This window comes from Bradyrhizobium algeriense (genome assembly GCF_003062295.1).
Taxonomy (GTDB): domain Bacteria; phylum Pseudomonadota; class Alphaproteobacteria; order Rhizobiales; family Xanthobacteraceae; genus Bradyrhizobium; species Bradyrhizobium algeriense.
In genome coordinates this window covers 343,062-399,050 of the sequence record NZ_PYCN01000003.1, presented here as the reverse complement: position 1 = coordinate 399,050, position 55,989 = coordinate 343,062, and the positions used below count along the sequence as shown (strand labels likewise).

Sequence of the window (55,989 nt, the reverse complement as noted above, 5' to 3'; positions counted from 1 at the left end):
CCAAAAAATGCTGTCGTGGCAGCAAGAACGCATCATTCTCAGCCACGGGCGCTGGTTCGATTCGAACGCCGGTGAGACTCTGCAACGCACGTTCGGATGGGCGCTCTAGCCCGCTGAGGGTCCACTCATCTAAACGTGATCGAGTTCTTTTTAATAACAGGTTCCATCGAAACGATTTCCTCTTTTATCTCAATGGGAAGCCGCAATGCGAGGCAACGTGCATAGTTCACCAGCGCCCATGTTTCCTTGAACCTTGCATCAAGCTGTCGAACGAAACTTCGTGGAAGGGACCGGAGGGTTTCCCATGAAGCATCTGATCAAATCTGCAATCGCGGCCATTGCCCTTCTCACTACTGCAACCACAATGCTGTGGTCGTACTCACCTTCGACCGAGCGTCATGCCGCCGGTACTGTCATAGGTCATTGCAAGAACTTCCACAGCCTGGCCGGGACAAAAGCTTCCGAGCTTTTGCCTTACTAAGCGCTAGCAGCCGCTAAAAAGGGGCTGCCACTTTCTATAGAATCGGGTTTCCTTAGTTGCCCGAGAGTTCGTGTGGTTCGCGGATGCTAAAATTAATGACAGTCCACAATGGAGGCTGCCATGAAAGCGTTCGATCGCGTACTAACGATGTTCGGTATTCTTCTTCTGATGTCTCGTGCTGACGCTCACGATCCCTCAATGGCGCACCACGAATGGTTCAACAGACAGGAAATGAACCCCGCCGCTCAACACCGGCTCGGTGTTCCGTGGAAATCGTGTTGCAATAACGGCGATGTATTCAAAACACGCTTCCGCGTCGCAGACGACCATTCGGACCAGTGGCAATACCTCAAAGACGGCCAATGGAAAGTCATCCCACCCGACATCATCAAGGCTGAAGACACCCCAGATCGTTTGCCCGTGCTGTTCATAAACAAGAGCACGGGGGACGAGCTCTGCTTCTTCGTGCCGCGTGGTGGACTATGAGCTAAGGCACTTCAGAAATGGGTGCGGGACTGTCGCGTTCAAAATCTGTTCGTCATCGCTCGCACTTCAAGGTTTACCTAAAAAGGCAAGGCTGTCGACGTCAAATGGGTTGGCCCGCGAGCTTGACGTTCGCTCGTGCTGGAGGGTAGCAAGGCAGGCAACCGCGTTCGCATTACCGGGCAGTTGATCAACACACAACTTCCGGGAACGGCCGCTAGTGGCGCAAAGCGGCCGTTCATACGCAGGATCTCGTGGTCGACAACGAATGACTAGAAAACTATCCAGTTTTCCAACCGCCAAGGAGATCGTAAAAGCTTGTCAGCCTGCTCAGGCGCGGGCAGGGCACTCGTCATGTTGGATCTGGAATGAAAACACTTCCTTCCGCCTGAACTCAGCCTAGCCAAACGGTCGCCGAGGATGTCTGTTTGTCGCTCATTGGCCGACTCGAGCGCGCCGCACTGCAGCATTTCGCTCCCGCAAACCGACCGTCCCATCGCGCCTTTTGATGATCAGGGCTATTCTTTCTCTCCGATCATGGTTTCGGCGAAGCGCGTGAATGGCAAGAAATGAGCCGCACAGCTTTCGTTGGTGATCAAATGGCGCACAGCGGCCAATAGGGCTTCGGCATGACCAAGCACGGCCGATCAGGGCATGCGACCCGATCGCCGCGTTTCCGCTTCCTGCAGAAGCTCGAAGCACAAAAGAACGATCGCAGGGACCGCTCTCGGATCAAGGAGCCGAAGCAGTCCGTCGGAGAGCTATTCCATCCCCGGAAGCCAACATGAATCTGACGAACTAGCTAAGCCCGGGTCTACGTCGGTTGCTGGAGGAAAAACGGACTACGTTTGCGCTGTTAGAGACTTCCGAGTCTGGCGCATTTGAGACATGCCCGCCCGCACTGAAAGTGTCTTCTTTCAGGGGTAGACTGGAAGTGACTGGCGTATGGTCGGAATGACGAGGTTGACCGCAACGACATCCGGCGGAACCCAACCCACGCAGCTCTCACCCTTTACGCCTGGAGGAACCCGCGCAGCAGCAGGGTTTTTAAATGTGCTACCTCCGCGCGCTTGATAATCTCCCGCTCCAAGCAGGGTAATACGGGAGCCGAGCGGGCAACATCAGGCCCCACGGCTATTCTGGGGCACTTGGCCGAAGGTGACGCCTTTCCAATCGGTCGAGGCGCGTCGCCCGGGTTGGCAAAGACGCATGTGGCATATCCGACATCGATGCCAATCGTGATCTCCTCTGGAGTGATCGGCCGATCGATTGCAGCAGCGCATACAAGAAAGCCGTTCGAGCTCTTGATGACCGGTCCCGTGTCGGAGCGAGAGTGAGGGAACCACGTCCGGAGGCGTCGACGACGAGATCCGCGGCCCTCGCATGGCCTGATTTCGGAGGCAACCATGCCCAAGGCGAAACTCCATGCATTAACAATCCTTGGCGCGCTCGACGAGGCCCGGTCTGAGCTTGTCGGCAACGCCGTAGTTCTCACTGATGGAAAGGCCGGGACAGTAGAGAACGTTTGGCTTGACGAGTTGCACGGCCTACGAATTTCGATCAGGGGCCACGATGGAAAGTGGCCCGTCTCAACGATCAAATTCGCGCAGACCGGCTGAAACGGCTAAGGCCGAAAGACTGTCTCGAACAGGCATCGCATCGGACCGATGGTTCCGTCATCAGCGATCCCGCGCGCGAGAGATGGCCGAGCTGTATCCCTCCATCAGCAAGCACTCGACACCAGTAGCTCAGGGAAGCGAAATACCTTAGCGAGCGCGTGCATCCGCACGCGAGTTTTAAAATGGGTTTTTCGGTATACCCGGAAGATGAGGCATGCGGGCGTTTATTGAGACCAACAGAACGACGGCAGTCGGCGGCGCTGGCCGGTGGTCACGAGAAATCCTGCCTCAAAGTGGCGGCGATCTGTTCCAGCGCCCAGTCGACCTGATCGCTGGAGATAACTAGCGGCGGGGCGATGCGAATCGTGTGCCCATGTGTGTCCTTGGCGAGGATGCCTCGGGCCTGCAGGGCCTGACAGTAGCGACGTGCACCGCCTGCTTCCGGGTGAAGCTCGACGGCCAGCATCAGCCCGCGTCCGCGCACTTCCCGGATCGTGTTGCTGCGGATGCTCCTCAGGCCATCAAGAAAGCGTGTACCCTGGGCGGCTGCGTTCTCGATCATCCCTTCCTCAACCAGCACACGCAGCGCGGCCCGAGCCACCGCACAGGCCAGCGGATTGCCGCCGAAGGTCGAACCGTGCTGGCCAGGTTTCAGGGTGCCGAGCACCGCGTTGTTCGAAAGCACGGCCGACACTGGGTAGAAGCCGCCGGACAACGCCTTGCCGAGCAGAGTGACGTCTGCCTCGATGCCCTCGTGCTGTTCCGCGAGCAGCTTGCCGGTGCGGCCGAGCCCGGTCTGGATCTCGTCCAGAACCAGCATCACGTCGTGCGCAGTGCAGAGTTCGCGCACTGCTGTAAAGTAACCTGACGGCGGGATGACGACGCCCGCCTCTCCCTGGATCGGTTCGACCAAAAAGGCGACCGTGTTGGGCGTGATTGCCTTTTTCAGCGCCGTGGCATCGCCGAAGGCGATGATCTTGAAGCCCGCTGCGAACGGTCCGAAATGGTCACGTGCCGCCGGGTCAGTGCTGAAGCCGATGATGCCAAGGGTGCGGCCGTGAAAATTATCGGCGCAGACAATGATTTCGGCCTGCCCGTCCGGAACCCCCTTCACCTCATAGCCCCATTTGCGCACCGACTTGATCGCACTCTCCACCGCTTCGGCGCCGCTGTTCATCGGCAGCACCTTGTGGGAGCCGGTCAGCGCCGCGATCTCTTCGTAGAAGAGGGCCAGCTGGTCGTTGTGAAAGGCGCGCGACGTCAGCGTCAGCCGGCCCGCCTGCTCCACCATCGCGGCCAAGATCTTCGGATGGCAGTGGCCCTGATTCACCGCGGAATAGGCGGAGAGGCAATCGAGGTAGCGATGGCCCTGCGTATCCCAAACAAAGACACCCTTGCCGCGCGACAGAACGACGCCGAGCGGCTCGTAGTTCCGGGCGCCAAAGCGCGCTTCCCTCGCAATAAAATCAGTGACCGATGGATCCATGTTTCGTCACTCCAGTTGGAGCGAACTGGCAGGCATGGGCTATCGCCATTTTCCAGCCTGCGAATGCCCGATGATCAAGTTACCACAGGCATTTTGCTTGCGGACGCATTGGGTGACGGCCGTTTGGGGCCTGCCCAAGGGCGATCGGCGCCCCCAGTTCTCCTCGCGCTGCATGATCCCTCCGGTGAGGCAGCCTGTCTAGGTGTATACCGACGACTTCCGCTCAACCACAGAAGCGGAAGTGAGGCGAATGGTTCGGCATGGGCTCCACACGTTCGACACACTCCGCGGTCCCCTACCTTTTGGGCAAACGCATACGATCTTCGAGCGACACCGATACACTGCTCAGCTTCTTGATGAGAGCGATTAGGTTGCCGACGCCGGCGGCCGAATGGAAGGCACCGCCGCCTACACGCCCGGTGGTCCTAGCCCGACCGACCCCAACCATCTGGGCGACGGCGCGGAAGACCTGATAGTAGCGCACGGCCCGATCATCGAGCGGCCGGAGCGCCCGGTACGTGCGCTCGTAGCGTCGTAGAGCCGCGCCGATAATCGCGTGTGCCGTAACACGCAGTGCCCATGGTAGAGGAAGCGGAACGGCGGACATGTTGGAGATCGCTGAACCCACATCCATGGCGGGCTCTGCAATGACTGCGTTCGCCCAGTCGATGACACCGGTGGGCTGGTTCTTGTCGGCAAGGATGTTGAGCGGGTGGAAATCGCCATGGCAGATCGCCGCCTCTCGCGCCGGCGGAGGTCGATGATCGTCCAGCCAGGTAAGGCCGGGTTTCAGTCCGATGAGATTGCTCCGCTCGACAATCGTGCTGAGCCGTGCCAACTGGCCCTCGAAGGTGATGGCTCCCGCGTCGATGCCCGCCGCCGTTACGGCCCGCAGCAGGGTTTCGGCCGGCAATTGATGCAGGCGGATCTGCATGTCTACCCATTGGTCGATTATCCGGGCGAGAACGGCCGGAAGGTTGAACAGCAACTGCAGCTGCCGGACAAGGGAGGTGCCGGCGCCCAAACCCTCGATACCATGGGCCAGGGTTTGTCCCGACAATCGGGTCATGACCATGAAGGGTCCGCCGAGGATGCCCGGATCGCTTTCCGTCACCATCACGCGGGGTGCGGGAAAGCCCATTTCGGCGAGAGTATTCTGGACGACGGTTTCCAGCTTCACCCGCCCTGGATCGGCATCGGCGTGACTTAGGCGCAGGATCAACGGCCCTACCAAAGGAGGCGGAACACGATCGAGCGTGAAGCCAAAGATCGCGGCGTCAAAGCCGCCCTGAATGCGCATTGGCCCGGCTAGATACACCGCGTCCGGGCATCCGAAGGCGCGCGCCAGATGATACAGCAGCCGTTGGGCCACTTCTGCGTCATGGAGCTGATGCATCGCGATGAACTTCCGCTACCTCAACGCCGAGCACGGTTATCACTCCCAAACGCCGCTGTCCTGTCACGAACCTGTAGACAATAGGTTTTGTATGGGAGCGTGGAGAGCCGCTCCGGGGGTCATTTCCAGACCTCGACGAGCACGAATGCGAGTTCTGCTTTGCCTCGATGAGCTGACACGGTCAGCTCAAACCGTCACTTCCGAAAAGTGCCAAAGGCGGAAGTCGGTCGGCCCTATTCGATCATCTCGTCGATCTGCGCAAGCGGAGATGCCGGCACAGTGAGACTGAGCGCTTTGGCAGCTTTGAGATTGAGGACCAACGTGACTTCGCAGGCTGCTGGACCGGACAGTCATCCGGCCGTCCCCCTTGCTTTCACTGCATGAAGCCTTCGGCGCGGACCTTCCCGGTCGCCAGGCTCGCGGTCCCGACACCCCAGATCTGTCGCTCATTGACCCAGGCATAGTCCTTGGACGCGGTGGAGAGGCGGACGTTTGCGAAGATGTCGAGCACCGGCTCGCCGGGTCGCGGCACCGCCTGGCCGTCGCCAGACAACGCGATCCGGTGGCCGTCCTCGGTCTCGATGATCAGGTGTAGGTCAAGGTCGATGCGACCATCGGCGCGCACCCGCAGATAGTCGACACCGTGTGCGCGTCCCGCGAGCCGGCCCCTGTACGGCCCATCGACCGCAAGGTCAAATCGGGCTCCGTGTAGTGGAATCGCTTCCTGGCCGGCAAGGATGGCGTCCATGCTTACGCCGTAGTCGGTGACTCCAGTGATATCGAGTTCCATGTCGTAAATCTTCTCGCCCCTCATTGTAGTATTTTGGGTCATTGCATTTCTCCTGGTAACTCCTGTTGTTTGGCCGGATCGCCGACACCCAGTCGAACGGGTGACCACCAAGACGACATGTTCGGGATAAATTATTTTCGCTGGATATGCGGGGCGATAGGGGGGACGGTCTAGCGCTGAGCGACCCGAGCGCGGAGAAAATGTCTCATGTGGGTCAAAAGCCGACTTAGCCTGAGCGTCCGCTACTGGCGGATATTGTTGCAAAAGTCTTTTTGGGGTCGCGAACGAAAATTCTGAGAGCGGCTGATACGCCTTGCGCGCGGCGACGTGAGGGACCATATCGATTCATCTAAAATCGATCACGGGCATTGCTAGTGGCGCTGAAAAGCGACGCAACGGCAGAGAAGGCTAAAAATCAACTTTGGCGAGATTTTCCGCGTCGCTCGATTTTCGACTTTTGCAACAATATCGGCGCAAAGCGGACACTGACACTGGTTCACCACGGCCGTTTCCTTGCGATCTGCACAAGGATTGAGATATTCGAGTATTGTCCTTCAAATGACCCGTCGTTGGTTGATTCTCGCGGACGATCTCACGGGAGCTGCAGACTGCGCCATCGCTCTCGGCCGGCGCGGGCTGGCGGCAGTCGTGATTTGGGGCGACATAGGAAATGCCCGGAGTCGTCAGGAGCCCATCCTAGCCTACGACACCGCAAGTCGGGGTCTTTCGGCCGATGCCGCCGCTGCCCGTCATAGAGATGTGCTGGCGAGCCAGCCTGGGTCAGGGCGCCTTTTCTTCAAGAAGATTGACTCTACCTTGCGGGGACAGCCTGCAGCGGAGATCGCGGCGACACTTGAGTGCCTGGGATCACGATCGGATCCGGCATTTGGAGTGCTGGCAGCCGCCTTTCCGGCGACCGGTCGCACGACCAGAGGCGGTCGCATCCTGGTCAATGGTCGTCCGCTCGAGGAAACAGACCTCTGGCGACGCGACCATACTTATCCTAATGCAGATCTTGTTGATGTCCTCGCGACGGCGGGCGTTCGCAGCGAGAAGGTCACACTTTCCGCCGTCCACAATGGCGAACTGAAAACCATTCTGGCTAGGTTAGCCAATGTAGGCGATGTTGTCGCTATCTGCGACGCGGAGACCGAGCACGACCTGCACCTGATCGCAGAGGCCGGCCTGTATGCGTCGCCAGCGAGCGTCTTCATCGGCAGCGCAGGTCTGGCGCATGCGCTCGCTCGCCTCGACGTCGCCGAGAGCATCGAGCCGTTGCGCATTCCGACCAGCAGATTCGGGACATTGACCGTCGTCGGCTCGCTCGCCGCCGCTTCGAGATCTGCCGCGCTTCGTTTGAACGCAAACGGGACTGTGGCTTACTTCCCGATCGATCCGGGAACATTGCGTGATAATAATGCCGACCGCGCCAAAATCGCTACAAACGTCGAGGAGCGTCTCGCCGAAGGCGGCGATGTCCTCGTCGAGATCATGATGAATGGGTTTCCCGACATGTCGCTTGGCCCCGAGCTCGTTACGAGCCTGGCCGAGACTCTTGAAATTGCGGTACCCGTCATCGGTGCTTTTGCCGCGACAGGTGGCGAAACCGCGGCAGCACTCCTGTCGAGGTTCGGTGTCAACGGTATCCGTCTCGCTGAAGAGATCGAGCCTGGCGTGGCGCTCGGGCTGACGATTGGCTCATTGTCGGTCCCGGTCTGCACCAAAGCGGGTGCATTCGGAGACGAATACAGCCTCATCCGCATTAATGAGCGCCTTCGCGCCGTTCGAACCAGAGGAAGCTTTATATGACCCGTCCGACGATTGCGATCAGCATGGGAGATCCTGCCGGTATCGGGCCCGAAGTGATTATGAAGGCGTTGGCAAAGCCAGAAACACGCGCAATCTGCAATGCGCTGGTGATCGGTGACGCCAACCGCTTGCGTAAGGCTGGTAAAATTGTCGGCGGACGGCTTGAAATCGCCGCGTTGCGTGAAGCCGACGATGCAGATTTTGATTCAGGCAGCGTGCAATGCGTAGATTTGAACCTCGTGCCGGACGACTTGCCGTTTGGCAAGATGTCTGCAACTGCGGGAGAGGCAGCTTATCGCTTTATCGAAAAAGCCGTTCAGGTCGTGCAGGCAGGATCCGCACAGGCCATCTGTACCGCGCCGCTTTCCAAGGAGGCGTTGCATGCGGCTGGGCATAAATATCCGGGCCACACTGAACTGCTGGCGCATCTCACGGGCACGCCGGAGGTCTCAATGATGCTCGTGTCGAACAGGCTTCGTGTCATTCATGTCACCACCCATATCGGTCTGCTGGATGCAATCGAGAAGATCGAGCCCGGCCTCGTCGAAAGGGTCATCGTCCGTGGGCATGAGGTGTTGGTTCGCGCCGGCCTCACCAATCCAAAGATCGGCGTTTGCGCCATCAACCCGCATGCCGGTGAAAACGGGCTATTCGGCCGAGGCGAGGAGGCAACGAAAATCACGCCCGCCATCGAGGCCTGTCAACGCCGAGGTTGGGATGTGCAAGGCCCTTTGCCTGCCGACACGCTCTTTTTCCTGGCTGGCCGCGGCGATTACGACATGGTCGTTGCGATGTACCATGATCAGGGCCATGGCCCGATCAAGGTACTGGGACTGGAGGCCGGCGTTAACATCACGGTCGGCTTGCCGGTGATCCGTACTTCGGTCGATCATGGTACAGCCTTCGATATCGCGGGCAAGGGCCTTGCTGACGAGCGCAGTCTGATTGAGGCGTTGCGGCAGGCAGCCGAGCTTGCGCCGAAACGCGCTCTTGGCGGCTAATAAGGTTTGAAGCATTCACCTGTGCGAGCTTTGTATCGAATCCGCTCCCAAGTTATTACGGGTACGATGGCGACTGGCACTATTTCGGCCGGCCTGGCTTTTACGGCGGTCGCTACAATGGCGGCAGCTTCGGCGCTTGCTGGACGCGGACGCCGATTGGGCCAATCTGGAATTGCGGCTGATTAAGCTATCGCTTAGGGACACGCGCGCGTGTGCATCCGTTTGTCGCAACGGAGGCTCATGGCGCAAAGCGGACCTTTCTCGTGGATACCATTCCGCGCTGATCGCGCGAAATATCCCCGCCTACTGTCCGTCCACGGAGAAGGCGAGCAGCACATTGCCGGGTGCGGTGCCGTAATTTGTGTAGCCGGAGTTGACGTAGAGCATGCCGCCGGCGATCACCGGCCCCGGCCCGTCGAGCGCGCCACCATGCGCCGACACACCGTTTACGGTTGCGTAGTCCTGCATGGTGTCGACGTCCCAGACGATCTCGCCGCTCTTGGCGGCATAGGCCCGCAGGTGGCCGTCCAGTCCGCCGGAGAACACCACGCCAGGGATCGCGGTCACCGCAGCCGACTGCGCAGGGCTGCATCCCGGCCGATCGCCGCAGCCCGGATGTGCCGTGTGCCAGACGATTTCGCCAGTCGTCTGGTTCATCGCATACAGCCCGCCGCCCTGGCTCGGATCGAGCTTCATGGTAACCCCAAAGACAGATTTCTGCGCGCCGGCGGTGGCCTGCGGCACGGCCTTCATCCCGACATCCGACACCGCGACATAGACGTTCGCATCGTCCGCAGCGGAGCCCCATTGCACGCCGCCGAGCGTGCCCACCCGGCGCTGCCAGAGGATGGCGCCATCGCGATCCGGATCGAGCGCGTGCACCATGCCTGATTTCTGGCCGGCAATGAGCGCACGCCGTCCGTCAGGTAAATCGACCAGTATCGGAGAGGAGCCGAAATCGAAATCGGGACCCTTGGTGCCGGGGCAGTTAGAGCGATACTGGCCGCTGCACGCCATATTGTATGCATCACCCTCGGTCATCTGCTGCGACCATGCGAGCCGTCCGGTGGCAAGATCAAAGGCCACAAAGGCGTCGGAGGTCGTGGAGGCCGGGTCCAGATAGCTGTCGCCCGTCGTCGCGTAAATCCGGTTTGATCTGGGGTCGATGGTCGGCGACGACCAGATGGCGCCGCCAGAGGGCGCGAAGAGCTGCACGCCGATCTCATTCACGCGGACGGGCTGCGCCGGCGGGCTGACATAGCCGCGCCACAGCACTTCGCCGGTCCGAGCATCGAGCGCGGCAATCAGACCGCGGAAAGTGCAGCAAGAGTAGCGTGGATCGATCGCCAATACCTCTTCGAACGAGGAGACTGGCACGTAAAGCACGTTATTGGCCAATGTCGGCGCGCCGGTGATCACGGCTCCCGCATGCGCATCGACTCGTTTCTTCCACAACAGCTTCCCGCTCTCGGCATCGAGCGCATAGGCTTCACCGCGTTGATCGCCGAAATAAGCGGTCGTGCCGCGCTCATCCTCGCCGATGGTGATCGCGGTGCGTACGCCGAAGCCGGCGTCGAACACCCAGCGCTGGCAGCCAAGTCTGGCATCCAGCGCATAGACCTTGCCCCCCGCACTGCCCACGAAGACTCGGCCGCCCCAAACTGTCGGCTGCGCATAGGCCTTGGTATCGCCAGGAAAGCCGAACGCCCATTTCAGCTTCAGGCGCGGAACATTGTCTGGCGAAAGCTGGGCCATGGCAGCGGGTTGAAACCGGCGTTGAGCGATGTCGACGCCCCAACCGTTCCAGCGTGGCAACGAAGCGTCCGCAAGCACAGGGCCCCGCTCACGGCACTTGGAATCCGGCAGCGGCTGCTGCTGCTGCGGCGGCGGTGCCCCGACGAGATAACGAACGATGTCCTGAATTTCGCCTTGGCTCAGGTCGCGTCCCTGCTGGCTCATCATTCCGAACATCAGGGCAAAGCTCATCCGCTCAGGCCTGAACTGCCGCAGCGCGTTGGTGTCAGGCGCGCGTGCCACGCCGCCCTCGTGGCACGATGTGCAGCGCGTGCGGTAGAGCGCTTCGCCTCCCGAGTTCAGCGCCTCTTCCGCCCGATCCGGGAGGACGCCAGCGAGCAATATGCCCACTCCAAGCAGGAGGCGTGCGGAGAGAGTGCGTCCAGCGCGGACCCTGGGCGTACTCGTCATTCTCGCCTCCCTCGCATAGCTGGCGCGTGCTTCGGCAACAGTAGATCAGCCCGCGCGGCAGTCCACGCCTAGCACGAATAAACAACCAACGCGAACCTCAGGGACCTAGGACTACCGATGCCATACGGTCCTGTCACGGCCGCCCGCGCCGCGGCCTATCCACTTTCCGCGGCGCCTGCCTTGTGTACGCTTCGGGAGAACGGTTTGGGCGCGAAGGACATTTGCCAGAATGCGCAGGCCGGCGCATGCGGTGATGCCGCCGCGATATTTCCAGGTGCGCCATCCGATCAGCCCAGCGGGCAGGCTGCCTGTCCGTGCATCATCATGAGTTGCAATGGCTCCATCGTCAGTTGGGGTCAGAAGCGCCGTTTCGACTGTCTGAAAATCGCTTCCGATCTCCTCCGATCACCGGACGATTTCACGGTCCGTCGGCATGTCTCAAACGCGCCAAAGCGCAGACGGGAGGGACTGGACGGAGCAAATCACGTTGATCCGGTTTAACAAATTACGCAATGCGCGCAGTGCGATTAGTTCACGGCTCCTAAGACCACCTGAGCTCATCGCTCCACGGCTGCCGGCATTCCGGCGGGGTTTGCCATGAATCAAGCGGCGGTGGGTCAACGTCGTAGGAACAGGCCGAGCCCGTTGCCGTCGAGATATTCGATCTTCAGCTCCTTGCCGGCTTGTCGGAATGTGACCGACGACAAAGAACCATCGGTTTGGTTCTCGCTGGAAGGGCTAACCGAAAATACGTCGCCATCCCAGTGTGTCAGCGTGTATGGCGTGTTCGACAGGCCGAGCTTGAGCTCCAGATGGCCGCTCACGTCGGCGATCTCGGCACTGCCAAAATAGGGGTTGGCATAGACACCGACGTAGGACGAAAGCTTTGCCGCCGGCGCCAGATTGGCGGGTGGTGACTTGCCGACGAGATCGCCCGTCGGCGCCATGAGTCCAGCCATGATGGGAGCGTAGGCGGCAAACCAGTCCCGCGTGACCATGCCGAACTGGACAAGATCCGTAAAATACGCACCGAGCGCCTCCGCCGCGCCGCTTGGTGCCGCGTTGGTCAGCACAATGATCCCCACGCCTGTGGACGGGATCATCGCGTAGTGGGTCCCGGCACCCAATGCGAAAGCGCCGGAATGACTGATCATCGTTCGGCCAGCCGGTGTGATTCCGACGCCGAATCCATATCCGTAAAAGCCTGGCCTTGCGTCGACCGCGGAGGAGCGGGTCGAAATGATTTCGGCCGTCACGGCCGGAAGCAGTGCATCGACTGGAATGATCTGCCGACCTTCGAATTTACCGTTCTGCAGCACCAACGCCAGCCATCGGGCGAGATCGTTCGCCGACGAACTGACGCCGCCCGCCGGCGACTCCGGGTCGGGCAAACGTTGGTATTTCGGCCGGAAGCCGTCGCCGACCTTCACATGTCCCAAGGCGCGGTTCGGCCGCTTTTCGAAGTCGGCGAAGCGAGAGCTGGTCGCCGTCATGCCGAGCGGCTTGTAAAGGACATCTTCGGAAAGGCTTTCCCAGTCCTTGCCCGATGCGGCAGCGACCGACTCCGCCGCCGCCGTCAGGCCGAAATTTGTATAGGCGTAAATGTCCCGGAAGCCGTGAAGCGGCAACAGGCGCAGCCGCTCCAGCACGGTTCGTCGATCATAGCCGAGATCTTCCAGATCATCCCCGGCGTGAGCCGGCAGGCCCGAGCGGTGGCTGAACATGTCGGCAACGGTGACATGCTGCGTGACCCACGGATCAACAAGCTTGAACCAGGACAAGTGCGCGACGAGGGGCATGTCCCACTTGACGATGCCAGCGCCGACCTGATGGGCGACGACGCTGGCCGCGAGCGATTTCGAAAGCGACGCGATCTGAAACACGGTGTTTGCGTCGACGGAATGGCTCTCCCCGATTTTCCGGACGCCAAAACCCCTCGCGTAGACCGTCCTGCCATCCCGCACCACCGCGACCGACATGCCCGGGATGCCGCTTCTCTTCATGACATCGCTGGCGATCGCGTCGAGGCTGGCGATAGCCTTGTCGATCTGGCCGTCGGGGATCGGAACGCCGGCGGTCTGGGACGGTGATGTATCGGCACGGCTCGGCATCGGCGCGTTAGCCCAGAGAAGACAGAAAGTAACCAGGCCGGTGGTGATTACCTTCTTGGTCGGGCGAAGTGACGCAACCGATTCCAGCAAGGACATGATGCGGCACTCCGGCGTTCGCTGTTGTAATACGCGGTTGAAAGAACGGCAGTCGTCGCCGCTGCCGAATTTTTGCAAGGGTAATCTGTCTCTCTACCAAACCGTCCCATAACTGCTGATCGGGTTCAATGTCTCAAATGGATCCAACAAGCGACTCTGAGAGAACGTCCGGTTTTGGCGCGAAGCGGCCGTTCGCAGGAATGTCCGCTTGTGGGGGGTAAAGCCGACTTCCCGGTCGCACTCCCGGACTTCTGGGCTTGACCACCCTAAGCTGACATGACTGCGGCTAAAGCTCACTCGAAATGAACTGCTTGAATTCGGCGGTCTGCGGCCGGGCGAACAGTTCCGATGTCGGCCCGCTTTCCCAAATCTTTCCCCGGTGCATGAAAACGACCTGGTTCGCCACCTTGCGCGCGAAGCCCATCTCATGGGTGACGGTGATCATCGTCATGCCGCGTGTCGCGAGATCTTCCATGACGGCGAGCACTTCTGCGGTCAGCTCGGGATCAAGCGCCGAAGTCACCTCGTCGAAAAGCATGACTTGGGGGGACAAGGCGAGCGAACGCGCAATGGCGACCCGTTGCTGCTGTCCGCCGGACAACTGCTCGGGATAAGAATTGATCTTGTCGGTCAGCCCGACGAGGCGCAGCACCTCGGCAGCCTTCGTCTGCGCTTCGTCCCTTGGCTGCTTTTTCACCAAGGTCAGCGCCAACGTGATATTCCGCTCCACCGTGAGATGCGGGAACAGGTTGTAGCCCTGAAAAACCATGCCGACATCGTGGCGCAACTGCGCCCGTGCGGCCTTGCCGGGCCGGCCGACTTCGTGGCCGCAAACTTCGATCTTGCCGGCCTGGATCGTCTCGAGTCCTGCGATGCAACGCAGCAGCGTGCTCTTGCCGGATCCGCTCCGGCCAATGATGGCCACGGTCTGGCCACGCGCCACGTCGAGGCTCACGCCGTCCAGGACACGCAACGTCCCGAACTCTTTCACCACGCCCGTAACCTGCACGACGGTGGCGCTAGTGGCTGGCGCTGCCTGCATTGGCTCTCCTTTCGAGGAAACGGCTGACCAGCGACAGCGGGTAGCACATCGCAAAATAGATTGCGGCCACGATGCAGAAGATGATGAAGGGCTCGAAGGTCGAGTTGTTGACGATTTGGCCTGCGCGCGCGAGCTCGACAAAGCCGACCACCGAAGCCAGCGACGTATTCTTCACGATCTGGACCATGAAGCCCACGGTCGGCGGAATGGCCATTTTGAAGGCTTGCGGCAATATCACATAGGCATACTGCTGGAAGCGATCGAGACCGAGACAATCGGAAGCTTCCCACTGCGTACGCGGCACCGCCTCGATGCAGCCACGCCAGATCTCACCAAGAAAGGCGGCGGCATACAACGTCAGCGCCAAACCGGCCGCGACCAGCGGCGCCAGCTTGTAGCCGAGGATGCCGAGGCCGAAATAGGTCAGGAACAGCAGGATCAGAAGCGGCGTACCCTGGATGAGCTGGATGTACCCGCCTGCGACGATGCGCAGCGCGTGACTCGGCGACACCCGCATCAGCGCGATCGGCAGACCGACGAGGGCGCCACCCGCGAACGCAATCAGTGACAGCAGCACCGTCCATTGCGCTGCCATGATGAGATACCAGACGTGGTGGGCGCTAAGCTGGATCATAGCGCGGTGCCCAGCCGCCGGCGACGCTCGAAAATGATGAGGCCGATGGCCTTGAACGCCAGCCTGTAGAGAAGAGAAAGAGCGAGATAGATCGCCGCGACAATAATGTAGACCTCGAAGCTACGATACGTATCGGACTGCACGTTATTGGCGACGGCGGTCAGCTCCTCGGCCGAGATTTGCGACGTGATCGACGATGCCAGCATGAGAAGTACAAACTGGCTGGAGAGTGCGGGATAGACCCGCTCGATGGCCGGCAGGAGAACGACGTGCAGGATCGTCTGAAGGCGCGTTAGGCCCAGGCAATCTGCCGCCTCGAGTTGGGTGCGGTGGATGGACTGGATGCCCGCCCGCATGATCTCCGTCGTATAGGCGCCCATATTCACCACGAGCGCAATGACGGCAGATGTTTCGGCCGAGAGTTTGAGGCCCACGCTCGACAGGCCGAAATAGACGATGAAAATCTGCACGAGCAGGGGCGTGTTGCGGATCAGCTCGACATAGAAGCCGACCAACAGCCGCAACACGCGCCCGCCGTAAACCCTTGCGACCGCGCACAGCGTGCCAACAACGAAGCCGAGGGCGATCGACAGTACGGTGAGCTGAATCGTAAGCCAGGCACCGTTGAGGAAGGCCGGCCATTTCTCCAGCAGGAATGAGAAGTCGAACTTGTAGAGCATCGGCGCTTGGTCCTGCTGCTCAGTTCCCCGCCTTCAGTAACTGTTCCACCGGAATGTCGACGCCATGATATTTCTTGTAGATTGCGCCGAGCTGCCCGTTCTGAAGGTTGCTCTTCACCCAGCCGTTCACCCACTCCTTCAGCTTGGGCTCGTCCTTGCGCATGCCGATGGCGAGGTAGAACGTCTGCATTGTGATGCGCCACTCTGCCGTGCGTGTCGGGTTCTTCTTGCTGATTGCCGGCAGCAGCGAGCGCGCCGTCGCAAGAATGTCCACCTGGCCCGACGCGAATGCGAGCGCCATCGTGGCGTCGTCCTCGTAGCGCACCAGTTGGGCGCCTTTCGCCTGCTGGGTAAGATCAGTATCCTGCGTCGTGCCGCGCACGACGGCGACCTTCTTGCCGGCCAGGTCGGACATCTCCTTGAGCGGGACCGTGCTTAGCGACGCCACGACCGACGGGTGATCGGCATAGGGAATCGAGAAGTCGATTACCTTGGCACGGTCGGGCGTGATCGACAGCGTGGAGACGACGAGGTCCGCCTTGTCGGTCTGCAGCATCGGAATGCGCGTGGGGCCCGTGGTGGTCACGATCTCCAGGGTAACCCCGAGATCCTTGGCGAGAAGCTGGGCGGTATCGACGTCCGATCCAGTCGGCTGCAGCTTGTCATCTGTCATGCCGAACGGAGGGATGGCCGTGTCGATGGCGATCCGGACCTTGCCCGCCTTCTTGATGTTGTCGAGCGTATCGGCTTGTGCCGGCGCAAACGATAGCGACAGGGTTGCGAGCGCCAGACCTGCGATCAGGCGCCGAGAGATCATATTGGTCATGGCCGGTCCTATTGCTTCAGAATGAGTTCGGGCAGGTCGTCACCGAAGTACTTCTTGTTCAGCTCATTGAGCCGGCCGTTCTTGAGATTGGCGGTGATCCAGGCGTTGACCTCGTCCACGAGGCGCTTCTCGTCCTTCTTCACACCGACAGCGAGTTTGAAGTTGTCGAGCACGAATTTCAGCTCTACCTGCCGCGCCGGGTTCTTCTTGTCGATCTGCGGGACCATCATTTCCGCAGTCGAGAAGATGTCGACTTGTCCGCTGAGGAAGGCCTGCGTTTCGGTGGCGTCATCCTCGTAGCGGACCAGCTTCATCCCCTTCGGCCCCTCTCTTGTCAGCTGCGTGTCGTGCGTCGTGCCGCGCACCGTGCCAACCGTCTTCCCATCGAGATCAGCCAGCGACTTGAGGGCGACGGACTTCGGGGCAGCGATGACCGTTCGCAGCACGGCATAGCCTAACGAGAAATCGATGACCTTCGCGCGCTCGGCCGTGTAGGAGAGGCTCGAGATCACGAGGTCGGCCTTGCCGGTCTGAAGCGCAGGAATCCGGGAGGCGCCTGTGGTTGGCACGTGCTCGAACTCAAGTCCCCAATCCTTGGCGAGAAGCCGTGCCGCCTCGACGTCGAGGCCGGTCGGTTGCAGCTTGTCATCCGTCATGCCATAGGGCGGCACGCCAAGATCGATGGCGATGCGGATCTTGCCGGCTTTCTTGATGTCGTCCAGCGCGTCCGCATGTGCGATGGACATTACGGTTGCCAACGCGGTGATGGCAAGCGCCATCGAAGCTACAATCTTTTTCAACACTGCTTCCTCCCGTTTGTCTTGTTTCTTGGTGTTCGTTTGCTTCCTAACGTTCGTCATCCATGATCGCGAGCTTGGCCACCCGACGCCGGAATTCCTCGGCGGTGGAGAATGTCGCGCCCAAATAGGCCGCAATCAGATCCCTGGCGAGCCAGGGACCCACGATCTGCGCGCCGATGCACATGACGTTGACGTCGTCGTGCTCGACGCATTGGTGGGCAGAATGGACATCGTGGCACACGGCAGCCCGAATTCCCTTCATCTTGTTCGCGCCGATCGAGGCGCCGACGCCCGTGCCGCACACCATGAGGCCGCGCTCTGCCTCGCCCGTCGTGATGGCGGCGGCGACCTTGCGTGCGATATCCGGGAAGTCGACCGGAGCGGGATCGAAGCTGCCGACATCCAGCACCTCATGCCCGCTCTCCTTCAAGAAGGCCAGCACCTCCGCCTTCATGGGAAAGCCGGCGTGATCCGAACCTACGACAATCTTCATGTGGTCTTCCTGCTGTTGGCTCGTTTTCTGGTTTGGAGATTTGCCGCCGGCGACGCCGTGATGCTGTCGGTTTCGCCGACGATGGCGCGCCTTCGGTACTCGTCGCCGATTTGAAAATGCTTTCGCAGCGTTGCATCGGCGTGGTCCGGGTCGCGGGCGACGACTGCCTCGAAGATGCGCCGGTGATCGTCGATCAGATACGTCTTCATCGAAGGGAACGCCTGCACGAGCTCGCGGCGATTGCGATGCACATGAGTCAGCAGGCCCGCCATGGAATTATGCAGGACGGCCAGGGTTTGCGAATGTGACGCCAGCACCATCGTGCGATGGAATTCGAAGTCGGCCATACCGCCGGCGTCCGATTCGTTGATCGTTTCCGCGATCCTCGCCAGCGCTGCCTGCAGACGTTCGAAATCGGCGATGTCTGCGCGTTCGCAGGCGAGCCTGATTGCCTGACATTCGATCGCGACGCGGGCCTGCATCACGTCATCCGGCATGTCCGCCTGCTGGGCGAGCGCGAAGGTGAAGAAGTCATTCAGGACGGAGACGTCCGGTCGCGTCACGACAGTGCCGATGCGATCCCGGATCTCGACAATGCCTAGCATCGTCAGCGCCCGAAGCGCCTCGCGAACGAGCGGCCGACCTACGCCGAGCTGAATTGCGAGATCGCGCTCGGAGACCAGGCGATCGCCGGGTTTCAGCGAGCCGGCGAGCAGACGATCGCGCAAGAAGGCGAACACCTTCTCGAAGCCCTTCTCACCGTCGTCCACCCGTTTCAGCTCCACCCGTATTCCCTCGCTGACCTTACCTTGGTAAGACCAGTAAGCAGACCAGATGACCTCGTCAAGCTCTTGTGTGGGGAGAAGCCGCTGCCCCAGGTCGTCAGGGCCTGGTCGCGCCACGGTTCGCGAAAAGTTGCACGCGCGATCGTGGAGAAAGGGACATGCGAAGTCTCGTAGTGTCACCGGCGTGATCCATACGGCGGCCGAGTGTTCAGCTGGCTTGGGACGGCGTCCGCGCATTTTCGTTGGTGCGATAGACTTCGCGCGCTGTTTCGCAGAAGAGCCGCGCCTGTTCCGCCTTCGAATAGCGTGCGGCGATCCGCTTAAGGCCTGAAAAGATCGTGTCGAACGATCCGCATAAGCTATCGACTGGGAAATTACTGCCGAACATCGCGCGACTCGCGCCGAACATGGCGACAATCTGCTCGACGATCCAGCAGTTGTCGTCGACGCTCCAAGGACGGTTGCGCAAGCCGATGCCGGAAATCTTGACGCGGACGTTCGGCTCCTCGGCAAGGCGCGCCATCGCAGCGCGCCAGCCCGCGAGCCCTTCCGGACTGCGATCAGCCGGCAAGCCTGCGTGATTGAGGATGATCAACATACGCGGAAAGTCGCGCGCCAACGTGATCGCTTCGTCAAGATTCCACCACGGCGTCTGCAAGTCGAAATGCAAGCCGTGTCTTTCCAGGAGAGCGAATCCGCACCGCCATGTGTCATCGGACATCAGCGTCCGTGTACGACCGACCTCATTGGGCGACGCTGGTCCTCCCGGCTTGTGCCTGATGCTTCGTACTAGCGGAAATGCCGCCTGCTGGGCGATGATCGTGGCGGCGTCGTCGCGATTGAGCCATGCCTGTCCCACGATCGCATTTGGCAGGCGATAGCGGGCGCTTAGTCCGGATGCGTAGCGCGTCTCGTCGAGCGGCGTATTCGGATCCCATTCAGTCTCGACATAAACCGTCTCGCAGACGGCGTGACCGGCGGCGTCCTTGCGATAGTCGTCAGGCAGATAGCGTCGCTTGATTGCGGAATAGTCGCCGTAACGAAGCGGGATTATGACGTCCGGGCGCAGCCAGGGATGATCGTTGGCGATCGGATCCCAGAAGTGGGCATGGGCGTCCACGACTGGGCCTGTCCAGGTGTTCTCGTCGCTCATCAGCATGCCCCGCTTCTCGGAAAATGGAGGCGCTTCGGCGCGCATGACTTCCCGAATGAGCATTCCCACCCACCACTGTCGATCTTTTCGCGCCAATAGGTTGATCGAGCAAGGCCCTTGGGACGGTATTGGCACATTTCGGACATGCCGCGATTGCCGAGTTGAGTCCGGTTTCGGGGTAAACCGGAGTGCGCCGGGAGACCGGCAAGGAGTAGATGGTGCAAGTCCATCACGATGAAGGAGTAGCGAACCGCATCGACCCCGAGTCATGCGCAGATGCCCGTGAGGGTATTGGCGAAGCGTTGACAGGGGAGCGCATAGGCCAGCCATTGAGCCGCGAAAGTACCCTCATCCTGGGTGCCGACGTCGTTCCGGTGACGGAAGGCAACACGGATGGGCGCGCTAAAAAAGCAAGCGAAGAAGAAAAGCGGCGTGATAAAATTCAAGGGCGTGCGGGTCGAGAAGAAGGCCGGGAAAAAGAAGAAGGCGGGAGCCGGCGGCCGACGTTAAACCTGTCGAACCGAAACGGCCTCGGCGGGGGGACCGAGGCTGCTGTCACGGGAATGTGCCGGGGGTGAACCGGCACGGGATTGAATGCGCAAGTGCTAAGCTCGTTCCGCCTTCTTCCGACTCCAAATCAACTTTTAGAGTCGGATACCAAACGGAACGCTGGATCCGTTCGGCAATCTCGGCGTTCTCAGTTGAACAACGGTCTAGGACCCCTAATCGAAGGACCCCTAATCGAGAGAGGTAGTCATGCAGCGCCGCGTCCGCTCCAAAGCCTGAGCATGAAGCGCTTGCTACGACGGTCAGGCAATTAGACACAGCGAGCCGCATCAACGATTGGCTGCGGTCGCCTGGGCTGCAATCGCCGAGGTGAGAAAGGCGCACCCATGCACGCCTATCGAGCTTACATGATTGGCTGGAACGGCCATATCGTCCATCGCGTGGACATTGAATGCGACGATGACGAAGCAGCCAAAGAGCGCGCCAAATTGCTCGTGGACGGACACGACGTAGAGTTATGGGACGGCGCGCGGAAGATCGCGGAATTCAAGACGGCGCACTAAGGGTCAGGAAGGTCAGCAGCAGCCGCAAGCGGCGCGAGCGTCGGCTCGGCCGTTAGGAACGTGAACTGAGGGTGGTGCGTTGAAGCGAATGGCTGGTGGGTTGAAGCGATGTCGCACCATGTCCCCCAGGGTGCGATACCTCAACCCAAGAAGGGCCTCAGCGGTGCCGCTGAGGCCCTTCTCTTTGTAATCTCAAAGTATGTTTTTGTCATCTTTAAGTATCTTTGTAATCTCAAAGCATCTTTGTAATCTCAAATTAGATTTCGGGCGGCTCGGCTGCTCGATGGTGCCAGTGCGTTCTACTGGTGCTGGGATCACGGGGCTGATGCCGCAAATCTATTTGGGCGAGGACAACGCAAGTTCGGTTCGCCGCTGCAATCACTCGCGGCGGACAGGACAGGCTATCAGCATTTCCGGCTTGGACCTGAGCGGCGGCTTCGCGTCCTTCACAGGTATCGTGCAATCGGTCGAGATCACTCGGGACGTGGCCAAGGAGAAGCGCTTCCTGGTGACGATCAACGAGGTTGGCGCGACATGAGGGCTTGTACGTTGGGATGCCGATTTCCTTGATCGCTTGAGCAGAGATGTCGGCCGGCTCGCGGATGCCAGTCTGTGCGACTTCGATGATTTTCCTGGCGAGGAGTTCAGCCAGCGGATCGCCCCGGTCAACGATGCCGATGGCGTGCAATGCTTGCTCATAGGCGGTCGTCAAGCGACCGATCTCTTCCGGCCCCATCGGCAGGTTTGCAACAGGCTTCTATATCCATCGCGGTCCACTCGGCATCGTCGTAGATGTCCATCACAGGTCCTTCCGCAGGCCCCTGAAGAAGGGATGGCGCACCTTCCCCTCGGCGGATTTGGCGCGGTACTCGATCTCGGCTAGCAACTCAGGTTCGACCCAGATGCCCTTGTTCGCGATGCGCTTGGTGTAGGGCTGGGTCTTGCGGATCAGCGGCGTCAGTCGCTTGCGTAGTGCTGCCGCCGAGGTCTTGTCGAAGCCGTGGTCGACCTTGCCGGCGTAGATCAGATCCTCGCCCTTGCGCCGGCCGACGTAGATGCCGTCCCACTTGTTGCCGTCGAGTGCGAAACCAGTGACCTTCACCGCCTCGTTCACGAGGTGGATCTGCACCCGGTAACCATCGAACTTTATTTCGTGTAGCCAGCGTTCGCCGCTCGGTACCCTTTCAATGGGCGAGGCGAGCGCAGGCTCGATGAAGTCGGGGTAGGACGCCTTGACGCCGATCGTCGCCGCCTTCTTGCGCTGAAACGCCACGCCAGAAACTCCACTAAACAAAACAGATCGACTCAAATGGTTGGGTCATGTTCCCGGCTTGCTGGCCGCTCCAAGCGCCCGGGAACATTCGGAAGCGTCAAGGATTCTCCCGTCGTCGCCAGATGTAAAGCAACGGGAGGATGAGCATGACAGTCAATAAACCGGTAGGCGACAACGCCAGGAAAGGCGCGGTGAAGAAGCGGTCGCAGGTGAAGACCAAGTTGGACGGCGCGACGGCGTGGACTAAGCGCAGCAAGAAGTCAGGTGAGTTTAAGGCGGTTAAGAAGCTGGCAAATAACTGACTGGCGGCCCGCCGGTGCGCGGTGGCGGCGGCATGCCCCAGCGCATCAACGTCAATTCGCGTTCGGTGCCCGCATTGCGAACGACCGGCGCGGGATAGTCGGGAAAGACGCCCGGCATTGGCGGTAGGTTGCCGACGTAGCGGTTCATTACCCGGAAGAAGGCTGCCGCAAAGGATCATTCTTGCGCTAGTCTCTATTACTATGCAGGTCCCTTAGCTTGCGCATGTAGTAGCCCTGCCTCTGGAGCGCGGAGCTAATCTCGTCGCTGACTTTGATAACCCGCTTCTTGCTCTTGCGCCATTTTCCCTGCGCCGCAGCGGGCGGCATCGGATATCCCTTCTTCACAACGAGCAGATCACGTTTGGTGTTCAAATACACGTCCATATGCCTCTCTCCCAAAGCGATGAACTTATCGCTTGCGAGCAAAATAACGGGTTACCAAAGTGCAACACCGAGCCCCATTGTGCGCTCACGATTTACCACCCCGCACGTGCGCACGACAGAGGCGCGCGCATCAACGACTATTCTAATACCTCGCACTCGAACGCGACGCCTTCAGGATCGTTCTCGAACCACTTTTCTGCGGCATCCACATTTGCGAATACCTGGACATGGTCTTCTCCGATCTGCTTGCGCGTGTTGACGTAAATGAAAACGTCATTGGTCCCTCGTCAGCTTTGCTTCGGCTGCGCCAAAGCCGAAACTATCTGGTCAGGTGCGCCAACATGGCCTCACAGGCCGTCTCGGCTTCGGCAAACGTCTTGAAGGGTGATCCGCCCACCCTGATCGCAGGCTTGTTAATATGGATGGGACGCCAAGAAGCTACAAAGCCGGGCTTGCCGTGAAGTCCAGGCCCATCTCTACTCTCGTTACTGATTACGAACGAAAAGCCGCCTTCGCTCGCGCTCCATATCTCTAATTCCTCTGTTGCAGGACCAACGCGGCTGAAATACAGGGCCATTTCACCCTCGACGGTGGCGGTAAGTCTGACGTGACTTGACGCTTCTCCGCTTCCACGGTTCCAACCTTATCTAAGTGCCACGGGGCCGATGTCATTCTAGTGATCGTGGATTGCCAGTCGAGGCCGTAGCGCTGTAATCGTGGCCATGAGCACCAAAACGCGACGGGTCACCTGGGGCGGCAAGATCATGGGAGCCGAGATGCGCGCCAAATGCACCCGGGAGGCTGCCCGGAAGGCAATCCGGGACGCCAACCGCGCCGAGGCCGAGGCGTGGTCGCTCCGCTTGGAAGGCTACGGCGGGCCCGCCCAACCGTCCCCGACCATTGGCCAATGTCTGAATGGCGGTTTGGGTCGGCTGGAGGTCGAATGCAATCGCTGCAAGACGCGAGTCAGCCTGCCGCCGGACGCCATCCGCCGACCGCGCGAGACGCCGCTATGGAAGTTGGAGGCTTCGCTGAAATGCCGATCATGCCGAAAGGGCCGCCACGCGCCGCCGGTGCACATGATCAAGCTGACCGAGACGCGTGAGATCACGCCTTACAAGTGGGTGCACCCGGATGAGGATCGATAGCTCTCCGTTGCAAGGACGGTCGGACGCTGAATGTGGTACATCCGCAAATCCAGATTGCTAACTTAGCGACTTGACCTAAAGCCGGGGCTGAGTTTGTGTGCCGCGTGTCGCACTCTCGTCGCCGCCGCTCGATCCTAAGGTCGCTGATCTGGTCCCAGCCGATCCAGCGGTCACCACCTACGACGAGGAGCATATCGTCACGTACTTGCGTCTGCTCGATGCCGATGCGGAAGGTGCCGACTGGCGGGATGTCTCGCGGATACTCCTGCACATTGACCTGGATCGCGCCGCCGGCCGCGCGCGGCGAGCCTTCGAAAGCCACCTATCGCGCGCCAGATGGATGACGGAGCAAGGTTATCTTCATCTGCTGCGAGGCGGCGTCTGATCATCGCGACGCCTGCCTTTGCCTATAACTGTCGATCATCGCAGGCGTCACGTCACTAGGATAGCAAAGCGGCGCTGCGCCGCGCGGTCGAGAGTAGGCGCTGCGAGAGCGCACGCTCATCCGTTGCGCATGGGATCGTCAGGGCAGGCACAAGGCCGCCCTCCCGCATGGTACTGCGCGCGGCTCGCCTGAACGATGATCGCGGCGATCGCGGGCCGCAGTGAGCGCGCCTTCAACCTTGCGCTTGAACTCAGGCGGTGCAGGCTTCTCGCGGGCGTGGGCGGCCGCGGGCCTGGCCACGGGGGGCTGCGCGACCGAGGCGACTGGCGCGTTATTCACGGGACTGCTGTGGCGGCCTACAGTGTAAGCCCCTAGCGCCGTGACACTCAGCAGAATGAGTAGCGATTTTACCCGCATACTCGCACCGCTACCTTTAGCCGGTCTTTCGAGCATTCATGGCCCGTTCAACCCCGTCGGCTAGTTGATCCAGATGGCGCCCAAGCCGGTCGAACATCTCACGCTTCGCTTTGTCGGTAGCCAAGTCCCTGACCAGCGCGCCGGCCGCGTCTTTGCGCAGCTTCTCCAGATGGGTTTTATGATCTTTCATCGTCCCCTGCGTGTCTTAATTTTCCATGACCGTGGCACGGAGAACAGGGAGCTGAACCAACAAATGTTAAGTCGGGACGACACGTCTCTAACTACATCCGCAGGAGTATCGATCAGCGGCATCTGTGAGCCGGGCTAATACAGACAGTACCGATCACCCGAGACAGGGAAAGGCGCCAAATGAGGCGGTCTTAATGTCTCTGCTGGTGAACCTCGAACGTAAACTTCACTTGCATTACCGGCCCGGCGTCGTCTCTGACCTCGATTGACATCATGTGCCCCGCGCCGTCCGTGCGGCGGCCCCGGATCGCATCCCTTGCCATATCGGCGAGCGTGCGGGCTGCTTCCTCTTGGACGACCCCTATAGTGTGGAGTTCCATGCCCTCTTCGTCAGGGGCGATGGCGAAGGCAAAGTAGCAATCAAGTCGCGGGCGCAAGCAGGACCGAGCAGGGGGTCGCCGGCGGGCTCGGACGTAGCTTAGGAATGCGAACGAGGGTGGTGCGTTGAAGCCGTGTCGTACCTTCCCCCGGCGCGATACCTCAGCCCAGGAAGGGTCTCAGGCGCCGCCGCTTTGAGGCCCTTCTCGCGTTCAAGCGAATAGCTCCGGGCCGTCATAGTGGACTTCACGAAAAGCGGCCGGGTGCATTATCGCACTGACCATGGCCATGCGAATGGCGGTTGCGGTTTTTTGGCTTGCGGCCGCGCCGGGGTTGGCGCCGGCTTTTGAGTCTGGGCGACATTGGCCGACTGTCGCGGACGCGGCAGTGGTATTTCGTGCATTACCTTTGGCTCTTCGGGGCTCACCTTTGAATCTTCGGGGATCATCTCAGCCGGTTCGGAGACCGGGCTTGGCTCTGAAGCGTTGGCGATTACGCGGGCGAGTTGTTCCTGGCTTGCGTTGAGCCGTTCGTTGAGCGTCTGGCTTTCGCGCGCCATCTGGATCTGGGTCGCCTTGATCTGGTCGATGCTACTGTTGTAGCGTGCCATTTCTTCCCGGCTCGCCTTGAGTTGGCTCGCGAGATTTTCATTGTCGCGGACCAGCTGTTCTTGCCTCACCTTGAGCTGTTCGACCGTTTGCCTCGAGGCCGCGAGATCGCGCGCCATCGGTTGGAGCTGCTGCGCCAACTCGGTAGACAGGGTAACAGCAGTTGGCGCGACCTCTTTCGGCGGGGAGGCTTCCGGCGCGGCCTGTGTCAGAGGTCCCGAGTCTAAGGGGGCCACCCTCGCCATATCAACGGAGGATGACCACCACCAGGCAGCGACCCCAATGGATGCTGCAAATAGAGAACCGCCGAAAGCCACATGGCGCCAATCCGCCAATCGATGAATCGTCGCCAGCGAGGCGCGAGACGGCTTCATGCTGGTCAGCGGAGCCGAAGGACTGACTCCCGCTTCGCGCATCAAGTTCGAAAGCTGCTCTTCCGGACGATCGGGTTGCCAAGCCGGGACCTGCAATTGAGGCCGCGCGCCAAGCCCCGAAAGGTGAGCTCCGCATCTATCCAGGTGTCGATCATTTCGACATCTACGATGGGCCGTCCCACGAGGCAGTGGTCGCGGATGAGATTGAGTTTCTTCACCGGCACCTGCTGGGCCGTAGCCTTTGCGGAACAACTAAAGCAGCTTCAAAGTTGCCGCGGGTTCATCTACCCGCGTTGACCTCGGGTGAAAACCCAGTTGGTGAAGGCGTTGCGAAAGCACGAAAGTAGCATCTCGCAAATCAAGATAGCAAAGCCATAGTGACCAGATGGTTTTCTGAATACTGGCACAAAGGGAATGCACATCGTCCATGAGTTCGGCGCAGATGACCTCGCATTCTCGTTTGCATGGCGAGCTGCATGGCCGAGAACCAAACCTCATTTTCCGTGTCGTTTGAGATGGGTCAAAAACAGGCATCCCGGGAACGACCGCTTCTGGCGGATTGTGTTGAAAAAGTCCTTTTTCGCTGATGACTGAAAATTCTCAGGACCGCTGGTGCGTCTCTTTCGCAGCGAAGTGAGGGACCACATCAATTACCGCAAAAACGATCGCTGGCGCTCGTATCGATTCTACAAAGCCTTGCAGCGTCTGAAATCGCCAATGCGCTACATTTGCGAGATTTTCGGAGCCCTGCGATTTTCGAGTTTTTCAACACAATCGGCGCAATGCGGACACTGGCAACTGTCGCTAATTCGCCGAATGAGCGCCCGATCGGCATGTGCGTAGCTGCGAGCGTGTTTCACGCGTCATGGCATCGCCGCGCTGAGCGGCCAGGTTGATCGCGCCCAAATGAAACCGCACAGAAACGGCGGAAATGAATGACGGGCTCCCAGTCGAGGTTATTCGACGTCGGTGCCCGCGTGTACAGGCGTCACGACAAGAATGACCTGGGCACCGTGACAGAAAAGGACTCGGCCGGAGCCACCGTCAAACGGGACAACCGGACCCAGCGCTACAACGCGGTCCTTATACAGATGTTGGACAAATAGAACACTTGCGCGAACGGTTGCGGCGGCTCGCCGCGCTTGCATAGTTTTTCTGCAGCAAGTCATGAATTGATGCAATCGCAGCCACAACATCATGCTTGACAGCATGGTCGTTCTAAGGGAGCCTAACGTACAAGCGTTGGGCAAAGCTGCCCTTTAACGCGATAAGTTCAAACCATTTCCAACACCGCGCTTCAGGTTCGAGCGTGTCCAGTTGGTGGCGAGGGCGCCCTCGGCTTCACAGCCGGCGGGCGCTTTTTGTTTTTTGATCGGGTGATTGGTGCGGAAGCAGTATCGTATCGGCGTGATGTTTTCGACGACGGGGCCTTACAGCGTCGTCGCGCGCTCGATGCTGAACGGCGCGATGCTGGCGTTCCGTGAAAATGCCGAGGCGGCCGGCCCGGTGGTTCTGGAGCCGATCGTGGTCAACCCGTCGGGCGATCTCGCGCGTTACCGTGCGCTCAGCCTCGAACTGCTCGGCGCAGGCATCCGGCAGGTGGTCGGCTGCTATACCTCCTCGAGCCGCAAGGAGGTCATTCCGTGCTTCGAGAAGTTCGATGGGCTATTGTGGTATCCGTCGCATTACGAGGGCTTCGAAAGCTCCGACAATGTGATCTATACCGGCGCGTCGCCCAATCAGCATGTTCTGCCACTGGTCGACTACCTCGCATCGAGGGTCGGCGACCGGGCCTTTTGCGTCGGCTCCAACTACATCTGGGCCTGGGAGAACAACCGCATCTTCCGCGAGGCACTGACCGCGCGCGGCGGCAGCGTGATCGCGGAGCGGTATCTGTCGGTGGGCGACACCGAGTTCGACCAGGTGATATCGGCGATCCTCGACCAGCGTCCCGATTTCGTCTTCAACAATCTGATCGGTACCAGCGCATACGCGTTCTTCCGTGCGTTCCGCGCTGCCTGCAAAGTGCGCGGCATCGATCAGGCTAATGACATTCCGGTGGCGAGCTGCACGCTGTCGGAACCGGAACTGGCCGAAATCGGCGGCGGGGCCATCGATGGGCATCTCAGTTCCAGCGTCTATTTCTCTTCCCTGAATTCGCCGCCGAATGCGGCCTTTATCGAAACATATGCCAAGGCGTTTCCTGACGGGCCGGTATCGTCCGCCGATGCAGAAGCTTCCTACATCGCGGTCAAGCTGCTGGCCGCGTCGCTGGAACAGGCCGGCACCGACGACGCCCGCCCCGTGCGCGCTGCGGTCGCGAACCAGCGGCTACTGGCGCCGCAGGGTGAGGTGCGCATTGATCCACAGACCTATCACGCTTGGCTGACGCCGCGCATCGGCCGCTCGGCCGCCAACGGGCAATTCGAAGTGCTGCTGGAAGCGCGCAGCCCCGTCGCTCCCGATCCCTATCTCGTCCAGTCGTCACCGCGTTTCGCGGTCACAATGCGCTCCCCCGTGCTCAGAGTGGTGCAATCATGACATCCCGACTGCTGCAGAATTTCAAAGATGGCCGCGCTTTGGTGATTACGGCGCGCGGCGGAAGGGAGACCACGCTCGAAACGACGCTCGCTAAGCTCGGCGTCTCCTGCGAATACCCGGAAATTGTCGGCGGCCGCGCCCAGATCGATATCGGCAGTCTTCAGGCCGAACGTGACATCCTGTTCGTCGACGGCGACCTCGAAGGCGCGGTTGCGATCGACGTCAATCCGGTCTCGCGCCTGCCGCCAGTGCCGGTGATCGGTTTGGTCGGCGTTGAGGCGCCGAGCCGGCTCAAGGCGCTGGTCAACTTTGGCGCCACGTCCTTCCTGCGCAAACCGGTGCATGGCGGCGCCGTTTACACCTCGCTTTTCATGGGCATCAATCAGTTCCTGCTGCGCAACAACATGTATGCCCGTCTTCAGGATCTCGAAGGTCGCCGCCGTGGCCGCCGTGCCGTGATCCGCGCGGTGATCTTCTTGATGAAGCAGGACGGTCTCGATGAAGAGGGCGCCTATTCCCAGCTTCGCCGCGAGAGCATGCGCGCGCGGCAGACTCTGGAATTTTACTGCGAGGAGTTTCTAAGCAGACGGGTCGATTCGCCCGACATTCCCGGCCGCGCGAACAGCATCACGCTGAGAGGCGGAACCAAGCAAGCGATGTAGGAGACACCGACATGACCAGAAGTGTATTGCGGGGGCTGCGCGCCGTAGCCCTCACGGGGACGCTTGTCCTCGCGGCAGGTGCGGCGTTCGCGGCAGACCCCATCAAGCTCGGGGTACTGGAGGATCAATCCGGCGATTTCGCGGCGGCCACCATTGGCAAGGTGCACGCGATCCAGCTTGCGACCGAGGAGATCAACAAGGCTGGCGGCATCGCCGGCCGTCCGATCGAGCTCGTTACTTACGACACCCAGTCCGACAACACCCGCTATCAGGAATTCATGCGCCGGGTGCTGCAGCGTGACAAGGTCGACGTGGTGTTCGCCGGCTTTTCGTCCGCTTCGCGCGAAGCCTATCGCCCGATCGTCGATCAATTCAACGGCTTTGCGTTCTACAACAATCAGTATGAAGGCGGCGTCTGTGACGGCCACATGATCGTCACTGGCGCGGTGCCGGAGCAGCAGTTTTCCACGCTAATTCCCTACATGATGGAGAAATACGGCAAGAACGTCTACACGCTCGCCGCCGACTACAATTTCGGCCAGATCTCGGCGGAATGGGTGCGCAAGATCGTCAAGGAGAACGGCGGCAAGATGGCCGGCGAGGAGTTCATCCCGCTCGGCGTGTCGCAGTTCTCCCAAAGTATCCAGAACATTCAGAAAGGAAAACCGGATTTCGTGGTGACGCTCTTGGTCGGCACCGCGCAGGCCTCCTATTATGAACAAGCGGCATCCGCCAACGTCAATCTGCCGATGGCCTCCTCGGTCAATGTCGGGCAGGGATATGAGCACAAGCGCTTCAAGCCGCCGAGCCTGAAGGACATGTACGTCACCACCAACTACATCGAGGAGATCGACTCCCCGACTAGCAAGGCGTTCTTCGCCAAGTTCAAGGCCAAGTTCCCGAGCGAGCCCTATGTGAATCAGGAAGCCGAGAATTCCTATCTCGCGGTCTACCTTTACAAGCAGATGGTGGAACGGGCGAAGTCGACCAAGCGGGAAGACATTCGCAAGGTGATCGCGGCCGGCGACGTCTGCATGGATGCCCCGGAAGGCAAGGTCTGCATCGATCCGAAGAGCCAGCACATGTCGCACACCATCTACCTCGCCAAGGTCGGTGCCGATCACTCGATCTCGTTCCCGAAAGTCTGGGAGGACATCAAGCCGTATTGGCTGGGTGATGCGGGCTGCGACCTGACCAAGAAGGATCCGATGGCACAGTACACGCCGTCCAACCCGCCGCCGAAACCCTGACCGGGGCGTTGGCGTCGCCCCGGTGGGTACTCCTGGCCGCCGGGGCGATGGTCACTTTAACTATTGAAGTATCGTAGCCTGCATCCCCATCATCCGGTCGGTTCATGGACATCGCGACACTCGCCTTCTCGGCGCTCTATCAATTCGGCGATGCTTTCGCTTTCCTGGTGCTGTCGGCATGCGGGCTGGCGGTGATCTTCGGCATGATGGGCGTGATTAATCTCGCACATGGCGAGTTCATCATGTGCGGCGCCTATGTGACGGCTTCCACCGCTCATGCCGGGCTGCCGCTGCCGCTGGCGATCCTATCCGGCGCTATCGTAGCGGCCCTGGTCGGCGCGCTGGTTGAGCTCGTGGTGATCCGCCATCTCTATGACCGTCCCCTCGACACCATCGTCGCTACCTGGGGCCTTAGCCTGATTGCGACCCAGGGCACCTTGATTATGGTAGGCTCGACCATGGCCGGCGTCGGAACCCCGTTCGGCAGCTTTCAGGTCGGCGCGTATTCCTATTCGACCTACCGCCTCGTGCTGTTCGCCTCCGCGCTCGGCGTGCTCGGCGGCCTCTATGCGCTGTTCAACTGGACCCGCTTCGGCGTGCTCGCCCGCGCCACTATCCAGGTGCCGCACATGGCGGCCGCACTCGGCGTCGACACCCGCTTAATCTACAGCCTCACTTTTGCCTGCGGCGCCGGGCTCGCCGGCCTTGCCGGCGGTCTCTATGCGCCGACCATGACACTGGTGCCGACCATGGGCGCCACCTTCATCATGGAAGCCTTTGTCACCGTCGTGATCGGCGGCGCCGACGTGTTCCTTGGGACGGCACCCGCCGGCGCGGTCCTTGCGGTAGTGAAGTCGGTGATGACATCGTGGCAGGGACAATTGTTCGGCCAGATCGGTCTCTTGGTGGCCGTGATCATCGTCGTCCGGATACTGCCGAAGGGCATTTCCGGATTCCTGCTGCGCGAACGAACCTGAAGGATCCGCTGCAGTGAACGGATTGCCTGGTTTCCTCCGCCGCCTCGAAGGTCCGCAGACGATCGGCCGCGGCCCGGCGTTCTGGATCATCTTCGCCATCGTGCTCGCGATCGCGTGCGCCTATCCGCTGTTCAGCGACGGCTACACCGTCGGCAACACCGTGTATTTCTTCGTCTGGGTATTCATCGCGCTCAGCTTGTGCCTGATCTGGGGCTATGGCGGCTCGCTCTCGTTCGGCCAGACCGCGTTCTTCGGCATCGCCGGCTACAGCTACGGCATCCTCACCCTCAATTTCGGTGCCGCCTACGGCTTCACCCTGGTCGCGCTGGTGCTGGCGGTCGTCATCGCGGCGCTGTTCGCTTTGCTGCTCGGCTATTTCATGTTCTTCGGCCGTATCGCGGGCGTCTTCCTCGGCATCGTCACGCTGGCGGTGACCTTGATGCTGGAGCGCTTTATGGCCCAGACTGCGGGCCCCGAATGGCGCGTTGGCGTGGCGCGCCTCAACGGTTTCAACGGGATGAGCGCGATGTCGCCGCTAACGATTCCGTGGCCCGGCGGCGACATCGTGCTTTTTGCCGATATCGGGCTCTATTATTTCGTGCTTGGGCTCCTGGTGCTGGTCTATCTCGGCCTGCGTATCCTAATGAATTCGAGTTTCGGAAATGTCATCGTCGCGATCAGGGAGAATCCGGAACGCGCGGAAATGCTGGGCTACGACGTCCGCAAGTATCAGCTCATCACCTTTGTGATCGGGGCCGGGCTCGCGGGTCTCTCCGGCGCGCTCTACACGGTGTGGGGGCAATACATCACGCCGTCGAGCATGGGCATGACCGCTGCGGCCCTGCCGTTGATCTGGGTCGCGGTCGGTGGCCGCAGCGATCTAACTTCGACTGTGATCGGCACGCTGGTGGTGCTCGCGGCCTTTCAGGCGCTGACCATCTATGGCAGCCAGTACGCGCTGGTCTTCATGGGCGTGCTGCTGGTGCTGACCGTGCTGATCGCGCCGAACGGGCTCGTGCTCGGCGCCATGAATCGTCTCTCTCGGCTCGTCGTACACCGCGGCAAGGGAGGCGTCTGATGGCGCTGCTCGAATTGCGCGGTCTGAACAAGCATTTCGGCGGCCTGCACGTCACCAATTCGGTCGACCTCGAACTCGAAGCCGGTGAAATCCATTGCCTGATCGGCCCGAACGGCGCCGGCAAGAGCACGCTGTTCCGGTTGATCCTCGGCGAACACCACCCCGGCAGCGGCAATATTATGTTCGCCGGCGAGAACATCACTGCGCTGAAATCCTTTGCGCGCATTCACCGCGGGCTCTCGGTCAAATTCCAAGTGCCGGGCGTGTTCAAGGGACTGTCGGTCCGTCAGAACCTCGAAATTGCTTTGCAGCGGCAGCACCATGGCGTCGAGCTTGCGCGCGAAATCGACCGACTGCTGACGTTCCTCAACCTTGAGGCCGACCAAGCGCAGACTGCAGGCAATCTCAGTCACGGGCAGAAGCAGTGGCTCGAGATCGGCATGGCGGTCGGCCTGAAGCCGCGGCTGTTGCTGCTCGACGAGCCGACCGCAGGCATGTCGCCGGAAGAGACGCACCAGACCGGCGAGATGGTTCAGCGGCTCAATGTCGACGGCATGACCGTGTTAGCGATCGAGCACGATATGGCCTTTGTGCGCCAAGTTGCGCAGCGGGTCACTGTGCTGCATCTCGGCCAAGTGTTCGCGCAAGGCTCGATCGAACAGATCGTCGCCGACGAGCGCGTCGCCGCCATCTATCTGGGGCAGGCCCATGTGTAGTGAGCCTGTGTCCGTGAAGTCGCGCAAGGAAGTGATCCTCTCGACGCTGGGTTTGCGCGCGGGCTATGGCGGCAAGCCGGTGCTGCAGGGCCTTGAGATCGAGGTGCGGGAAGGCGAGATCGTCGCCGTGATTGGCCGCAACGGCGTCGGCAAGTCCACCTTGATGAAATGCCTCATTGGCTTGGTGCCGGCGATGAGCGGATCGATCGTCTATCGCGGTGAAGCGGTAGAGCTGTTGCCGTCGCACAAGCGTGCGCGGCTCGGCATGGGCTACGTGCCGCAGGGCCGCGACGTATTTCCGCGCCTGACGGTCGCCGAGAACATCGTGGTCGGCGCCGCGATCAAGGGCGAGATTCCTCGAGCCACCAAAAAGCGCATCTTGGACGCCTTTCCGATCCTGGCCGAGCGCTGGAGCCAGCGCGCCGGTACCCTGTCCGGCGGCCAGCAGCAGCAGCTCGCGATCGGGCGTGTGCTGATATCAGATCCCAACCTCATTTTGCTCGACGAGCCATCGGAAGGCATCCAGCCCAACATCGTCCAGGACATCGCCCGCAACATGGTCGAACTCAACCGTGCAACCGGCGTAACTATCATCCTGGTCGAGCAGAACCTCGACATGATCCGCGCCATGGCGCAGCGATGCTACGTCATGGACAAGGGCCGCATCGTCGCGAGCCTCGATCACGCCGCGCTCGACAACCAGGCGGAAATGCGCCGCCACCTCGCGGTTTGAAGCCGTTCCACGTCGCTAACAGCAGAGAAAGAGAACATCGATGGCCTGGCAAGACAATTCGATCATGGCAAGCAAGGGCGTCGCCAAAGGCAAACCTGGCATTCATCACATGATCACCGAAGCCGATCAGGGCAAGTACCATTATGTCTACGGTCCCTACGTCAAGCCGGTCCTCACCATCGATCCCGGCGCGGTGGTCTCTGCCGAGACCCACGATGCGTTCGAGGGTGCGATCAAGCACGAGACCGACAGTCCGACGAAAATTCTTAACTTCCCCTTCCTCAATCCGCAGAACGGGCCGATCTGGGTTAACGGCGCCGAGAAGGGCGATACGCTTGCGGTCTACATCGAGAGCATCGTGCCGCGGGGCCCGCAACCGCGTGGCACCACCGTCGTGATGCCGGAATTCGGCGGCCTGGTCGGCACCGGCCAGACCGCGCTGCTCAATCCGGCCTTGCCCGAGCGGGTCAAGAAGCTCGAGATCACGCTCGAGCACGGCACTAAATGGAACGATAAGATCACGTTGCCTTATGAACCCTTCATCGGCACCATCGGTACCTCGCCGGAGATTGAGGCGATCTCGTCGCTCGTGCCGGATTATTACGGTGGCAACATGGACCTGCCCGACGTCGGTGTCGGCGCGGTGGTCTATCTGCCTGTTAACACCAAGGGCGCGCTACTCTATCTCGGCGATTGCCATGCCGCACAGGGCGACGGCGAACTTTGCGGCGTCGCGATCGAGCATCCGACCGTGACTACGGTCCAGGTCGACCTGATCAAGGGCTGGAGCATCGCCTGGCCGCGGCTGGAGACCAAAGACTTTATCATGACGATCGGCTCGGCACGGCCGATGGAGGATGCCGCGCGCATCGCCTATCGCGAGCTGTGCCGCTGGATGGCGGCCGACTACGGTTTTGAGGAAATCGACGCCTACATGCTGCTGACGCAGGCCGGCCGCGTCCGGCTCGGCAACATGGTGGATCCGAAATACACGATGGGCGCCTCGATCAAGAAGTCGTTTTTGGTCTGAAGGGCGAGCCCGTGATGTCGCGCGTGCACAAGGTCGCCACCGTCCAGTTCGAGCCGACCATGTTCGAGAAGGAGCGCAACATCGCGCGGCTGATCGAACTCTGCGAGGCCGCGGCGCTGGCCGGCGCCCGGCTTATCGTCACCCCGGAGATGGGCACCACCGGTTACTGCTGGTTCGATCGGGCCGAGGTCGCGCCGTTCGTCGAGACGGTTCCGGGGCCGACCACGGACCGTTTCACCGCGCTCGCGCGCAAGCATGATTGCTACATCGTTATCGGCATGCCGGAGATCGACAGCGACGGCATCCATTTCAACTGTGCGGTGCTGATCGGGCCCGACGGCGTCATCGGTCAGCACCGCAAGTCGCACCCCTATATTTCGGAACCGAAATGGGCGGCGGCCGGCGATCTCGGCCATCAGGTGTTTGACACGCCGATCGGACGTATCGCGCTGTTGATCTGCATGGACATTCATTTTGTGGAGACCGCGCGCCTGGTCGCGCTGCAGGGCGCCAACGTGATCTGCCATATCTCGAACTGGCTGGCGGAGCGCACGCCGGCGCCGTACTGGATCAGCCGGGCCTTCGAGAACGGCTGCTATCTGATCGAGAGCAATCGCTGGGGGCTGGAGCGCACGGTTCAGTTCAGCGGCGGCAGCTGCGTGATCGCGCCGGATGGCACGGTCTCCGCCGTGATCGACGGCGGCGACGGCTTTGCGGTCGCTGACATGGACCTCGACGCGACACGCGCGCGGCGTGTCGGCGGCGAGGCCGTGTTCGTCCAGCGTCGCCCCGAACTCTATGCCGGGCTGCTCTCCGATACGTTCAGCTGGAATCCGCGTGACTTCTTCAAGCTGTACGGCCACAGACCGTGGCCTCCGGGGCGGATTTCGCAGATTACGGTCGCGCAGATGCAGCCCGGCGGCGACGTCGAAGTAAATCTCGCCAGCATTGCTTCCCTCGCGCGACAGGCAAAACTTCAGAGCGGATCTGATCTGGTCGTGTTTCCAGAGCTTGCGGTGAGCGGACTCGTCGAGACCGGCGCGCGGGCGCAGCCCATTCCGGGGCCCGTCACTGATCGGCTATGCCGACTGGCGGCGGAGCTGAACATGCATATTGTGGTTGGCCTTGCCGAGCGTGACGGTGGTGCGATTTACAACAGCGCCTGCCTGATCGGGCCCGAAGGCCTCGTCGCGGTCTATCGCAAGATCCATCTGACGGACGCCGAGCGCAACTGGGCGAGCCCCGGCGACGCTTGGGTCGTGGCCGACACGCCGGTCGGACGCATCGGGCTTCTGATCGGTCACGACGCGTCATTTCCCGAAGCCGGCCGGATCCTCGCGCTTGAGGGATGCGACCTCATAGCCTGCCCGGCCGCGGTGAAGGAGCGTTTCAGCTCGCCGCATCCGGGATCTCAGGTGCCGCAGGACCATCCGATCCCAACCGGCGCCGATCCCTATCATTGGCATCACTTCCGGGTTCGCGCCGGCGAGAATAATTTATATTTCGCGTTCTCGAACGTGTTCAATCCCGAAGAAGGATACCCCGGCTTGAGCGGCGTGTTCGGGCCCGATACCTTCGAGTTTCCGCGCCGTGAGGCCATCGCGCCCGATGTCGAAGGTACGGCGACAGCCACGATGGACACGACCAATCTCGATACAGTCTATCCGACCAATGTCGTGCGCCGGAAAGATCTGGTCGCGATGCGGATGCCGCATAGCTACCGCGCGTTGATCACGAAGGCTGCGGATTGACGAGCAAAGACATCGATCGAGCGAACGGATGTGTGGCATCTCAACCGAGGAATGAACCATGGATCTGGGACTGAAAGGTAAGAACGCCCTGGTGACGGGTGGCAGCAAGGGGATCGGCCGTGCGATCGCGGATCTGCTTGCAGCCGAAGGCGCCAATGTCGCCATCTGCGCGCGGCAGCCGGAACAGATCGACAGCGTGGTCACGGCGTTGAAGGGCAAGGGCGTCAAGGCCTGGGGCAAGCCGACTGATGTCGCCGACCCCGCCGCATTGAAGCAATGGGTCGATGGCGCGGCGGCTGAACTCGGCGGCGCCGATATCCTGGTGTGCAACGTCAGTGCACTCGCGGTCGGCGACACCGCGGACACCTGGGAGGCGTCGTTCCGCACCGACATGATGCACACGGTTCATGCGGTGGCGGCAACCCTTCCTTATATGGAAAAGTCAAAAACGCCATCGATCGTCATCGTCTCTAGCGTCTCCGGGTTCGAGGTCGATTTCGCCGCCGGCTCGTACGGTGCCTTCAAGGCGGCGCTGATCCACTACGCCAAGGGATTGAGCAACCAGTTGGCCGCGAAAGGAATCCGAGTCAACGCGGTGTCACCAGGCAACACCTATTTCGAGGGTGGCATCTGGCAGAACATCGAGCATGGCTCGCCCGAGCTCTACAAGATGGCGATGGGCTTGAACCCGACCGGCCGGATGGGGACTGCGGAAGAAGTGGCCGTAGGAGTGGTCTTCGTCGCCAGCCCAATCGCGAGCCGTATCTCCGGTACCAACCTGATCATCGATGGTGCGCTGACAAAGGCGGTCTAGCCGGCCACACACCAACGACGGGTTGAGCCGCACAAAACCTTGCTGGGTGCGGTAGGGATAATAGGGATAGGCTGGCATCACGTCGCACGCGCGGCGGAGTGCTGCGATGAGCGCAGGGTCCAGCGATCAGTCGACCGCGCGGATTTTGTCGCGAAGCTGGGCCTCGTGGCGCGCGCCGATGACGACGGACGAGACGATCGGACGCACGCTGTTGCCGGTCATCGTGCCACGGCTTCCAGCGCGTCAACCACGCTCGCACGGACGTTGATCGATTCCAAATAATCACCAACGACATCGATATCATCGGCTTTTGCTACGCATGCGACGTAGCCATCCGGTCGAATCAAGACAATCGCGTGGGGATCGAGAGGTGATCGAATCGCAGCGTCGATGAGCTCGGAATACGTTTCTGCTGTTTGCGGCAAACAACGCAAAACGCGGCACGTCTCCTGAGCCTACGGGAGTTTGTCCAGCGATTGGTGCCAAGCGACGGCCAGGAGCGGGCAGGCCGATGTTGTGGGACCGTGGTCCGTCAAGCGGACTGTGTCATAGCCGACAGATACCTCGGTCATAGTGTCTACCATGACCTTACGAACCGAAGCCAATCCAAGCAAGACTCGGCCGAACAAGTTCCGAGCGGCTTGAGCCGTCGGATTCGCATGGTGGCCACCATGGTCATGCGGCCCGCGACTTTAAGTACCTGATCGCCAATGGCGCTGCGTTCAATGCTAAAACTGTTGAGCAGTGTTTCCGCACACTCTCCACGGCATACCAGTGCCAGCTTCCAGGCCAGATTAACGCGTCCTGCATGCCGGTGTTCATTCGCTGTCCGCCCGCCGGACTGTGGACATGAGCGGCGTCGCCGGCCACGAACACGCGTCCGGAGCGATAGCGTTGGCGTGTCAGGACGGTGCGTGCCGCTGTCGGTCGATGATGCACGAGCGGCCGCTGGCGCGCAAAGCGGACGTTGGAAAATATTCGACCTGGCCATCTCTCATTGGCTGAGCATGGCTCAAGCTTCCTCATGATGGACTGGAGCGAGAGTTCAATTTTTTCAACGTGTTAAAGGGCGGCGTGTGCACGACGTGTGCACCGGGAGATCAAAGAAAATCCACAGACAGTTAGCGTGAGCAGGCTGAACTGAACGCGCTGCGGTGTCAGTGGCGGGCCGATGTTTCGGGAGGTGATTTCGTTCGGCAAGCCGCGAGTTTGCGCCAGTCAATTGCCGAAGGTTCAATTCGCGGAGTGAGCAGTTATGCAATGGCTCAGTGAGGCAGTTAGCCATTGACTGCGAACACAAACTATACGACTTGGCGTTTGTGCCGCGCGGGATGGAAAACTGCCCCGACGAAAAGGAACCTGTTCTCTAGAGCCCGCAGCTTTCGTTGCCGAGGAGATCTGCGCTCGCGCCATGTCGATATCGAGGAACGTCCGGCCCATCAGGAAGTTGGCTGCCTCGGCTACGTTCTTGGCAAGCTTCGCAAGACGTTGTGTCGCTATAAGCCCGGGGCTCGGCCGGACATCTGCGTCATCAGGATCGCTGCTGCTCAATCTTGAAAGCCTCGCAACCATGGGCATTGCGTGGCTGGTGTGGGGAGCCTGCATCTGTTGGGGCATCGACAACAACTTCTTTGTGATCGGGGTCAGCCTTGTTCTTTTCGTGCTGGCCCTTCGTCATCTCGGGACCGCGCGCACAGGGGCGTACTTTTCGCTCGCCCCTTCCATCGGCGCTTTGATAGCGTTAGCCCTCGGCGAGCCGCTGACGCTCAAATTGGCTCTCGCAGCGCTGCTAATGGGACTAGGGCTTTGGCTCCACCTTACCGAACGGCACGAGCACGAGCATTTTCATGACGCGCTGGAACACGAGCACCGTCACGTCCACGACGATCATCACCAGCACGACCACGACGGCCCCATAACCGAACCGCACTCGCACTGGCATGAGCACAAGCCAATGCGGCACAAGCACCCGCATTACCCTGACTTGCATCATCGCCACCGGCATTGACCCTGAAGCGTCCGGCGGTGCTGACATTGGAGCCAGCAATGGAAGTACATCCGCCAAAACTCGACACCAGATGTCGCAATCTCTTGTCTTGATGCGATTCAGATGTGTAGGATAGGAACGGGGATGTCGCAGCCTCCCCGTTAAGTGGGTGACCTCATGCAAGCGCTGCTCGCTGCCCTTTGGAGCGAGCGCCCATGGATGGAAACCTTCTCCTACCTTTTGTTCTAGCGAGATTTTTCGGCGGCTTTGTCAGCGGCTTCTCCGGATTCGCGATGGGCCTGGTCGTGTCCGGCATCTGGCTGCACATCATCACACCGGTTCAAACCGCCGCCCTGATCGCGGGCTACGGCCTGCTGACTCAGGGCTACGGTATCGCGAAGCTGCGACACGAGTTGAGCTGGCCAAACATCTGGCCGCTGACGCTCGGCACAGCAATCGGCATTCCAATCGGTGTGATGCTGTTGACCCACATCAATCCATCGTTTTTGCGTTTCGGCGTCGGAGCGCTGCTCGTCCTTTATGCAGTTTACAATCTGGTTCGCCCACCGATCAAACCATTGAAGATTGGCGTTCCGGCCGACATTGCGATCGGGATCTCCAACGGATTGCTAGGTGGCCTTACCGGCCTTGGCGGCGTCATCTCGACCATCTCCTGCCAATTGCGCGGATGGTCAAAGGACAAGCAGCGTGCTGTCTTTCAACCCGTGCTGTTCGCGGCCTTTGTGATCATTTCAATTTCGCAACTTGTCGCGGGATCATACACGATCGACACCGTCAAACTGTACGGCATCGGCCTTCCGTTCATGATCGCGGGCATTTGGATCGGTTTCAAACTCTATGGAACAATCAACGACGAAACGTTCCGCAAGGCGGTGCTGATGCTGGTTCTTCTTGCTGGCGTGTCGCTGATCGTTTCGGCATCGGGGCTGATGCCTCGCTGATGCTCTCGCGATTCGTTTCTGGCTCAACTGGCGAATTGACCGGCGGGCTTGCCCCGCCTCACCATCTCTTGCGCATAGGCATAGAGAGCGTCGTACACGATCCATTCGGCTGCATTCAGTTCGTGATCATCCTTGTAGCCGAGGTGCCTGAAGCCTTCGGCAATTGCCACAAGTCCCGGACCTTCCGCCTGCCGATATAACGTGTTGTCCGTGTCGGCACCGTTTACGATCCTGCCGAGCAGAACAAGCGCCGGATCCGAGGTCAACTTGTACTTCTTCAGGATGGCCTCAAACGAGCATTCCTTGCCATGGTGGCCGAGTTCAACATCCTTTACGTCATAGGGTATTGCGTCGAGCCGTTTTGCTTCCGCCATCACTGTATCTGCCGGTACGAAGATGAACTCAGCATCCTTGTCCACGAACTTCTTGATGAGCCATGGGCAAGCCACGCGATCAACTTTGACGCGTTCTCGGGTGATCCATCTCATGTGCTTCTCCTGTTTTCAGACTTGAGATCGAAAGGCTATGTGTCAGCAAGTACGAGAACTCCACCATGGGCTGGCGAGATCACGTAAAGCCGATCCGGTGGCACCAGCACAGTGGTATGCGCATCGGCACCCGTGACTGTCCGCATCGTCTTGCCGCTTTTGGGGTCAATGGTCTCGACCAACCCCGGGTCGCCGATGGCGACATGGACACGGCCGGTTGCCGGATTGAAGAACGTCACGTCGGGCGGCCCTGCGATCGGCCATACATTGGTGACCTCTCCTGAATTGCTGTCGACCTCGACGAGATCACCGGCATCGCATGCAGCATAAAGGCGGCCGCGCGCGTAATCGATGTCGAGACCGTGCGCGCCGCCTGAAGGAAGCGGCCATTGCGCAAGCGGGCGTAGGTCCGGGAGGCTGGCAACAAGAATGATGGAAGGCTCGCGGATGCAGAGGAATAGCCGTTCCGCCGCTGCGTCGGTCACGCACCAGCGCGGTCGGCCGGGCAGGTCGAGTTTTGCAGGTTGGCCATCGTTCAGGCGAAAGGCCTGCAGCGACGGCGCCTCCCTCTCGTCGCCAATGCAGGCGGCGATCCCAAGCGAGAGGCGCTTTACGATGGCAGCGCCATTGGGGCGGGCGCCGGTCTTCAGCGTGGAGTTGGTTCTAAGTGTGCCAGCGTTGAGCCAGGAAATGCTCGCCGATCCGCGATTGGTGACTAGTATTTCTCCATCATCGGCAACCGCACCGGCCACGCTTGGAAATCCCGGCAGCGTCGCGATGTGGCGTTCGGCGTCAGGATCGATCACCTCGACCGTACTCTTCGCGGTATGGGCGATAAAGACGCGGCGGCTTGTCGTGTCGAAGATACCGTGATCGAAGGCGCTGCCAGCAGCCCCCGGAATTTCGATCACGCCTATAGGCTTCAACGACATGATAACCTCACGCCGTCGTTCGCTTGGCTGTGCCTGATTGTTCCGTCCATGTGCAATCTCCCCGGAAAACGCCGAGTGTTGCACAGGGCTTGGACGGTGGAGCCGTCTGGCGGGGAGCCTGTGTTTCCCCGTACCTCAAACCTAGCCGCGGACAGCCTCTGCGGCAAGTCGTCTTCCCGGTCAATATTTCGGCCGGTGCGACTTCGCCCATTCGCGTGCGTGTTCGATCGGCCGCCGCTGAACCGCCGCGCGTACCTTCTGCGTCGCCGCCAGATTATCCATGCGCTCCCGCCAGCGGGAGAACCCCGGGAACTTTGGATATATCGACTGCCCTTCGGCGGTCAGGCTGAACGCAAACGTGCTCGGCAGCAGATAGAAATCGGCGATCGTCAGTTCGTCGCCCAGCAGGAAGTTCTTGCCGTGGGCAAGCTGGCGTTCGGCAACTGCAAGCCCCGTCTCGACCTTGGGCAGCGCGTGCGCCACCACCTTCTCGTCAGAGGCAATGCCCAGCTCCGGGAAAACCAGCCGCTCATGCGTCACGTGGTAGATCATGTAGGGGTAGTAGTAGGAATTGACCGCGCTGATCCACTGGTTCATGCGCGCCCGTGCCTTGATGTCTTTGGGCGTCAGCGACGCGCCGCCGAAGGCTTCGTCGACATAGGCGGCTATCGCGCTCGTCTCGTAGATAGTGAGATCGCCGTGGCCGAGGATCGGGACGCGGTTGAACGGGTGCAGCGCCAGATGATCGGGCTTACCCATGACCGGTTCGAGGTCGTGGAATTTGTAGGCTACGTCCTTGTGCGTCAGGATCAGCCTGATGATGTTGACGAAGGTGCTGCGCGGAAAGCCGTAGACGATCGGATCGGACATCCGTTTTCTCTCCTTTCCGATTTTTGTCAGCGCCAGAACGGTTTGGCGGCTTCGCGCAGTGCCTGCTCGCGAGTCAGGCCGATATCGCGAAGCATATGCGGGTCATCGGCGATTTCGCGCAACGCCATGCGCTGAAACGGCCGGTCAAGCAAGCTCCACCATCCGGGCTGCCGGGCGCCTGGTGATCTTCCTGAGCTGGATTGATGAAGTTGGGTGGCCGGGTCAGCGGCGTGCACCGGCGGGATCGACCACGTATCGGTTAAAAGGACGGACATGAGGGCTCCAAATCGCTTGAAATGCTGCACCGGAGCTGTTCAATAATGCGGCGGGACGCTTACCCGCAAAGCATCGTTTCTCGTGCCTGCCCTAGTTTTTCTCATGAAGTCGGTACGATGCGCCTACACCTGCCGCCGCTCAATGCCCTTAAAGTCTTCGAGGCCGCTGCGCGGCATGAGAGTTTTACGCGCGCGGCGGAGGACCTTTGCGTCACGCAAGGCGCGGTGAGCCACTAGGTCAAGGCGCTAGAGGCGGAGCTTGCGGTAAAGCTGTTCAACCGCGAGCGTCAGCGCCTCATCATTACCGAGGCCGGGCGCGATTATCTAACCGTCGTGCGCGACGCGCTCGACCGTATCGCCATCGGCACCGAGCGGCTGTTGCAGCGGCAGAACGCCGGCGTGCTGACGGTTTCCACGTCGCCGGACTTCACCGCCAAATGGCTGGTGCATCGGCTCGGCCATTTCGCCGAAGCGCATACCGGGATTGACCTGCGCGTCTCCGCGACGCTGCACCATGTCGACTTCGCGCGGGAGGAGGTGGACCTCGCGGTGCGCCATGGCGACGGCAACTGGCCGGGAATGGATACGGTGCGGCTGAGCCCCGAACAGTTGTTTGCCGTGTGCAGCCCGAAGTTCTTGTCCGGCAAGCGCCGGCTGAGCAAGCCCGCCGACATCCTGAAATTTCCGCTGATCCACATGGACAGCCGCGCCGACTGGAAGAACTGGTTTCAGGAGGCAGGACTTGACGACGCCGCCGCCACCCACGGCCCGGTTCTCAATCGCGCCAGCATGGTGATTGATGCCGCGATCAACGGGCAGGGCATTGCACTGGCGCGCACCACGCTCGCGGCATGGGATCTGCTGAAAGGCCATCTGGCACGGCCGTTTTCGCTGTCGCTGCCGCTGTCCAAGGCCTATTGGATCATCTGCCCGAAGGCGACCGCGGCGCTGCCAAAAATCGTGACCTTTCGCGACTGGTTGCTCGCAGAAGCCGCAAGCGATCTGCGCCAACTCCAGAAGAAAGGGCGTGCGGCCCTCACGACGTAGTCCGAAAAGTTCCAGTTGTCGCTGGGAAAAATGCGCACGGCCTTGTGATTTCCGCCGCAGCCGATTCCTTGCGCGTGCGACGCACTCCGCGGTAGAAGAGCCGCGGGGATATGCAGACTCCCCATCAGACGATGATCGTCCAAGCTCTGCGCAGCACTCGCTTTGTCGAGAAGATTGCGCATGGACGAACGAAGCCTAAGCACAACGGTTGCGACGGCGAGCTCCGATACGGAACTTGCGACCGCTGCTGTGCCGCCGTCCGGTCAACCTGGCCATCATCCCGTCACTGTAGATTCAACCGTCGTCTATTGCGACAACCCCGAAAGCGTTCGCGAAGGGTTTTGGCTGGCGCTGAGCTTGATGCAGGCGAGCGGTAACCTGCTCACGCCTGATGCCGTCCAGCCTGTCGGCAATCTCATCCAGAAGGACGAATAGATGCGCATCCTCAAATGGCTCGCGGCGTCGCTCGTCGCGGTTTCACTCAGTACAGCGGCAAGGTCGCAGGACATCGACTGGCAGAAGGTCGATGATGCCATGGGCAGAAAAGCGACGGTGACCGGCGACGTACACCGCTACGGATTCCCGCGCACCGACCTCTCGGTCACGCTCGACGGCGTTGCGATCAAACCGGCGCTCGCGCTCGGCGGCTGGGTCGCGTTCAAGCCAGCCCATGGCGGGGTGATGGCAATGGGCGATCTCGTGCTGCTGGAGACCGAGATCAATCCAGTCATGCTGAAGCTGATTGAAGGCGGGCTTGAGATTACCGCCGTGCACAATCATGTGCTGCGCGCCAGTCCCGCGACCTTCTACATGCATGTCGGCGGTCATGGCGACCCCGCAAAAATGGCAGCGGTCATCCGCGATGCGCTTTTAGCCAGCAAGACGCCGCTTACCGCACCTGCGGCCGGCTCGCCGCCGCCGATCGATCTCGACACGGCGCAACTCGACCAGATCATCGGCGCCACGGGCCAGAACAATGGCGGCGTCTACCAGTTCGCCGTACCGCGCCGCGATCCGATCAGTGAAGGCGGCATGCAGATCGCACCGGTCGGACCGATGGGAGTCGCCCAGGCCATCGGCTTCCAGCCCACCGGCAGCGGCAAGGCGGCGATTACCGGCGACTTCGTTCTGACGGCTAACGAGGTCAATCCCGTTATCAGGGCGTTGCGAAGCAACGGGATCGAGGTAACCGCGCTGCACAGCCACATGCTGGACGAGCAGCCGCGGCTGTTCTTCTGCCATTTCTGGGCCAACGACGATGCGATCAAGTTAGCGAGGGGCCTGCGCGCGGCGCTCGACAAGGCTGCGGTCGCGTTGAACTAGGCGCCCGCTTTCCCAGTTCTCGCATGAGATACAGGTATGCTGGCCGCGCGCGCCCGCCAAGGAGTTCTCCTGTTCGCAATCAAGAAGGAGTAGAAATCATGTCAGCACGAGCCTTCTCTCAAGCAGTCCTTTGCTGTCTTATAATGGCTGGCGCCTTCTCGCCCGCTCATGCCCTGACCCAAGAGGAGCTTGTGGCCAAGCTGCAATCAGCAGGTTATTCGCAAATCCGCGACATCAAATCCACCCCCGAAGGCACGTCCGTCAAGGCGACGAAAGACGGGAAGGACGTGTCCCTCGTCGTCGATAGCAGCGGCCAGGTCAAGGAGCGCTAGGAGCCGTTCCATGCTCTCCGCAGAAGTGCCATCGGGCGAGAACTCGGTCCCACCATTGCGCGTCGTCGATCTGAAGAAATGGTACGGCGAGGAGCGTGCCATTGATGGCGTAACTTTCTCTGCGAGCGCGGGCGAGGTCGTCGGCATTATCGGACCGAATGGTGCCGGCAAGACCACGCTGCTGGAAACGCTCGTCGGCCTCCTTCCCGCTGAAGCCGGAGACGTTTTCTGGCATGGCGAGCCGCTACCAGCCTCGGAACGCCGCAACGCACTCTTTTATCTGCCGGATGGCGTGCGTCCCTATCGCGACGAGGCGACCTTCCAGGTCGTGTCGTTTTTTGCCGGTGTCTACCGGCGATCGAAGGCAGAAACCGCAGACACGGTCACGTCAGTGGGGCTAAGGCCCGTTCTCCACAAGCGCGTGCATGCGCTATCGAAAGGGTACAACCGCCGACTTTTGCTGGCGCTGGCTCTGCTGGCGCCGCATCCTATGTTGCTGATGGATGAGCCATTCGACGGCTTCGATCTGCGGCAAACGCGCGAGATAGTCGACGTGCTCCGCAACCATGCCGCTCACGGCCGAACATTCATTCTCGCCGTTCATCAGCTGGTCGATGCAGAGCGGGTCTGTGACCGCTTGGTTCTGCTCGCCGGCGGCCGGGTTCGCGGATGCGGCACACTCGACGAATTGCGCACACAAGCCTCGCTGCCTGCTGGCTCGCTGGAGGATATCTTTCTTGCGCTCACCTGAGGCATATGGCCGGTTCGCCGCGCCGCTGTGGCCGCTGCTCGCAAAGGAGCTGCGGGAAATCACCAATGGTCGGGCGTTTTGGACCATGTTGCTGTTGCTGTGCCCGCTGGTAGGCTACAGCTTTTTTCAAGCTGTTTCTCTTTACAGCGAAGCAAGCACGGCGGCGCTGCAATCGCCCGTCCTCGCAAACAGCCTCTCGCCGCTGGACGGCATTCTGGTGCCCACGCTTGGCTCGTTCTACGTGGCGGTGACCCTGCTGTTTCCGTTCGTTGCCATACGCGCGCTTGGTCAGGAGAAGGAAACGGGCGCGCTTCGCCTGCTCGTGCAATTGCCCTATCGTCTATCCATGCTCGTGTCTGCCAAGCTCATCGCGGTGCTTGCGGCCTGGTGTCTTGCCTTCGTCCCGGCACTCTCCACCCTTGTCTTTTGGCCAATTCTGGGCGGCCACCTGGCCCCGCTCGAGACCGCAAATCTCCTCTTTGGCCATCTGCTTTACGGTCTGCTGATCGGGGCGCTCGCGCTTTTCTCGGCATCGATTGCCGAGAGTGCAGCTACCGCCGCGATTATCGCGCTCGCCGTCACGATCGGATCGTGGGTTCTGGATTTCACCGTCGCCGGCAATCCCGGGTTACTGTCGTGGCTGGCACAGCTGTCGCTGACCCAGACACTGCGCCCGTTCGAGCAGGGGCTGCTGGCAGGTGGCCTCGTGCTGCGCGCCGCTAGCGCGATTCTTGGTCTCGTTGCGCTCACGATCGTTTGGTTGCCGCCCGGCGTGCCGCTACTCGGCAAACTGCGTCGCTCGCTGGCGTGCGCGGTAATCCTGGCGCTGATGCTCGGCGTCGCGACGCAGGTGAGGTCGACCGTCGACGTTACCGAGGACAGGCGAAATTCCTTTCCGTCTGCTGATCAACGGCTGCTCGGCACGCTGCGCCTTCCATTGCACGTGACCGTGCATCTGGCACAAGAAGATCCGCGCTATGCCGACCTGCAACGCAACGTGCTGGCTAAACTCGAGCGCGCCATGCCGAGTGTATCGGTCGCGCTCGCGGGCCGCCGCCAAGCTTTCTCGGGCGGGAGCACCGACGAGTCCTATGGCGAAGCCGAATACGTCTATGGCAATCGATCCGACGTCAGCCGCTCGACCAGTCCCCGGGAAATTTTGCCGCTGCTCTATGCGCTCGCCGGGATTTCTCCTCCCGAACCCACGCCTGGCAGCGAATATCCGGGCTATCCGCTGGTCGCCAGCGCCGACGCCGCACTTTACTGGTTTTTCGGCGGGCTGCCGCTTGTGATTGTCCTTTGCTGGTGGTGGGTCCGACGTCCCCCTTCCAACTCTCTCGCGCATGAAGGAGGTCCCTCATGAACAACAGAAACATGATGGCGTGGGTTGTTCCGGCAATCGGTCTCGCGGCACTGGCTTTACCAGGCCTCGCAGCGCAGCCGATAACCATCGATTTCTCCGGCGAAACCGTCGGGGCCGACCCGAAGTCATTCGTGCCGGTCGTGGGCGTCTGGCGAATCGATAACGACAACGGAAAAAAGGTACTCACCGTCGACGGTCGGCAGTGGAAGGAAGGGCAATCATCCGCGGGTATCGCCGACAAGGCGCGCGCGCTCTACGGCGAACGCTACGCGGAATTTCTCGATCGGGTTCAGGCCTTCGCTTACTTTCCCTATGCAGTAGTGCCCAACGTTGACAATTTCACGAACGGCGAGATCACGGTGCGCTTTGAGGGATTATCGGGCCGCATCGATCAGGCCGCCGGCATCCTGTTCAATCTGAAGCCGAATGGCGATTACCTGGCCGTTCGCGCCAACTGCCTGGAAAACAACCTCGTGCTGTGGAAGTTCGAAAAGGGCAAGCGCTCCTCAGTCAAATGGGTGCGCAATACGCCGACCGCGACCAAGCAGTGGCACGAGCTCAAGGTCCGGATCAATGGCGCCAAGGTCGAGGGCTATCTTGACGGCAAGCTCTACCTCCAAGACACGCTGGCGCAGCCGGTGTCAGGCCGCATCGGCCTGTGGTCCAAGGCCGATAGCTACATGTATTTCAGCGACTACACGGTAAAGGCAGCCGATTAAAAGAGGGAGCGCAATGGAGAACGCTTTCTTCCACATTGACAAATTCGACCATGGGGCCTTGTTTGCGTGGATGGGGAAGCGATCTCCCCACGAGGCGACATGCCCAAGAATCGCGTCCGGTTCTCACCAAGGGCGCATTATGTCGGCCGCAATCCCGATCTCATCCGACAATCTTTCCCGCATGAACTCCCGATTGACGAGGTGACGCCATGACGGACGTTCCTGCCAGCAAGAACGCCGCGCCGGATTATGCGCATGGCATCTCCTTCGGCGAAGCGCTCATCGTGTGGCTGCGTGTTGCCATCCTCAGCTTCGGCGGGCCGGCGGGGCAGATCGCGGTGATGCATCGCATCCTTGTCGAGGAGAAAAACTGGATATCAGAGGGCCGCTTCCTGCACGCGCTGAATTACTGCATGCTGCTGCCGGGGCCCGAAGCGCAGCAGCTTGCGACCTATATCGGCTGGTTGCTGCATCGGACGATCGGTGGCCTCGTCGCGGGCGGGCTCTTCATCCTGCCGGGCATCATCGCCATCCTGGCGCTCAGCTACATCTACGCGGCCTATGGCAATGTGGGTTTCGTGGAAGCGCTATTCTTCGGCCTGAAGGCCGCGGTGCTCGCCATCGTCGTCCAGGCGGTGGTGCGGGTCGGCAAGCGCGCGCTGCGCAATTCGGTGATGATTGCGATCGCCGCAATCGCGTTCGTCGCGATCTTCTTCTTTGCCGTGCCGTTCCCGGTGATCATCATTGCGGCCGGTATCGTGGGCTTTATTGGTGCGCGGCTTGGCCGGCAGGAATTCGAGGCGATCGAGCACGGTGGCGGCAAGGACGCGGCTGTTATTGACAGCATGCTCGGTGAGGCGATTCCCGACCACGTGAAGCCCAACCCAGCGCGGACGTTGCGCGTGACCGCAATCTGGCTGGCGCTGTGGCTGATCCCGGTTGCAGCCCTCCTGATCGGTCTCGGACCGAATAATGTCTTCAGCCAGATCGCGATCTTCTTCAGCAAGATGGCGATGGTGACGTTCGGCGGGGCGTATGCGGTTCTGGCATATGTCGCGCAGCAGGCGGCGGAGTATTATCACTGGGTCTCGCCCCGCGAGATGCTGGACGGGCTCGGCATGGCGGAGACGACGCCGGGGCCGCTGATCATGGTGGTTCAGTTCGTCGGCTTCATGGCCGCCTTCCGCGACGCCGGCGGGCTGCCGCCGATGCTGGCCGCGACGCTCGGCGGGCTGCTCGCTACCTGGGTGACCTTCACGCCATGCTTCCTGTGGATCTTCGCCGGCGCACCGTACATCGAAAGGATGCGCGGCAACAAGGCGCTTGCCGGCGCTCTGTCAGCCATCACGGCGGCGGTGGTCGGCGTCATCCTCAATCTGTCGATCTGGTTTGCCCTGCACACGCTGTTCAGGCAGACCTTTGAGGTGAAAAGCTTTGGGCTTTCATTTGACGCGCCGGTGCTGACGAGGGTTGACGTGCCCGCACTTGTCCTGTCGATCGCGGCGGCGACCGCCATCTTCCGCTTCAACTTGGGAATGCTGACTGTTCTCGCGGGATCCTGTGTCGCGGGCATCCTGCTGCGGCTGACAGGGCTCATTTGAGAGAGGCAGGCGAATCATGCAGTTGGCCTCTCGGAGCCTCCTACACCGGGTTGCCGTCCTGCTGGCGATCCTGACGGCGCCGTCATCGGCTCTGCGAGCGGATGATGCGGACGAAAGGACCATCGTTTTCGTCTGCCTGCACGGCGTGGTGAACAGCCAGATGGCGGCGGCTTACTTCAACAAGGCCGCGAAAGAACGAGGGCTGGCGGTGCACAACTAAAACATCGGTCGCGTCCCTCCTGCTTGCCCTCGTTCAGGCCGAAAGCATGCAGCGTGTCGGAGTTTCCCGCTCGGCGTCGATGCAGGCGACGTCCCAAGTGCCAGGCGCTCGATGATCGTGCGCCGTTTGCGGAACTGAGCGGGGCACGGCATTTCGCCGCGCGTTGAATCGGCCGCGCCCGGGTCAATCGGTGAGCACCAGAAATCGCATCGCGATCCACCATGCGATCGCGCCCGCCACCATCAGGCTTATGGCCCAGGCCAGAACCGGCCTCAAGCGGATTTGAATTTTCATCGACGAAGCTGTCCGTCTGCAATCCTGTAACTCCGACGGAATGTCCGCGTTCCGCTCGCGGCCCGGCTGTTGGCGCAAACGTAAAGCGGCTGAAGGGAAGGGCCAGGGCGATGATCGAGGCCAGCAAGCTTTCGCAGCTATCGCGGTGATCATGCTCGGAGCATGGCCCTTAGTGTCCAACTGGTGATTTTCCGCTACCCACGAAGCGACTGCTAAGGAAATCGCTTACCCGTTCACTAGGGGGAAAGCCTGGGGGAATCGGTTCCCGGAATTTACACCCGAGTACGGGGTTCATTCGGTATTCCAAGCGCAAATGCAAGACGAGGGACCATAACCGCCGAGAAACCCGAGAGGCAGAAGATGAAAATGATCCGCCGTGAATTGCTCTACCTCGCTGGAGCGGCAGCAGCGCTGCCATATGTGCCAACGATCGCCTGGGCACAGACGCAGACAGCGCCAAAGCTCACCCAGATCCTCCGAAAAGACCTGGAAAGTCAGGGCGAAACGGTCCAGGAGACGATTGTCAGTGTCGTCGACTTCGCACCCGGCACGGCCGCTCCATGGCACAAGCATCCCGGTGCGCAGGAATTACTTCACGTGTTCGAAGGAAGCCTTGTCGTCGAAATCGAAGGAGCAGCCGGGACTCGGCTGAACGCCGGAGAAGCCGGAATCATCGCGGCCGATCTCGTCCATCTCGCCCGCAATGAAAGTACCAGCGCAAGCGTGAAGGCCTTGGTCGTTCACAGCAGAGCTGCCAGGGACAAGCCGCTGGTTGTCGTCGTGAAGAACTGAAGTGATGCTGAGAAGGCGATAGGGTCCCGCGCACAATTCAACGTCCGCTTAGGGGGCCGTCATCACGCTTCGAAACATGGCGAATGGGCTCTCGCGCATCTATTGGGACAACTGTACGCACCATCTGACCTTTAAGCGGGATGCAGTCATGATTACGAGAAGTCTGATTGGCGCTTATCGGTACTGCCATACGCTAGCCGGTGGCACGCCGATCCTGGCGCTCGGGCCGAATTTATCGCTATGGGCAAGGCGCTTGGCGGCGGTGACCGCGGCGATCGGCGTCATCTCCCTTGCGGTGCTGTTCCGCTGGAAGGTCAGCAATCCGACGCTGATTGCGGCAACTGCGTCGTTTTGCCTGAACCGGATGGACCGCTTAGCCGAACGAACTCGCCTTTTCAATCTCAAGTGAGGCTTCGCGCAATGCGCCAACTGTGGCGCGGTCGCTACGATATGTCTTCGAAACGGAACGCACGGACACAAATGCCTTATTCACGGGCTCGCCTCCGATAGAGTCGCTGCAGCCGGCTCTCGCAGAAGCCGAGCTGTGGTTGAAGACACGCCGATGCTCGCGGCTGCAATCGCGATTGCGACAAGGGAGCACGCCAGCACCCAATCGATTGCCGGCTCCGTCGGGCCAAGATCGGTCATCAGCGAAGGCAGCGCGAAGGTTTGGCCGGGCGACATCTTACGGCAGTGTCGAACAGTTCAAAGTGCAGGATGGGCTTCTGTTTGATGCGGTGCGACCAGGAGACGAAGTCGTCTTTTCCGCTTCGGAGATGAATGGAGCAATGACGATCACAAAGCTTGGCGAGCAGTGACGCGAGAAATCGACGTTTAGGCTGATTGCGCCACAACTGCCGATGCGAAGAAGGTTTATCGTAGATCCGCGTATGCTCCGTCGCGCGCCACAACAATCTCTCGTCGTCGATCGCTGCGAGTCACAACGGAAGCAGGCCTTGTAGTCGACCAGATATGAAGTCATTTCAAGCGGCTCGAATTTGAGACGCAGGTGTTCCTTTGGGTGACAGAAATAGCTGACGCGATGGTGCGGCGGTGATAGGTGCGCACGTATTTTCCAACGAGCCGCGAATTCACCAAAAGATCCCATCGATCAATCGCAGCCGAAGTGTGAGCCGTTTCACATGCAATCTCGGCTTTAGGTTGTAAGTTTCCTCGGGGGCAAGTCTCATCCTGCAGCGCGGGAGGTCTTCATGGCCACATTGCTCGGTTCCGAAACCACCTCATTCACTCTCGACAACATGGGCCGTTACCTCTGCAACAGTCTGCAGGAGGCAATCGACAGCGCCGGTCAGACCATCGGTGATCAGCGGCGCGAGTTCGACGTGATTGTCATCGGCGCTGGATCGTTCGGTTCGGTCATCGCGAACGGGCTGTTCATGAAGGATGCGACCCACAGCCGGCGTATCATGGTGCTGGAATCAGGCCCATTCGTTCTGCCCGAACATGTGCAGAATCTACCCTGGATGGGGGGCGATCCCGGCTACGGTGTTCCCTGGGTCACGCGGCCCGGCTCCGACCTCGGCTACGCCGGGCTGCTTTACGGAGTTGGCGGCCGGTCACTGACTTGGGGCGGGTGGTCGCCGGAGCTGCTGCACGACGCCAACAATGATGAGATGGCTGGCTGGCCGGCGTCCGTCGTCAACGAGCTGAAGGGCCACTATTTCCTCGATGCCGGCGACCAAATCGGGACCAACAGCACGAACGACTATATCTACGGCCCGCTGCACGTCGCGATGCGGGCCCAGCTCTTCGATGGGCTCAACGCCGGATCGGGCCCGAACGGCCCCTTCGCCAGCCTGACGCTTGCCGATCTCCAGGATGCGGCGCCAGTGCGCGCCTTCCCGCGCCGCCACAACAATCAGGCGCCAAGCGATGATGATCTGCGTGATATGCTGGGCCTCAAGCCAAATGGTGTTGCCCACAATGACCTTTTGAACATGATGAAGCTGGAGGCACCGCTCGCCGTGCAGTCGCGCACCGAGCCGGGGCAATTCCCCATTAACAAATTCAGTGCGGTCCCCATTCTGGTCGAAGCCGCGCGGCTCGCCTCAAGCGAGGCTGGCGGGGTTGGGCCAGCCGCTGATGCGCGCAAGCGCCTGATGGTCGTCCCGAAATGCCAAGTGCTTGAATTCATCACCGAGACGCAGCCGGACAACTGGGTGCGGGTGACCGGCGTGCGCGTGCGCGACGCGAGCGGCCAGGAGCAGGTCGTCTTCCTCGCGCCGCCGCGGGCCGACGGCACGCAGGGGGCCGTGGTTCTTGCACTTGGAACGATCGAGAGCACTCGGGTGGCGCTCACGACCTTCCAGTCCTCGCTCGGCTGGCGTGCGGCACAGCGCATGGGCAGGAACCTGATGGCCCATCTGCGCTCCAACCTGAACATTCGGATCCCGCGCACCGCGCTCGCGCAACTGCCCAAGGAGATCGATCTGAACGCACTGCAGGTCTCCGCCCTGTTCGTCAAGGGCAAGGCGAGGGTGGCCGGCAAGGATCGCTACTACCATCTGCAGATCACGGCCTCCGGTCTCGCCCGTTTCGGCAACGATTCCGAGGCGGAGCTGTTCAAGAAGATCCCGAGCCTCGAGCATATGGACGCGCTGCTCGATGCGGACGACACCACGGTGGTCATCACGCTCCGCGGCATCGGCGAGATGGTTCCGCACAATCCAGACAGCTTCGTCGATCTGGCCAAGACGCCGAGCGATTGGGAAAACGGCCGTCCACGCGCGTTCGTCGACATCGGCGATGCCCGGCAGCCGGCGGGTGGCAGCGCCGAGACGCAAGCCGATCGCGCTCTCTGGGACAAGATGGACGCCTTCACTGACGAGGTCGCGCTGATTTTCGCCAATGGTCAGCCCTTTGAGATTCTTGGCGCCGCCGGCGGGACGACGGTTCAGGTGCCGGCGGGCGCCAGCGTGGCCGATCTCCGCAATGCACACCCTTACCGGGACCGCCGCGACCGTCTGGGCACGACCCATCATGACGCCGGCACGCTGTGGATGAGCAGCGACGCGGCAAACGGTGTCACCAACGACTTCGGTCGCATTCACGATACCACCAATTGCTACGTGGCCGGCCCGGCGTTGTTCCCGACGATCGGCTCGCCAAACCCCATGCTCACCGGCATGGCGCTCGCCCGCCGCACCATCGATCTCCTGACCAGCTCGGTGCTGCCCAAGCCGGCCGCGTTCAGCGCAGCGCCGCCGTGGCGAACGCTGTTCGACGGCACCGCGCAGTCGTTCAACACCGACTGGGTGCGCGTCAGCCCAAACAAGAGCAACGGCTTCGCCCTCATCAACGGCGAGATCGTCACCTACGGCGGCGGCGACTTCGGCCTTCTCTACTACGCCCGGGAGGCCTTCGCCGACTTTACGCTGCGGCTTCAGTTCCGGATCTTCGATCCGGTCAACCACAATTCGGGGATCTTTGTGCGCTTCCGCGATCCCGTGGCACCGCTGCCCAACGCAATCGCCCAGCGCGTCATCGCCAACGGTGATGCCAACCGACTCGCGTCCAACCGCGCCTGGTCCGCGGTCCATTCCGGCTTCGAGATCCAGATTGACGATATGGCGCGCGGCGATACCAGCAAAGATTTCTACGGCATTCGGCCCGAGCCCGATGGGCTAAACAAGAACCGGACCGGAGCGATCTACAAGATTCCGGCGGGAGACGCGATCCCGAGTGGCGGCTTCGACCTCGCCCTCCAGACCTACACCCCGCCGCCGAAGCTCGTTCCAGGGCGCTGGTACGAGTATGAGATCGCAGTCGCCAACAACGACTACACAGTCGACCTGACCGACCTTACAACCAATGCCAAGGTCCGCACCACGACGTTTCACAACGCCGACGTCGTGCGCGGCATTGCCAAGGAGAACGGGAAACCCGCCGGCTATATCGGCCTGCAGTCCTATCCGAATGCGACCGTCGCCTTCCGGCGAATTCAGATCAGGATCTGACCTCGCGGGTCGCCACGCACTGGCAGCGGCCGCGGTAACTGGAGCGCTTTGGTCATTTGACACCTTGGGCTGGTTCAGTCCGTTGA

59 protein-coding genes and 3 pseudogenes (1 of these 62 cut by a window edge) are annotated in these 55,989 nt (G+C 60.8%); 36 read left to right on the top strand and 26 right to left on the bottom strand.

What is annotated here, in order from left to right:
- From C7G61_RS09460 to C7G61_RS09450, 4 genes are all read left to right on the top strand, one after another.
- Window positions 1–109, top strand: partial view of a DUF4336 domain-containing protein gene (locus C7G61_RS09460; RefSeq protein WP_108513820.1) — the 3' portion only. Its footprint begins 647 nt before the window's first position; the window shows 109 of its 756 coding nt (coding positions 648–756); its start codon lies beyond the left edge, outside the window; it ends in the stop codon at window positions 107–109.
- Window positions 110–304: 195 nt separating this feature from the next.
- Window positions 305–481, top strand: coding sequence for a hypothetical protein (locus C7G61_RS44560; protein WP_190241746.1), 177 nt, complete (start codon window positions 305–307; stop codon window positions 479–481).
- 120 nt (window positions 482–601) lie between these two features.
- Window positions 602–967 carry a hypothetical protein gene (locus C7G61_RS09455; protein WP_145963587.1) on the top strand — a complete coding sequence of 122 codons (366 nt, stop codon included), beginning with the start codon at window positions 602–604 and terminating at the stop codon, window positions 965–967.
- 1,403 nt (window positions 968–2,370) lie between these two features.
- Complete coding sequence (locus C7G61_RS09450; protein ID WP_108513818.1) at window positions 2,371–2,583, top strand: PRC-barrel domain-containing protein; 213 nt, start codon at window positions 2,371–2,373, stop codon at window positions 2,581–2,583.
- A 271-nt stretch (window positions 2,584–2,854) separates the two neighbouring features.
- On the opposite strand, the gene rocD is transcribed toward C7G61_RS09450, so the two are convergent.
- The 3 genes from rocD to C7G61_RS09435 all read right to left on the bottom strand — a co-directional run bounded on the left by rocD (window position 2,855) and on the right by C7G61_RS09435 (window position 6,297).
- Entirely contained in the window at window positions 2,855–4,069 is a 1,215-nt protein-coding gene (gene rocD, locus C7G61_RS09445) for an ornithine--oxo-acid transaminase (RefSeq protein WP_108513817.1), read from the bottom strand.
- Between the two features lie 295 nt (window positions 4,070–4,364).
- Window positions 4,365–5,465: a phosphotransferase gene (locus C7G61_RS09440; protein WP_108513816.1), complete on the bottom strand. Its 1,101-nt coding sequence runs from the start codon at window positions 5,463–5,465 to the stop codon at window positions 4,365–4,367.
- 373 nt (window positions 5,466–5,838) lie between these two features.
- The gene (locus tag C7G61_RS09435; RefSeq protein ID WP_244608208.1) at window positions 5,839–6,297 is read right to left on the bottom strand and encodes a DUF3237 family protein; all 459 of its coding nucleotides are present in this window, start codon (window positions 6,295–6,297) and stop codon (window positions 5,839–5,841) included.
- Between the two features lie 516 nt (window positions 6,298–6,813).
- On the opposite strand from C7G61_RS09435, the gene C7G61_RS09430 reads away from it, so the two are divergent.
- Window positions 6,814–8,064, top strand: coding sequence for a four-carbon acid sugar kinase family protein (locus C7G61_RS09430; protein WP_108513815.1), 1,251 nt, complete (start codon window positions 6,814–6,816; stop codon window positions 8,062–8,064).
- Window positions 8,061–9,065, top strand: a complete 1,005-nt coding sequence (gene pdxA, locus C7G61_RS09425) for a 4-hydroxythreonine-4-phosphate dehydrogenase PdxA (protein ID WP_108513814.1) — start codon at window positions 8,061–8,063, stop codon at window positions 9,063–9,065. Before C7G61_RS09430 ends, pdxA begins: the two co-directional genes overlap by 4 nt.
- Window positions 9,066–9,368: 303 nt before the next feature.
- On the opposite strand, the gene C7G61_RS09420 is transcribed toward pdxA, so the two are convergent.
- The 10 genes from C7G61_RS09420 to C7G61_RS09375 form a co-directional block, all read right to left on the bottom strand.
- Complete coding sequence (locus C7G61_RS09420; RefSeq protein WP_108513813.1) at window positions 9,369–11,270, bottom strand: outer membrane protein assembly factor BamB family protein; 1,902 nt, start codon at window positions 11,268–11,270, stop codon at window positions 9,369–9,371.
- A gap of 617 nt (window positions 11,271–11,887) precedes the next feature.
- Entirely contained in the window at window positions 11,888–13,477 is a 1,590-nt protein-coding gene (locus C7G61_RS09415; protein WP_108513812.1) for a serine hydrolase, read from the bottom strand.
- A gap of 286 nt (window positions 13,478–13,763) precedes the next feature.
- Window positions 13,764–14,519 (bottom strand): amino acid ABC transporter ATP-binding protein, encoded by a 756-nt coding sequence (locus C7G61_RS09410; RefSeq protein ID WP_108513811.1) that lies wholly within the window; start codon window positions 14,517–14,519, stop codon window positions 13,764–13,766.
- Window positions 14,497–15,153: an amino acid ABC transporter permease gene (locus tag C7G61_RS09405; RefSeq protein ID WP_108513810.1), complete on the bottom strand. Its 657-nt coding sequence runs from the start codon at window positions 15,151–15,153 to the stop codon at window positions 14,497–14,499. Before C7G61_RS09405 ends, C7G61_RS09410 begins: the two co-directional genes overlap by 23 nt.
- Entirely contained in the window at window positions 15,150–15,833 is a 684-nt protein-coding gene (locus C7G61_RS09400) for an amino acid ABC transporter permease (protein WP_108513809.1), read from the bottom strand. Before C7G61_RS09400 ends, C7G61_RS09405 begins: the two co-directional genes overlap by 4 nt.
- 19 nt (window positions 15,834–15,852) lie before the next feature.
- Window positions 15,853–16,659: a transporter substrate-binding domain-containing protein gene (locus C7G61_RS09395; RefSeq protein ID WP_108513808.1), complete on the bottom strand. Its 807-nt coding sequence runs from the start codon at window positions 16,657–16,659 to the stop codon at window positions 15,853–15,855.
- Window positions 16,660–16,667: 8 nt separating this feature from the next.
- On the bottom strand, window positions 16,668–17,462 hold the full coding sequence (locus C7G61_RS09390) for a transporter substrate-binding domain-containing protein (RefSeq protein ID WP_244608207.1): 795 nt from the start codon (window positions 17,460–17,462) through the stop codon (window positions 16,668–16,670).
- Between the two features lie 43 nt (window positions 17,463–17,505).
- Window positions 17,506–17,952 (bottom strand): ribose 5-phosphate isomerase B, encoded by a 447-nt coding sequence (gene rpiB / locus C7G61_RS09385; protein WP_108513807.1) that lies wholly within the window; start codon window positions 17,950–17,952, stop codon window positions 17,506–17,508.
- On the bottom strand, window positions 17,949–18,737 hold the full coding sequence (locus tag C7G61_RS09380) for a FadR/GntR family transcriptional regulator (protein ID WP_108513806.1): 789 nt from the start codon (window positions 18,735–18,737) through the stop codon (window positions 17,949–17,951). Before C7G61_RS09380 ends, rpiB begins: the two co-directional genes overlap by 4 nt.
- A 208-nt stretch (window positions 18,738–18,945) precedes the next feature.
- On the bottom strand, window positions 18,946–19,953 hold the full coding sequence (locus C7G61_RS09375) for an amidohydrolase family protein (RefSeq protein WP_244608206.1): 1,008 nt from the start codon (window positions 19,951–19,953) through the stop codon (window positions 18,946–18,948).
- Between the two features lie 155 nt (window positions 19,954–20,108).
- On the opposite strand from C7G61_RS09375, the gene C7G61_RS43845 reads away from it, so the two are divergent.
- Complete coding sequence (locus C7G61_RS43845; RefSeq protein WP_145963586.1) at window positions 20,109–20,468, top strand: hypothetical protein; 360 nt, start codon at window positions 20,109–20,111, stop codon at window positions 20,466–20,468.
- A gap of 315 nt (window positions 20,469–20,783) precedes the next feature.
- Window positions 20,784–20,960, top strand: coding sequence for a hypothetical protein (locus tag C7G61_RS44555; RefSeq protein WP_190241745.1), 177 nt, complete (start codon window positions 20,784–20,786; stop codon window positions 20,958–20,960).
- Between the two features lie 256 nt (window positions 20,961–21,216).
- On the opposite strand, the gene C7G61_RS44550 is transcribed toward C7G61_RS44555, so the two are convergent.
- Together C7G61_RS44550 and C7G61_RS09365 are read right to left on the bottom strand one after the other, a co-directional pair.
- Window positions 21,217–21,672 (bottom strand): helix-turn-helix domain-containing protein, encoded by a 456-nt coding sequence (locus tag C7G61_RS44550; RefSeq protein WP_190241744.1) that lies wholly within the window; start codon window positions 21,670–21,672, stop codon window positions 21,217–21,219.
- A gap of 87 nt (window positions 21,673–21,759) precedes the next feature.
- Window positions 21,760–22,233 carry an ATP dependent DNA ligase gene (locus C7G61_RS09365; RefSeq protein WP_108513805.1) on the bottom strand — a complete coding sequence of 158 codons (474 nt, stop codon included), beginning with the start codon at window positions 22,231–22,233 and terminating at the stop codon, window positions 21,760–21,762.
- A gap of 146 nt (window positions 22,234–22,379) precedes the next feature.
- On the opposite strand from C7G61_RS09365, the gene C7G61_RS44545 reads away from it, so the two are divergent.
- A complete protein-coding gene (locus C7G61_RS44545; protein WP_190241743.1) occupies window positions 22,380–22,535 on the top strand; it encodes a hypothetical protein in 156 nt (51 codons plus the stop codon).
- On the opposite strand, the pseudogene C7G61_RS45930 reads toward C7G61_RS44545, so the two are convergent.
- Window positions 22,531–22,683 (bottom strand): annotated as a pseudogene (locus tag C7G61_RS45930) (SOS response-associated peptidase); the annotation flags it as partial. The gene C7G61_RS44545 and the pseudogene C7G61_RS45930 overlap by 5 nt on opposite strands.
- Window positions 22,684–22,721: 38 nt before the next feature.
- Entirely contained in the window at window positions 22,722–22,919 is a 198-nt protein-coding gene (locus tag C7G61_RS09355) for a hypothetical protein (RefSeq protein ID WP_108513804.1), read from the bottom strand.
- 722 nt (window positions 22,920–23,641) lie between these two features.
- Between C7G61_RS09355 and C7G61_RS09345 the strand changes: the two genes are divergently transcribed.
- Together C7G61_RS09345 and C7G61_RS09340 are read left to right on the top strand one after the other, a co-directional pair.
- Window positions 23,642–24,067, top strand: coding sequence for a hypothetical protein (locus C7G61_RS09345; protein ID WP_108513802.1), 426 nt, complete (start codon window positions 23,642–23,644; stop codon window positions 24,065–24,067).
- A gap of 97 nt (window positions 24,068–24,164) precedes the next feature.
- Window positions 24,165–24,452: a DNA -binding domain-containing protein gene (locus C7G61_RS09340; protein ID WP_108513801.1), complete on the top strand. Its 288-nt coding sequence runs from the start codon at window positions 24,165–24,167 to the stop codon at window positions 24,450–24,452.
- A gap of 433 nt (window positions 24,453–24,885) precedes the next feature.
- Here the strand turns inward: C7G61_RS09340 and C7G61_RS44540 are convergent, their stop codons facing one another.
- The 3 genes from C7G61_RS44540 to C7G61_RS45920 all read right to left on the bottom strand — a co-directional run bounded on the left by C7G61_RS44540 (window position 24,886) and on the right by C7G61_RS45920 (window position 26,163).
- Window positions 24,886–25,059 (bottom strand): hypothetical protein, encoded by a 174-nt coding sequence (locus C7G61_RS44540; protein WP_190241742.1) that lies wholly within the window; start codon window positions 25,057–25,059, stop codon window positions 24,886–24,888.
- A gap of 190 nt (window positions 25,060–25,249) precedes the next feature.
- A complete protein-coding gene (locus C7G61_RS45655; protein WP_420836743.1) occupies window positions 25,250–25,495 on the bottom strand; it encodes a DUF6894 family protein in 246 nt (81 codons plus the stop codon).
- 209 nt (window positions 25,496–25,704) lie between these two features.
- Window positions 25,705–26,163, bottom strand: coding sequence for a hypothetical protein (locus C7G61_RS45920; protein WP_244608205.1), 459 nt, complete (start codon window positions 26,161–26,163; stop codon window positions 25,705–25,707).
- A 1,638-nt stretch (window positions 26,164–27,801) separates the two neighbouring features.
- Here C7G61_RS45920 and C7G61_RS09325 point away from each other — a divergent pair.
- The 10 genes from C7G61_RS09325 to C7G61_RS09280 all read left to right on the top strand — a co-directional run bounded on the left by C7G61_RS09325 (window position 27,802) and on the right by C7G61_RS09280 (window position 37,970).
- A complete protein-coding gene (locus C7G61_RS09325; RefSeq protein WP_420836750.1) occupies window positions 27,802–28,959 on the top strand; it encodes a transporter substrate-binding domain-containing protein in 1,158 nt (385 codons plus the stop codon).
- On the top strand, window positions 28,956–29,621 hold the full coding sequence (locus C7G61_RS09320; protein ID WP_108513797.1) for an ANTAR domain-containing response regulator: 666 nt from the start codon (window positions 28,956–28,958) through the stop codon (window positions 29,619–29,621). The genes C7G61_RS09325 and C7G61_RS09320 overlap by 4 nt, the downstream gene beginning before the upstream one ends.
- Window positions 29,622–29,632: 11 nt before the next feature.
- Window positions 29,633–30,871 carry an urea ABC transporter substrate-binding protein gene (locus C7G61_RS09315; RefSeq protein WP_108513796.1) on the top strand — a complete coding sequence of 413 codons (1,239 nt, stop codon included), beginning with the start codon at window positions 29,633–29,635 and terminating at the stop codon, window positions 30,869–30,871.
- 104 nt (window positions 30,872–30,975) lie between these two features.
- Window positions 30,976–31,848 carry an ABC transporter permease subunit gene (locus tag C7G61_RS09310; protein ID WP_108513795.1) on the top strand — a complete coding sequence of 291 codons (873 nt, stop codon included), beginning with the start codon at window positions 30,976–30,978 and terminating at the stop codon, window positions 31,846–31,848.
- A 13-nt stretch (window positions 31,849–31,861) separates the two neighbouring features.
- Complete coding sequence (locus C7G61_RS09305; protein ID WP_108513794.1) at window positions 31,862–32,926, top strand: branched-chain amino acid ABC transporter permease; 1,065 nt, start codon at window positions 31,862–31,864, stop codon at window positions 32,924–32,926.
- Window positions 32,926–33,642 (top strand): ABC transporter ATP-binding protein, encoded by a 717-nt coding sequence (locus C7G61_RS09300; protein ID WP_108513793.1) that lies wholly within the window; start codon window positions 32,926–32,928, stop codon window positions 33,640–33,642. The genes C7G61_RS09305 and C7G61_RS09300 overlap by 1 nt, the downstream gene beginning before the upstream one ends.
- The gene (locus C7G61_RS09295) at window positions 33,635–34,375 is read left to right on the top strand and encodes an ABC transporter ATP-binding protein (protein ID WP_108513792.1); all 741 of its coding nucleotides are present in this window, start codon (window positions 33,635–33,637) and stop codon (window positions 34,373–34,375) included. The genes C7G61_RS09300 and C7G61_RS09295 overlap by 8 nt, the downstream gene beginning before the upstream one ends.
- A 40-nt stretch (window positions 34,376–34,415) precedes the next feature.
- Window positions 34,416–35,405: an acetamidase/formamidase family protein gene (locus C7G61_RS09290; protein ID WP_057852233.1), complete on the top strand. Its 990-nt coding sequence runs from the start codon at window positions 34,416–34,418 to the stop codon at window positions 35,403–35,405.
- 14 nt (window positions 35,406–35,419) lie between these two features.
- Complete coding sequence (locus C7G61_RS09285) at window positions 35,420–37,156, top strand: nitrilase-related carbon-nitrogen hydrolase (RefSeq protein ID WP_108513791.1); 1,737 nt, start codon at window positions 35,420–35,422, stop codon at window positions 37,154–37,156.
- Window positions 37,157–37,214: 58 nt separating this feature from the next.
- The gene (locus C7G61_RS09280) at window positions 37,215–37,970 is read left to right on the top strand and encodes an SDR family NAD(P)-dependent oxidoreductase (RefSeq protein ID WP_057852235.1); all 756 of its coding nucleotides are present in this window, start codon (window positions 37,215–37,217) and stop codon (window positions 37,968–37,970) included.
- Window positions 37,971–38,188: 218 nt separating this feature from the next.
- Here the strand turns inward: C7G61_RS09280 and C7G61_RS47815 are convergent, their stop codons facing one another.
- Both C7G61_RS47815 and C7G61_RS46975 read right to left on the bottom strand, forming a co-directional pair.
- Window positions 38,189–38,317 carry a hypothetical protein gene (locus C7G61_RS47815; protein ID WP_476727209.1) on the bottom strand — a complete coding sequence of 43 codons (129 nt, stop codon included), beginning with the start codon at window positions 38,315–38,317 and terminating at the stop codon, window positions 38,189–38,191.
- Between the two features lie 230 nt (window positions 38,318–38,547).
- Window positions 38,548–38,996: pseudogene (locus C7G61_RS46975) on the bottom strand (FAD-dependent monooxygenase).
- 481 nt (window positions 38,997–39,477) lie between these two features.
- On the opposite strand from C7G61_RS46975, the pseudogene C7G61_RS09265 reads away from it, so the two are divergent.
- Window positions 39,478–39,978, top strand: a pseudogene (locus C7G61_RS09265) (EamA family transporter); the annotation flags it as partial.
- Between the two features lie 194 nt (window positions 39,979–40,172).
- Complete coding sequence (locus C7G61_RS09260; protein WP_108513789.1) at window positions 40,173–40,919, top strand: sulfite exporter TauE/SafE family protein; 747 nt, start codon at window positions 40,173–40,175, stop codon at window positions 40,917–40,919.
- 23 nt (window positions 40,920–40,942) lie between these two features.
- Here C7G61_RS09260 and C7G61_RS09255 read toward each other — a convergent pair whose 3' ends face one another.
- The 4 genes from C7G61_RS09255 to C7G61_RS44535 all read right to left on the bottom strand — a co-directional run bounded on the left by C7G61_RS09255 (window position 40,943) and on the right by C7G61_RS44535 (window position 43,514).
- Window positions 40,943–41,407 carry a chromate resistance protein ChrB domain-containing protein gene (locus C7G61_RS09255; RefSeq protein ID WP_108513788.1) on the bottom strand — a complete coding sequence of 155 codons (465 nt, stop codon included), beginning with the start codon at window positions 41,405–41,407 and terminating at the stop codon, window positions 40,943–40,945.
- A gap of 35 nt (window positions 41,408–41,442) precedes the next feature.
- A complete protein-coding gene (locus tag C7G61_RS09250; RefSeq protein ID WP_108513787.1) occupies window positions 41,443–42,339 on the bottom strand; it encodes a YncE family protein in 897 nt (298 codons plus the stop codon).
- A gap of 180 nt (window positions 42,340–42,519) precedes the next feature.
- Entirely contained in the window at window positions 42,520–43,209 is a 690-nt protein-coding gene (locus C7G61_RS09245; protein WP_108513786.1) for a glutathione S-transferase family protein, read from the bottom strand.
- A 26-nt stretch (window positions 43,210–43,235) separates the two neighbouring features.
- Window positions 43,236–43,514, bottom strand: coding sequence for a DUF1127 domain-containing protein (locus C7G61_RS44535; protein ID WP_190241741.1), 279 nt, complete (start codon window positions 43,512–43,514; stop codon window positions 43,236–43,238).
- Here C7G61_RS44535 and C7G61_RS47190 point away from each other — a divergent pair.
- The 13 genes from C7G61_RS47190 to C7G61_RS09180 all read left to right on the top strand — a co-directional run bounded on the left by C7G61_RS47190 (window position 43,506) and on the right by C7G61_RS09180 (window position 55,903).
- Window positions 43,506–43,721: a LysR family transcriptional regulator gene (locus C7G61_RS47190; protein ID WP_338026064.1), complete on the top strand. Its 216-nt coding sequence runs from the start codon at window positions 43,506–43,508 to the stop codon at window positions 43,719–43,721. The two genes, C7G61_RS44535 and C7G61_RS47190, sit on opposite strands and share 9 nt — an antisense overlap.
- 96 nt (window positions 43,722–43,817) lie before the next feature.
- On the top strand, window positions 43,818–44,531 hold the full coding sequence (locus C7G61_RS09240; protein ID WP_244608203.1) for a LysR substrate-binding domain-containing protein: 714 nt from the start codon (window positions 43,818–43,820) through the stop codon (window positions 44,529–44,531).
- 180 nt (window positions 44,532–44,711) lie between these two features.
- Entirely contained in the window at window positions 44,712–44,966 is a 255-nt protein-coding gene (locus C7G61_RS09235; RefSeq protein ID WP_108513785.1) for a hypothetical protein, read from the top strand.
- Window positions 44,967–45,854, top strand: a complete 888-nt coding sequence (locus tag C7G61_RS09230) for a DUF1259 domain-containing protein (protein WP_108513784.1) — start codon at window positions 44,967–44,969, stop codon at window positions 45,852–45,854.
- Between the two features lie 98 nt (window positions 45,855–45,952).
- Window positions 45,953–46,186, top strand: coding sequence for a PepSY domain-containing protein (locus tag C7G61_RS09225; RefSeq protein WP_108513783.1), 234 nt, complete (start codon window positions 45,953–45,955; stop codon window positions 46,184–46,186).
- Between the two features lie 55 nt (window positions 46,187–46,241).
- Window positions 46,242–46,937, top strand: a complete 696-nt coding sequence (locus C7G61_RS09220; RefSeq protein WP_244608202.1) for an ABC transporter ATP-binding protein — start codon at window positions 46,242–46,244, stop codon at window positions 46,935–46,937.
- Window positions 46,924–48,300, top strand: coding sequence for an ABC transporter permease subunit (locus C7G61_RS09215; RefSeq protein ID WP_108513781.1), 1,377 nt, complete (start codon window positions 46,924–46,926; stop codon window positions 48,298–48,300). The genes C7G61_RS09220 and C7G61_RS09215 overlap by 14 nt, the downstream gene beginning before the upstream one ends.
- A complete protein-coding gene (locus C7G61_RS09210; protein WP_108513780.1) occupies window positions 48,297–49,019 on the top strand; it encodes a LamG domain-containing protein in 723 nt (240 codons plus the stop codon). Before C7G61_RS09215 ends, C7G61_RS09210 begins: the two co-directional genes overlap by 4 nt.
- A 209-nt stretch (window positions 49,020–49,228) precedes the next feature.
- On the top strand, window positions 49,229–50,620 hold the full coding sequence (gene chrA / locus C7G61_RS09205; RefSeq protein WP_108513779.1) for a chromate efflux transporter: 1,392 nt from the start codon (window positions 49,229–49,231) through the stop codon (window positions 50,618–50,620).
- Window positions 50,621–50,636: 16 nt separating this feature from the next.
- The gene (locus C7G61_RS09200) at window positions 50,637–50,840 is read left to right on the top strand and encodes a hypothetical protein (RefSeq protein ID WP_244608201.1); all 204 of its coding nucleotides are present in this window, start codon (window positions 50,637–50,639) and stop codon (window positions 50,838–50,840) included.
- Window positions 50,841–51,500: 660 nt separating this feature from the next.
- The gene (locus C7G61_RS09195; RefSeq protein ID WP_190241740.1) at window positions 51,501–51,926 is read left to right on the top strand and encodes a cupin domain-containing protein; all 426 of its coding nucleotides are present in this window, start codon (window positions 51,501–51,503) and stop codon (window positions 51,924–51,926) included.
- 148 nt (window positions 51,927–52,074) lie between these two features.
- A complete protein-coding gene (locus C7G61_RS09190) occupies window positions 52,075–52,335 on the top strand; it encodes a hypothetical protein (RefSeq protein ID WP_145963584.1) in 261 nt (86 codons plus the stop codon).
- An 802-nt stretch (window positions 52,336–53,137) separates the two neighbouring features.
- Complete coding sequence (locus tag C7G61_RS09180) at window positions 53,138–55,903, top strand: 3-keto-alpha-glucoside-1,2-lyase-like domain-containing protein (protein ID WP_108513775.1); 2,766 nt, start codon at window positions 53,138–53,140, stop codon at window positions 55,901–55,903.
- Window positions 55,904–55,989: the final 86 nt, after the last annotated feature.

Bases quoted from the DNA above. Each gene is read 5' to 3' on its own strand.
- C7G61_RS44560 (WP_190241746.1), top strand. From the start codon at position 305: ATGAAGCATCTGATCAAATCTGCAATCGCGGCCATTGCCCTTCTCACT.
- C7G61_RS09455 (WP_145963587.1), top strand. From the start codon at position 602: ATGAAAGCGTTCGATCGCGTACTAACGATGTTCGGTATTCTTCTTCTG.
- C7G61_RS09450 (WP_108513818.1), top strand. From the start codon at position 2,371: ATGCCCAAGGCGAAACTCCATGCATTAACAATCCTTGGCGCGCTCGAC.
- rocD (WP_108513817.1), bottom strand. From the start codon at position 4,069: ATGGATCCATCGGTCACTGATTTTATTGCGAGGGAAGCGCGCTTTGGC.
- C7G61_RS09440 (WP_108513816.1), bottom strand. From the start codon at position 5,465: ATGCATCAGCTCCATGACGCAGAAGTGGCCCAACGGCTGCTGTATCAT.
- C7G61_RS09435 (WP_244608208.1), bottom strand. From the start codon at position 6,297: ATGACCCAAAATACTACAATGAGGGGCGAGAAGATTTACGACATGGAA.
- C7G61_RS09430 (WP_108513815.1), top strand. From the start codon at position 6,814: ATGACCCGTCGTTGGTTGATTCTCGCGGACGATCTCACGGGAGCTGCA.
- pdxA (WP_108513814.1), top strand. From the start codon at position 8,061: ATGACCCGTCCGACGATTGCGATCAGCATGGGAGATCCTGCCGGTATC.
- C7G61_RS09420 (WP_108513813.1), bottom strand. From the start codon at position 11,270: ATGACGAGTACGCCCAGGGTCCGCGCTGGACGCACTCTCTCCGCACGC.
- C7G61_RS09415 (WP_108513812.1), bottom strand. From the start codon at position 13,477: ATGTCCTTGCTGGAATCGGTTGCGTCACTTCGCCCGACCAAGAAGGTA.
- C7G61_RS09410 (WP_108513811.1), bottom strand. From the start codon at position 14,519: ATGCAGGCAGCGCCAGCCACTAGCGCCACCGTCGTGCAGGTTACGGGC.
- C7G61_RS09405 (WP_108513810.1), bottom strand. From the start codon at position 15,153: ATGATCCAGCTTAGCGCCCACCACGTCTGGTATCTCATCATGGCAGCG.
- C7G61_RS09400 (WP_108513809.1), bottom strand. From the start codon at position 15,833: ATGCTCTACAAGTTCGACTTCTCATTCCTGCTGGAGAAATGGCCGGCC.
- C7G61_RS09395 (WP_108513808.1), bottom strand. From the start codon at position 16,659: ATGACCAATATGATCTCTCGGCGCCTGATCGCAGGTCTGGCGCTCGCA.
- rpiB (WP_108513807.1), bottom strand. From the start codon at position 17,952: ATGAAGATTGTCGTAGGTTCGGATCACGCCGGCTTTCCCATGAAGGCG.
- C7G61_RS09375 (WP_244608206.1), bottom strand. From the start codon at position 19,953: ATGCTCATTCGGGAAGTCATGCGCGCCGAAGCGCCTCCATTTTCCGAG.
- C7G61_RS44555 (WP_190241745.1), top strand. From the start codon at position 20,784: ATGCACGCCTATCGAGCTTACATGATTGGCTGGAACGGCCATATCGTC.
- C7G61_RS44545 (WP_190241743.1), top strand. From the start codon at position 22,380: ATGACAGTCAATAAACCGGTAGGCGACAACGCCAGGAAAGGCGCGGTG.
- C7G61_RS09355 (WP_108513804.1), bottom strand. From the start codon at position 22,919: ATGGACGTGTATTTGAACACCAAACGTGATCTGCTCGTTGTGAAGAAG.
- C7G61_RS09345 (WP_108513802.1), top strand. From the start codon at position 23,642: ATGAGCACCAAAACGCGACGGGTCACCTGGGGCGGCAAGATCATGGGA.
- C7G61_RS44540 (WP_190241742.1), bottom strand. From the start codon at position 25,059: ATGAAAGATCATAAAACCCATCTGGAGAAGCTGCGCAAAGACGCGGCC.
- C7G61_RS45920 (WP_244608205.1), bottom strand. From the start codon at position 26,163: ATGGCGCGCGATCTCGCGGCCTCGAGGCAAACGGTCGAACAGCTCAAG.
- C7G61_RS09320 (WP_108513797.1), top strand. From the start codon at position 28,956: ATGACATCCCGACTGCTGCAGAATTTCAAAGATGGCCGCGCTTTGGTG.
- C7G61_RS09315 (WP_108513796.1), top strand. From the start codon at position 29,633: ATGACCAGAAGTGTATTGCGGGGGCTGCGCGCCGTAGCCCTCACGGGG.
- C7G61_RS09310 (WP_108513795.1), top strand. From the start codon at position 30,976: ATGGACATCGCGACACTCGCCTTCTCGGCGCTCTATCAATTCGGCGAT.
- C7G61_RS09300 (WP_108513793.1), top strand. From the start codon at position 32,926: ATGGCGCTGCTCGAATTGCGCGGTCTGAACAAGCATTTCGGCGGCCTG.
- C7G61_RS09295 (WP_108513792.1), top strand. From the start codon at position 33,635: ATGTGTAGTGAGCCTGTGTCCGTGAAGTCGCGCAAGGAAGTGATCCTC.
- C7G61_RS09290 (WP_057852233.1), top strand. From the start codon at position 34,416: ATGGCCTGGCAAGACAATTCGATCATGGCAAGCAAGGGCGTCGCCAAA.
- C7G61_RS09285 (WP_108513791.1), top strand. From the start codon at position 35,420: ATGTCGCGCGTGCACAAGGTCGCCACCGTCCAGTTCGAGCCGACCATG.
- C7G61_RS09280 (WP_057852235.1), top strand. From the start codon at position 37,215: ATGGATCTGGGACTGAAAGGTAAGAACGCCCTGGTGACGGGTGGCAGC.
- C7G61_RS09260 (WP_108513789.1), top strand. From the start codon at position 40,173: ATGGATGGAAACCTTCTCCTACCTTTTGTTCTAGCGAGATTTTTCGGC.
- C7G61_RS09255 (WP_108513788.1), bottom strand. From the start codon at position 41,407: ATGAGATGGATCACCCGAGAACGCGTCAAAGTTGATCGCGTGGCTTGC.
- C7G61_RS09250 (WP_108513787.1), bottom strand. From the start codon at position 42,339: ATGTCGTTGAAGCCTATAGGCGTGATCGAAATTCCGGGGGCTGCTGGC.
- C7G61_RS09245 (WP_108513786.1), bottom strand. From the start codon at position 43,209: ATGTCCGATCCGATCGTCTACGGCTTTCCGCGCAGCACCTTCGTCAAC.
- C7G61_RS47190 (WP_338026064.1), top strand. From the start codon at position 43,506: ATGCTGCACCGGAGCTGTTCAATAATGCGGCGGGACGCTTACCCGCAA.
- C7G61_RS09235 (WP_108513785.1), top strand. From the start codon at position 44,712: ATGGACGAACGAAGCCTAAGCACAACGGTTGCGACGGCGAGCTCCGAT.
- C7G61_RS09230 (WP_108513784.1), top strand. From the start codon at position 44,967: ATGCGCATCCTCAAATGGCTCGCGGCGTCGCTCGTCGCGGTTTCACTC.
- C7G61_RS09225 (WP_108513783.1), top strand. From the start codon at position 45,953: ATGTCAGCACGAGCCTTCTCTCAAGCAGTCCTTTGCTGTCTTATAATG.
- C7G61_RS09210 (WP_108513780.1), top strand. From the start codon at position 48,297: ATGAACAACAGAAACATGATGGCGTGGGTTGTTCCGGCAATCGGTCTC.
- chrA (WP_108513779.1), top strand. From the start codon at position 49,229: ATGACGGACGTTCCTGCCAGCAAGAACGCCGCGCCGGATTATGCGCAT.
- C7G61_RS09200 (WP_244608201.1), top strand. From the start codon at position 50,637: ATGCAGTTGGCCTCTCGGAGCCTCCTACACCGGGTTGCCGTCCTGCTG.
- C7G61_RS09195 (WP_190241740.1), top strand. From the start codon at position 51,501: ATGATCCGCCGTGAATTGCTCTACCTCGCTGGAGCGGCAGCAGCGCTG.
- C7G61_RS09190 (WP_145963584.1), top strand. From the start codon at position 52,075: ATGATTACGAGAAGTCTGATTGGCGCTTATCGGTACTGCCATACGCTA.
- C7G61_RS09180 (WP_108513775.1), top strand. From the start codon at position 53,138: ATGGCCACATTGCTCGGTTCCGAAACCACCTCATTCACTCTCGACAAC.